The following is a 55550-nucleotide window of genomic DNA, read 5'->3' on the forward strand; positions in this document are numbered from 1 at the left end:
CGACTTAGCGGCCTGCCGCACTCCGCTCTCACCTCAACGGTATACCCGCATAAGACACAAGCGGCTTCAGCCGCGACGGGCTTCACTGATGGAGCCTGTCGCGGCTGAAGCCGCTCCTACGCAAGCGTGCGGTGCGCTTGCGGCAGCGCTGCAGCCATGCCACGCCCGTTGCGGGCGGGCGTTCGGAGTCGCCTCGCTCCCCGGCCATGCTCGGCAGGCCCTCGGCGGCCAGCCGGTTGGCCAGCCGGTTCAGCAACGCCTGCTCGCGCAGCCTTGAGCGAGCTTCCAGGCGTTTTCTCCTGGATGCCGAAAGGCGCCGTGAATCCTGTAGGAGCGGCTTCAGCCGCGACGGGCTTCACCGATGGAGCCTGTCGCGGCGGCTGAAGCCGCTCCTACACAAGTGTGCGGTGCGCTGCGGCTGCGCTGCAGCCATGCAACGCGCTTTGCGGGCGGGCGTCCGGTCGTTTCACTTCCCGGTCATGCTCGGCAGGCCTTCGGCGGCCAACCGGTCGATCAGCCGGTTCAGCAGCGCCTGCTCGTCGGCGCTGAACGGCGCCAGCAGGCGCCGCTCGCATTCGAGCACCATCGGCGCCACCACCTCGTAGACCTCCACCCCGGCCGCGGACAGGTGCAGCACCGAGCGGCGGCGGTCGTCGCCGTGGGTCTCGCGCTGGATGAAGCCGCGCTCGAGCAGGCGCGCCACCGCGCGGCTCACCGCCACCTTGTCCATCGCGGTGCGCTCGGACACCTCGCCGGCCGACAGGCCCGGATACAGCGCCAGCACCGCCATCACCCGCCATTCGGTCACCGCCATGCCGTAGCGCTCGCCGTAGACGCGGGCGATGTTGCTGCTGATCCGGTTGGACAGGACGCTGATGCGATAGGGGAGGAACTGTTCCAGGTCGAGCGTGGGCTGATCGGGGGCGGCGGGTTCGATGGGGGGCATGCTGCATTGCACCTTGCTGGTGGTTACATTTGTAACTATAAGGGAGGACACTTCACGTCCATTCTCGCGAGTCTGCCGTCCATCCGCATCCGAAATTTCGGGCGGCGCGGCCCGCGCTCCAGGAGACGATCATGAGCGCACAACCGCAGTATCCATCCCAGCCGACCAACCTGGGCATGCAGGTCACCACGTTCGAGAATCCGATGGGCATCGACGGCTTCGAGTTCGTCGAATTCGCCGCGCCGGCCGGACAGGGCGAGCAGCTGCACGCCTACTTCCGCAGCATGGGCTTCACCGCGGTGCTGCGCCATCGCGCGCGGCCGATCACCGTGTATCGCCAGGGCGGGGTGAACTTCCTGGTCAACGAGGATCCGGATTCGTTCGCCGCCGACTTCGCCGCCGCGCACGGTCCCTGCGCCTGCGGCTTCGCGATCCGTTTCCAGCAGCCGGCCGACACGGTGTTCGCCCGGGTGCTGGAGAACGGCGGCGAAGCGATCGCCGACAAGGCCGACACCCGCGCGGTGCCGGCGCCGGTGGTCAAGGGCATCGGCGACTGCATGCTGTACCTGGTCGACCGCTACGGCGACAAGGGCTCGGTGTACGCCGATTTCGAGCCGGTGCCCGGCGCCGAGCCGCATCCGGCCGGCTTCGGCCTGACCTTCATCGACCACCTGACCCACAACCTGTACTTCGGCAACATGCAGCGCTGGTCGGACTACTACGAGCGCCTGTTCAACTTCCGCGAGATCCGCTACTTCGACATCAAGGGCGCCAAGACCGGGCTCACCTCCAAGGCGATGACCGCGCCGGACGGCGTGGTGCGCATCCCGCTCAACGAGTCCTCCGACCCGAAGAGCCAGATCAACGAATACCTGGACGCCTACCACGGCGAAGGCATCCAGCACATCGCCTGCTTCACCGACGACATCTACGAGACGGTGGAGCGCATGCGCGCCGCCGGGGTCGAGTTCCTTGACACGCCGGACGCCTATTTCGAAGTGATCGACCAGCGCATCCCCGACCATGGCGAGGACGTGCCGCGGCTGGCCCGGAACAAGATCCTGATCGACGCCGACCCGGAGACCAAGCAGCGCAAGCTGCTGCAGATCTTCACCCAGAACTGCATCGGCCCGATCTTCTTCGAGATCATCCAGCGCAAGGGCAACGAGGGCTTCGGCGAAGGCAACTTCCAGGCGCTGTTCGAGAGCATCGAGCGCGACCAGATGAAGCGCGGCGTGCTCTGACGCCGCATCGCGGCATGCGCCGACGCATCAAAAGCCCCTCTCCCGACGGGAGAGGGGTTGGGGTGAGGGTACGGTGGCGTCATGACCGCAAAGCCGCCATTGCCTACAGCGACGCTCAGAAACGCCCGCAGGTTGCGCCAAGACATGACCGATGCGGAACGGAAGCTCTGGCAGTATCTGCGCGGCGGGCGTCTGCTCGGTCTTAAATTCCGCAGACAGCACCTGGTTCCACCTTACGTTGTCGATTTCTACTGCGAGGCATTAAAACTGGCCGTTGAGCTGGATGGTTCGCAACATTCGACAAAGGCCGATGCCGAACGGACTCGCTATCTGCAGGCGCAAGGAATGCACGTACTGCGCTTCTGGAACAACGATGTAATGCTGCAACCGGACGCGGTACTGGAGTCGATTCTGGGCTTTGCCAGCGTCCGCACCCTCACCCCAACCCCTCTCCCGGTGGGAGAGGGGCTTTCAGAGCTAGAGTCCATGCCATGAACATCCAGCATCACGGCTACCAATCCGGCTTCGGCAACGAATTCGCCACCGAGGCCGTGCCCGGTGCGCTGCCGCAGGGGCAGAACTCGCCGCAGCGCGTGGCCCATGGCCTGTACGCCGAGCAGCTATCCGGCACCGCGTTCACCGCGCCACGCGGCGTCAACCGGCGCAGCTGGCTGTACCGCATCCGCCCGGCGGCGGTGCACGGCACGTTCGCGCCGTATGCGCAGGCCAGCGCGTTCCACAACGACTTCGACGCCGGCCCGGTGTCCCCCGACCAGTTGCGCTGGAGCCCGTTGCCGCTGCCGCAGGCGCAGGCGTCGGTGGATTTCGTCGACGGGCTGTACACGATGGCCGGCAACGGCTCGGCCGCCGCACAGCACGGCGTGGCGGTGCACATGTACGCGGCGAACGTCTCGATGCACGGCCGCTTCTTCTACGATGCCGACGGCGAACTGCTGATCGTGCCGCAGCACGGCGCGCTTCGCCTGTGCACCGAGCTGGGCGTGCTCGAGGTGGCCCCGCAGGAGATCGCGGTGATCCCGCGCGGCGTGCGCTTCCGCGTCGAGCTGCCCGATGGCGCCGCGCGCGGCTACGTGTGCGAGAACTTCGGCGCGCTGCTGCGCCTGCCCGACCTGGGCCCGATCGGCGCCAACGGTCTGGCCAATCCGCGCGACTTCCTCACCCCGGTGGCCGCCTACGAGGAGGACGAAGGCGAGTTCGAGCTGATCGCCAAGTTCCAGGGCCACCTGTGGCGCGCGCCGATCGGCCATTCGCCGCTGGACGTGGTCGCCTGGCACGGCAACTACGCGCCGTACAAGTACGACCTGCGCCGCTTCAACGCGATCGGCTCGATCAGCTTCGACCATCCCGATCCGAGCATCTTCACCGTGCTCACCGCGCCCAGCGACACCCCGGGCACCGCCAACCTGGATTTCGCGATCTTTCCGCCGCGCTGGCTGGTGGCGCAGCACACCTTCCGCCCGCCGTGGTTCCACCGCAACGTGGCCAGCGAATTCATGGGCCTGGTGCACGGCGTGTACGACGCCAAGGCCGAAGGCTTCGCCCCGGGCGGCGCGTCGCTGCACAACTGCATGAGCGGCCACGGCCCGGACGCGGCGACCTTCGCCAAGGCCTCGCAGGCGGACCTGTCGCAGCCGGACGTCATCGCCGACACCATGGCCTTCATGTTCGAGACCCGCGCGGTGCTGCGCCCGAGCGCGCAGGCGCTGGACGCGGCGCACCGGCAGCGCGACTACCAGCAGTGCTGGGCGGGGCTGCGCAGGCATTTCGTCGCGCCGCCGCAGTAGCGGCGCAGGATGTGAACGGTGCACAGCCCGTTCACCCGCGCACGCGGTAGCCTGCGAACCTGATGCCGTGCGAGGAGTCGCGATGAAGCCGAAGCTGCCTGCCACCGCCATGCTCCTGCTCGCGCTGTGCGCCTGCGGCCGGCAGGAAACGCCGCCGCCCGCGCCCGCCTCCGGCGGCCAGGCCGACGCGTTGCCGCCGCCGCCGATCGACCAGCCCGACGGCGACGTGCCGCCGGCGCAGGCCCCGGCCGGCGCGATGCCGCCGGAGATGGCGCGGGCCGACCGCACCCTGGCGCAGTTCGACGGCTACGGCGACGTGCGTTTCGGCATGAGCGCCGAGCAGGCGCGCCGCGCCTGGGGCGGCGAGCTCGACGGCAAGCCCGGCGAAGCCGGCGGCTGCTACTACCTGACGCCGAAATGGGCGCAGGGCACCCAGGACTTCGGCTTCATGGTGGAAGGCGACAAGCTGGTGCGCTACGACGTCGGCCATCCGAAGGAGACCGCGCCGGGCGGCGGCAAGGTCGGCATGCGCGCCGAGGAACTGCGCCAGCGCTACGCCGGGCGCATCGAGGAGCAGCCGCACAAGTACGTCGAAGGCGCCAAGCTGCTGCGCATCCGCAGCGACGCCGGGCAGCCGGGGGTACTGGTGTTCGAGCTGGACGCCACCGGCACCGCCACCGCCTGGCGCGTGGGCGTGCCGCCGCAGGTGGACTACGTCGAGCGCTGTTCCTGACGCCACGCCAGGCGGTGCCGGCGCGTGGAGCATCTCCCGCCGCCGCCATGCACGCTATCGCCTCCTGGCGTTGTCGCCGACCCCGTACGCCGCGCTCGTCCAGAGCGCCGGGCGCGCACTTGGACTCGGCTTGATGACGGCCCGGTCCAGCAGATGCAGATACGCGATGTAGAAGAATCGGCGAGGCTCTTCCGCCTTCCGATCGGTCTTTGACGGGATTGATCGCAGCTTCGCGTAGCGCTGCAGCCGCTGCCAGCGCTGCGGCCGGAGCGCCTGGGTCCGCCCGCGCGGAAAGGGCGTGCGAATGCGCTGGACCCTCCGCATCGGCGTTGGCCAGGCGGCTGCGGCGACCGGGCAGCCCCCGCATTGCGCGCCAGCGCCAGCCGCCGCCGGCGCAAAAGACGCGGCGTGATCGGTCCAGCGCATAGAATCGCCGCATCGTCACGAGGGGAGGGCCGGGCCATGCTGAGCGCGATCGGAGTGTTGCTGTTGGGGCTGGTGTTGCTGGCGTTGGGCGGCGACTCGATCGTCAAGGCCGCCTCCGGGCTGGCGCAGCGCCTGGGCGCGTCGCCGTTCGTGGCCGGCCTGCTGCTGGTGGCGTTCGGCACCTCGCTGCCGGAACTGGCGGTCAATGCGCGCGCCTATGTGGTCGGCGCGCAGGAGCTGGCGCTGGGCAACGCGATCGGCAGCAACCTGGCCAACGTCGGCCTGACCCTGGCGCTGGCGGCGCTGGCGGCGCCGCTGCTGGTGCGCACGCGGCTGTTGTCGCCGCTGCTGGTGCTGCTCGCGCTGGCGACGCTGGCGTTGATCGCGTTCGGCCTGGACGGGGCGGTCTCGCGCATCGAAGGCGCGGCGCTGCTGCTGGTCTTCGTCGGCGCGGTCGCGTTCCTGCTGCGCCGTGCGCGCAGCGAGGACGCGGCGTTACAGCTGGGCCTGTCCGGCTACGCGGTGACCCGCACCGCGCTGGGCCTGAATCTGCTGCGGCTGCTGATCGCCGTGGCGCTGCTGTACTTCGGCGCCAAGCTGGTGGTGGACGCCGCGCCGCGGCTCGGCGCCGCCTGGGGCCTGTCGCCGCTGTTGGCCGGCCTGCTGCCGGTGGCGATCGGCACCGCGCTGCCGGAAGCCGCCGCGGCGATCGCCGCCGCGCGCCGCGGACAGGGCGACATGGTGGTCGGCCACGTGATCGGCTCGAGCCTGTTCAACCTGCTGGTGGTGGTCGGCGGCATGGCCGCGCTGCGGCCACTGCCGTTGCCGGCCTCGTTCGTGCGGCTGGAGCTGCCGGCGGCGATCGCCTTCATCGTGGTGCTGTACCCGATGCTGCGCGGCGACCTGCGCATCAGCCGCGGCGAAGGCGCGATCCTGCTGCTGGCGTTCATGGCCTGGGTGGGGCTGGAAGTGGCGCTGCTGGCCTGAGCCGGGACCGGGGACCGGGGACCCGGAAAGGCAGGCGGCACGTGATGCCACTGTAGGAGCGGCTTCAGCCGCGACCGGCGCACCTGTGAAGCCGGCCACGACTGGAGCCGCTTGCACACGCCAGCTGGCTGCAAATCGCCGTTGGCATGCGCTGGCGGTCATGAGCCGAAAAGACCTGGCTAATCAGCGCGACCGCCCGCGCTACGCCGGTCGGGGCAACATCAACGCGGATCTTCCTGCGCCGGCGGCGGCAGGCCTTCCTTCTCGGCGCTGTCGCTGCCGGGCACTTCCGGGCGGTCTTCCATCATCAGCGACAGCGCCGCCTTGGCCATCATGTGCGCGCTGATCGGCGCGGTGATGAACAGGAACGCGGTGATCAGCAGCTCGCGCGGCTGCGGGTCCTGGCCCAGGAACAGGTGGTAGCCCACCGAGGCCAGCAGCACGCAGCCCACGCCGAGCGTGCTGGCCTTGGTCGGCGCGTGCAGGCGCTTGAAGAAGTCCGACAGCTTCACCAGTCCCAGCGCGCCGACCAGGATGAAGAAGCAGCCGACGATCAGCAGCAGCGACAGCCCCACCTGCAGCGCCGCGATCATTCGACGATGTCCCGGCGCAGCACGTACTTGCTCAGCACCACGGTGCTGCCGAAGCCGAGCATCGCGATGATCAGCGCCGCTTCGAAATACACCGGCGAATCCAGGTACATGCCGAACAGCATCAGTTCGGCGATCGCGGTCACCGACAGCGTGTCCAGCGCCAGGATGCGGTCGGGCACGGTCGGCCCGCGCAGCAGGCGCCACAGCGCCAGCAGCATCGCCAGCCCGACCACGTGCATGCAGGTGGCGATGGTGGTTTCGATGAACATGTTGCCTGTCATGGGAAGATCTCCATCAGCGGCGCTTCGTAGCGCGTCTTGATCTGGCGGATCACCGCCTCGGCGTCGTCCAGGTGCAGCACGTGCACCAGCAGGTACTTGCGGTCGTCCGACAGCGCCGCCGACACCGTGCCCGGGGTCAGCGTGATCATGCTGGTCAGCGCGGCGATGCCATGGATGTTGGCGATGTCCAGCGGCACCCAGATGAAGCCGGGGCGGATCCTCGATTCGGGGCCGAGCACCTGCAGCGCCACGACCACGTTGGAACGCACGATGTCCCAGGCCACCACGCACAGCATCTTCGGCACCGCGCGCAGCGAGCCGATGCGCGCGAACTCGCGGTCCAGGCGCGCGGCGAACAGCGGGATCGCCACGCCGAGCAGCGCGCCGAGCAGCGCCTGGGCGAGGTTGAAGCTGTCGCTCATCAGCAGCCAGAACACGGCCACGGTGATGGTCAGCGGCCACGAGGGAAACAGGCGTCGCCACCAGGGTGCGGGCGTGGTCATGGCTCCCTCAGCGCCGGTACGGTGGCGCGCAGCTGGGTGGCGTAGTCGCCGGGCCGCAGCAGCTGCGCGGCGGCCGCTTCGGTATAGCGCAGCAGCGGCCCGGCGGCCAGGGTCATCGCGATGCCGTAGCCGAGCAGCAGCACCGTCGCCGCGGTCTCCAGCGGCCGCGCCGGCGCCTTGCGCGGCGGCGCCGCCGCAGGCGGGGCGTCCTCGTCGCCGGGCACGCGCCAGAACAGGCGCACCCCGGCGCGGGTCAGGCCCATGATCACCATCAGGCTGCTGGCCAGGATCGCGGTCCACACCGGCGCGCTGCTGGCTGCCGGCGTCGCGCCCAGGATCGCCACCTTGGCCAGGAACCCGGACAGCGGCGGCAGCCCGGCCACCGAGATCGCCGCGATCAGGAACAGCACGCCCGGCACGGTCTTGCCCGGCAGCGGCGCGATCACCTCCTTGCGGTCGCTGGCGCCGCCGCGGCGGCGCCGGATCAGGTCGGCGACCAGGAACAGCGCCGCGGCCACGAAGCTGCTGTGCGCCAGGTAGTACAGGCCGGCGCCGAGCGTGCCCGGCGCGTCCAGCGAGAAGGCGATGAACAGCGTCGCCGCCGACACGATCACCAGGTAGCCGATCAGCACCCGCAGCCGTGCCGCCGCCAGCACCCCGAGCGAGGCCAGCAGCAGCGTGCCGATGCCGGCCCACAGCAGCCAGTCGCGGCCATAGCCGGCCAGCGACTGCGCCTGGTCGCCGAGGATCAGCGTGCCGACCCGCAGCACCGCATACAGGCCCACCTTGGTCATCACCGCGAACAGCGCCGCCACCGCGGCCGGCGCGCGCGCATAGGTGTCCGGCAGCCACAGGTACAGCGGCAGCAGCGCGGCCTTGGCGCAGAACACCAGCAACAGCAGGCCCAGCGCCGCCTTGATCAGCGGCAGGTCGTGCACCGGCGCCTGCGCCACCCGCTGCGACAGCTCGGCCATGTTCAACGAACCGAGCAGCCCGTACAGCAGCCCCAGCGCGATCAGGAACAGCGTGGAGGAGGTGATGTTGAACACCACGTAGTGGAAGCCCACGCGCATGCGCAGCCCGCGCCCGCCGCTGAGCAGCAGCCCGTACGAGGCGATCAGCATCACCTCGAAGAACACGAACAGGTTGAACACGTCGCCGGTGAGGAACGCGCCGTTCAGGCCGACCAGCTGGAACTGGAACAGCGCATGGAAGTGCGGCGCGCGCCGGTCCCAGCCGGCGCAGGCGTGCAGCAGGCAGGCGCCGGCGAGCAGGGTGGTGGTCAGCAGCATCCACGCCGACAGCCGGTCGGCCATCAGCGCGATGCCCAGCCGCGAGGGCCAGTCGCCGAGCAGGTAGACCAGCACCTGGCCGTCGCCGGCGCGCGCGAACAGCGCGGCCGCCGCCGCCGCCAGCGCCGCCATCGACGCCCACGCCACCGCGCGCTGCGCCCTGCGGCCGAAGCGGCGGTGCTCGACGAACAGCGACAGCGCCGCGCCCAGCAGCGGGATCAGGATCGGCAGGATCACCAGATGGTTCATGCGCCCGTCCCCGCATCGCCGCCGCCGGGGGGCGCCGGCGCTGCCGGTTCCTCGTGCGCATCGACGTGGTCGCTGCGGTTGTCGGCGCGGCTGCGCATCGCCAGCACCAGGCTCACCGCGGTCATCGCGAAGGCGATCACGATCGCGGTCAGCACCAGCGCCTGCGGCAGCGGGTCGGTGTAGTGGCCCAGCCCGGCCGGCACGCCGTCGCGCAGCACCGGCGCCTTGCCCTGCACCAGCCGGCCGCCGGCGAAGATCAGCAGGTTGGTCGCGTAGGACAGCGCGGTCAGGCCGAGGATCACGTCGAAGCTGCGCGCGCGCAGCAGCAGGTAGACGCCGACCGCGGTCAGCACGCCGATGGCGCTCGCCAGGGCCAGTTCCATCAGCGCATCTCCCCGGTGCGTGGCGAACGCCGGCCGGGATCGATTTCGCCGCGCTGCGACTCGCGCGTGCGCGACGGCTTGATCGTGCCCATCATCGACAGGGTCAGCATCGCGCCGCCGAACACCACCAGGTACACGCCGATGTCGAAGCCCAGCGCGCTGGCCAGCGCGATCTGCCCGAGCAGCGGCAGTTGCAGGTCCAGATGTCCGCTGGTCAGGAACGGGGTGCCGAACAGCATCGAGGCCGCGCCGCTGGCGGTGGCGATCATCAGCCCGACGCCGATGCAGCGGATGTAGTCGAAGCCGAAGCGCGACTCCACCGACGCCGCACCCTGGATCACGTACTGGATCAGCAGCGGCACCGCCAGCAGCAGGCCGGCGATGAAGCCGCCGCCGGGCGCGTTGTGGCCGCGCAGGAACAGGAAGATCGACACGGTCAGGGTCAGCGGGAACATCAGCTGCGCCAGGTCGGCCGGCACCGGCAGCTTGATCGGCGGGCCCGGCATCACCTTTTCCGGCGCCATCCGCGCGCGCCGCAGCAGCGCGTGCACCACCAGCGCGGCGATGCCGAACACGGTGATCTCGCCGAAGGTGTCGAAGCCGCGGAAATCCACCAGGATCACATTGACCACGTTGCGCCCGTACGCCTCCGGCAGCGCGCGCTGCAGCAGCTCGCCGGCCATCGTCGAGGCCGGCCGGGTCATCACCGAATACGCCAGCAACGCCATGCCGGCGCCGGCGGCGGTCGCGATCGCGGCATCGACGCGCGTGCGCCAGCGCCGCCGCTCGACCGGCGAATCCTTCGGCAGGTAGTTCATCGCCAGCAGCATCAGCACCAGCGTCACCATCTCCACCAGCAACTGGGTCAGCGCCAGGTCCGGCGCCGACAGGAACACGAACACCAGGCTCACGCCCAGGCCGGTGCCGCCGATGATCAGCACCGCCAGCAGGCGCTGCCGGTACAGGAACAGCGTGGCCAGCGCGCAGCCGACGATCAGCAGCCACAGCGCCCAGCCCAGCAGCGGCATCGGCTGCGGCGCCGGCCAGTGCCGCCACATCGGCGCGGTGAACACGAACGGCGCGGCGGCCACCACGATCGCCGCCAGCACCAGCCAGCGCAGGCTGCGCTGCAGGCTGCCGTTGGCCAGCAGGCGGGTGAAGCGGCCGGCCACGCCAAACAGCGCCTCGACGTGCCAATGGAACACCTGCCGCCCGAACGAGCGCGACACCTCGGTGTACAGCGCGGTCAGGCGGCGCAGGCCGAAGTACAGCACGCCGCCGCCGGCCACGCCGGCCAGGCTCATCGCCAGCGGCGCGTTCCAGCCATGCCACACCGCCAGGCTGTAGTCGGGCATCGCCTGGCCCAGGATCGCGCCGGCGCCCGCGTGCAGCACCGGCGCCACGGTCAGCGCCGGCACCACGCCCACCGCCACGCACACCAGCACCAGGATCTCGACCGGGATCTTCATCCAGCGCGGCGGCTCGTGCGGCATCGCCTCCAGCGCGCGCGGGCCGCGGCCGAAGAAGGTCTCGTAGACGAAGCGCAGGCTGTAGGCCACAGCGAACACGCCGGCCAGCAGCGCCGCGGTGGCGGTGAACGCGCGCATCGCCCGCGGCCCGTTGGCGCCCAGCGCTTCGGCGAAGAACATCTCCTTGGACAGAAAACCGTTGAGCAGCGGGATGCCGGCCATCGCCAGCGAGGCGATGATCGCCAGCGCGCTGGTGAACGGCATCGCCCGGCGCAGGTTGCCGAGCCGGCGCATGTCGCGGGTGCCGGTCTCGTGGTCGATGATGCCGGCGGCCATGAACAGCGAAGCCTTGAACACCGCGTGGTTGAGGATGTGGAACACGCCGGCCACCACCGCCATCGGCGTGGACAGGCCGAACAGCATCGTGATCAGGCCCAGGTGCGAGATCGTCGAATACGCCAGCAGGCCCTTGAGGTCGTGCTGGAAGATCGCCAGCCACGCGCCGGTCAGCAGCGTCAGCGCGCCGATGCCGCTGACCGTGTAGAAGAACAGGTCGGTGCCGGCCAGCGCCGGATGCAGCCGCGCCAGCAGGAACACGCCGGCCTTGACCATCGTCGCCGAATGCAGATAGGCCGACACCGGCGTCGGCGCGGCCATCGCGTGCGGCAGCCAGAAGTGGAACGGGAACTGCGCGCTCTTGGTGAAGATGCCCGCCAGCACCAGCCCCAGCGCCCACGGATACAGCGCGCTGGCGCGGATCGCATCGCCGGCGGCCAGCACCGCATCGAGCTGGTAGCTGCCGGCGATGCGCCCGATCAGCAGCACCCCGCCGAGCAGCGCCAGGCCGCCGCCGCCGGTGATCACCAGCGCCATGCGCGCCCCGTCGCGCGCGTCCTTGCGGTGCGACCAGTAGCCGATCAGCAGGAACGAGCTGATGCTGGTCAGCTCCCAGAACACCATCAGCAGCAGCAGGTTGCCGGCGATCACCATGCCCAGCATCGCGCCCATGAAAAGCAGCAGGCAGCCGTAGAAGCGCGCGGCATCGTCGCGCGCGCCGAGGTAGTAGTGCGCGTACATCACCACCAGCGCGCCGATCGCCAGCACCAGCCCGGCGAACATCCACGCCAGCCCGTCCAGGCGCAGCGAGAACAGCAGCCCGATCTGCGGCAGCCAGGCGTGGTCGCCACGCACGACGTGCCCGGCCAGCACCGCCGGCGTCAGCCATGCCAGCACCGCCAGCCCCAGCAACGGCGCCGCCGCCGCGGTCCAGGCCAGGGTGGCGCGCGAACAGTGGCGCAGCGCCATCACGGCCGCCGCCATCAGGAACGGCAGGGCCAGCAGGATTTCCAGGAACGGGATCATGCAGGGAATGCGAGATTCGCGAGCAGGAACCCCGAGTGTAACAGGCGCACTTCCAGCGCTGGCCCGCGACGTGCGCTGCGTGTGCCGGCGCGCCAGCGGAGCACCAGCACCAGCAGCACCAGCAGCACCAGCAGCATCAGCAGCATCAGCAGCATCAGCAGGAGCAGCATCAGCAGGAGCAGCGGCGGCAGCATCAGCATCAGCGCCAGGACCCGCGCAAGCGCGCGCGCCGCTCGCTATGCTTGGGCGATGCCAGCCTCTTCCGCCACCACCACCGACATGCCTGCCACCGCTTCGGCCGCGCCGCGCGCGCTGGTCTTCGGCGGCAGCGGGCAGATCGGCGAGCGCGTGCTCGACGGCCTGCACGCGGCGGGCTGGCAGGTGCATGCGGTGTCGCGCCGCGCGCAGCCGCCGCGGCGCGGGGTGGTCTGGCTAGCCGGCGATCTGAACGCGGCCTCGCCGTTGCCGCTGCACGAGGTCGAGGCGGTGTTCAGCTGCGGCCCGCTCGACGGCTTCGCCGCCTGGTACCGCAGCGCGCCGCTGCGCGCGCCGCGGGTGGTCGCGTTCGGCTCGACCAGCCTGGAGGTCAAGCGCGATTCCGGCGACGCCGCCGAGCGCGACGTCGCCCGGCGCCTGCGCGAGGCCGAGGCGCTGCTGTTCGACGCCGCGGCCGCGCGCGGCGCCGCCGCCACGGTGCTGCGGCCGACCCTGGTCTACGGCGCCGGCCGCGACCGTACCTTGACCGAAATCGCCGCGCTGGCGCGGCGCAGCGGCTGGTTCGTGCTGCCGCGCGCCTGCGATGGCCTGCGCCAGCCGGTGCACGTGCAGGACCTGGCCGACGCCGCGCTGGCGGTGCTGGCGCAGCCGCTCACCCACGGGCGCAGCTATGCGCTGGGCGGCGGCGAGGTGCTGCGCTATCGCGACATGGTGCGGCGGGTGCTGGCGGCGCTGGACCCGCCGGCGCGGCTGCTGCAGCTGCCGACGCCGCTGTTCGCGCTGGCGCTGGCGGCCGCGCATGCCGGCGGCCGCCTGCGCGGCATGAACCGCGCCGCGCTACGGCGCATGCGCCAGGACCTGGTGTTCGACCTGGCGCCGGCGCGGCGCGATTTCGGCTACGCGCCGCGCGCGTTCGCGCCGGACGCGGCGATGCTGCAGCCGCCGCGTCAGTAGCGCCAGTCCATGCGCCGGTAGAACTTGGCCAGCACCCAGGCCGGCCCGATCAGCAGGTACACCAGGTCGGTGAGGAAGCTGGGCTTGTGCCCTTCCAGCTTGTGGCCGACGAACTGCGCGATCCACGCCACCACGAACACGCCCACCGCCAGCCACAACAGGCCCTGCGCGCCGAGCCGCGCCTCCAGCAGCCGGCACAGGCAGCCGCAGAAGAAGAACGCCGCCAGCATGCCGTAGCCCAGCGTGCGCGACAGCCGGTTGTAGAACATCCACGCGGCGAACATGCCCAGCGCCGCCCACAGCCCGCTCTGGAACCAGGTGCCGCCCACCGGGATGCTCCACAGCAGCGCCACCACCGACCACAGGATGGCCGGCACCGCGACGAGGTGGATGCGCTGATTGATCGCGTTGCGGTGGTCGTCCGAATAGCTGGCGAAGTAGCGGTCGACCGGGCGCGCGTAATCGGTGGTGTCCATGGTCCCTCCCAGCAGTGGCGCCAGCATAGCCGCATGCAGGCGGCGGCGCGGAGACATCTGCGGCGCGCGGGCGCGCCGCTTTTTCGCAGGCGGGCCGCGGCGATCGTGGCGGTGCTGCCGGCGGCGGCGCGCGCTGCAACCGCCGCTGCGCCTCAGTCGATCGAAATGCCCGCCAGCCGCTGCAGCGCTTCGGCGTACTTGGCGCGGGTCCGGTCGATCACGTCCTGCGGCAGGCGCGGGCCGGGCGCGGTCTTGCCCCAGTCCAGCGTCTCCAGGTAGTCGCGCACGAACTGCTTGTCGTAGCTCGGCGGGCTGGTGCCGAGCTGGTACTCGTCGGCCGGCCAGTAGCGCGAGGAATCGGGCGTGAGCATCTCGTCCATGATGTACAGGCGGCCGTCGGCGTCGGTGCCGAACTCGAACTTGGTGTCGGCCAGCAGGATGCCGCGCTCGGCGGCGAAGTCGGCGGCGAAGCGGTAGATGCGCAACGTCGCATCGCGCACGCGCTCGGCCAGTTCCGCGCCCACGCTCTTGACCATCGCGTCGAAGTCGATGTTCTCGTCGTGGTCGCCGACCGCGGCCTTGGTCGACGGGGTGAAGATCGGTTCGGCCAGTTTCTCCGCCTGGCGCAGGCCGTCGGGCAGCTCGATGCCGCTGACCTTGCCGGTGCGCTGGTAGTCCTTCCAGCCGCTGCCGATCAGGTAGCCGCGCGCGATCGCCTCCACCGGCACCGGCTTGAGCTTCTTGGTCACCACTGCGCGCCGGGCGTACAGCGCCGCGTCCACGCCGGCCGGCAGCACGCTGGCCACGTCGATCCCGGTCAGGTGGTTGGGCATCAGGTGCGCGGTCTTGGCGAACCAGAAGTTGGAGACCTGGCACAGCATCTCGCCCTTGCCCGGGATCGGGTCGGGCAGCACCACGTCGAACGCCGACAGGCGGTCGGTGGCGACCATCAGCAGGTAATCGCCGCTCGAAGCCGCGCCGGAAGCGGCGTCGGCAGGCAGGCGCTCGCGGGGGATATCGAATACGTCGCGGACCTTGCCACGGTGACGCAACGGCAGGCCGGGCAGATCGGATTGCAACAGCGTGGTGGGCACAGGCACTCCTACGGACTTCGCAATGGCGGCTGTCCCGGGACCCGGCGGGCCCGCGGTGCGACAGCGGGCCGCGTAGTGTACGGCCGGAAAGCCCCGCTGTGCCGTAAAATGCGAGGCCTCCTCGGCCGAGCCCGCGATCGCCCATGCACTGGTACGGAAAACTGCTCGGCGCGATCGCCGGGGCACTGCTGTTCCGGCCCAATCCGGTGATCGGCGCGGCGCTGGGACTGCTGGTCGGCCATGCCTTCGACGCCGGCTGGTTCAGTTTCCAGCGGCGCGAGGACCCCTACCGCGAGCTGGGCCTGACCCGCGACGCCACCGACGCCGAGGTCGAGCTGGCCTACCGCCGGCTGATCTCCCAGTACCACCCCGACAAGGTCGTCGGCGCGACGCCGGAGTTGCGCGCGCGCGCCGAGCAGAAGGCCAGTCGGCTCAACACCGCCTACGACCGTATCCGCACCCTGCGCAAGCGCTGAGACCTTCCCATGTCCGACTGCATCATCTCCCCGTCCATCCTCTCCGCCGACTTCGCCCGCCTCGGCGAGGAAGTGGACACCGTGCTGAAGGCCGGCGCCGACTGGATCCACTTCGACGTGATGGACAACCACTACGTGCCCAACCTGACCATCGGCCCGATGGTGTGCCAGGCGCTGCGCAAGCACGGGGTCACCGCGCCGATCGACGTGCACCTGATGGTCGAGCCGGTGGACCGGCTGGTGCCGGATTTCGCCGAGGCCGGCGCCAGCATCATCAGCTTCCATCCCGAGGCCAGCCGCCACGTGCACCGCACGATCCAGCTGATCAAGTCGCACGGCTGCAAGGCCGGCCTGGTGCTCAACCCGGCCACCCCGGTGGACATCCTCGACTGGGTGCTGGACGAACTGGACCTGGTGCTGGTGATGTCGGTGAACCCGGGCTTCGGCGGACAGGCGTTCATTCCCTCGGCGCTGGACAAGCTGCGCGCCATCCGCGCGAAAATCGACGCCAGCGGCAGGCCGGTCCGGCTGGAGATCGACGGCGGGGTCAAGCCGGACAATATCGCCGCGATCGCCGCCGCCGGCGCCGACACCTTCGTCGCCGGCTCGGCGATCTTCAACGCGCCGGACTATGCCGAGGTGATCGCGCGGATGCGCGCGGCGGTGGCGGCACGCTGAGATGGCCGCACTGCACATCCGCCCGGCCACCGCCGACGATGCCGGGCTGATCCTGCGCCTGATCCGCGACCTGGCGCGCTACGAGCGCGCCGAGGACGCCGTGCAGACCGACGAGGACGGCCTGCGCGCCAGCCTGTTCGGCCCCGGCGCCACCGCGCATGCGCTGATCTGCGAAGCCGGCGCGCAACCGATCGGCTACGCGGTGTACTTCTACAACTACTCGACCTGGCTGGGCCGCAACGGCCTGTACCTGGAGGACCTGTACGTGGCGCCGGAACACCGTGGCGCCGGCGCGGGCAAGGCGCTGCTGCGGCACCTGGCCAGGCAGGCGGTGGCCGAGGGCTGCGGCCGCTTCGAGTGGTCGGTGCTGGACTGGAACCGGCCGGCGATCGCGTTCTACGAATCCGTCGGCGCCCGCGCGCAGGACGAATGGACCGTGTACCGGCTGCAGGGCGAGGCGCTGGCGGCCTTCGCCGCCGGCTGAAACGCCCGCGGCGGGGACAAAAAAAGAACCGCACTGTCGCCAGTGCGGCCCCTGGGAGAAGTCGGAGGCTGATCCTGCCTCCATCCGTCGTCCTTGCTATGGCCTTCCATTCTCCGTACCGACGATGACCGGCCGGTGACAGCGGCCGGGGTTCCGCGCGCCGCCGGCGGGCGCGGATTCACGGCGCGCAACGCACCGATTGCTAGCCTGCGCGCTCCACCCTCGACCCGTGATGCACGTATGCCGCAGCCCCGATGGCGTCTGATCCTCAACGGCAAGTCGGCAGGCGACGACGCGTTGCGCGAGGCGGTCGTGGCGCTGCGCGAACGCGGCACCACCGTGGAGGTGCGGGTGACCTGGGAGGAGGGCGACGCCGAGCGCTACGTGACCGAAGCCCTGGACGACGGCGTGGACTGCATCGTCGCCGCCGGCGGCGACGGCACCTTGAGCGAAGTCGCCAGCGCGCTGGCGCACCGCGCCGAAGGCGCCGCCGGACTGCCCGCGCTGGGCCTGGTGCCGCTGGGCACGGCCAACGATTTCGCCAGCGCCGCCGGCATTCCCGACGAGCCGTTGCCGGCGCTGGAGCTGATCGCGCAGGCCCGCGCGTTCCCGATCGACCTGCTGCGCATCGAGGCCGAGCACGGCGCGCACTGGTGCGCGAACGTCGCCAGCGGCGGCTTCGGCACCCAGGTGACGGTGGAAACCGACGACGGGCTGAAGAAGATGCTCGGCGGGCTGGCCTACCTGATCACCGGCATGGCGCGGCTGGGACGGATCGACCCGATCCAGGCCCGCTTCGAAGGCCCGGACTTCGCCTGGCAAGGCGAGTTCATCGCGCTGGGCCTGGGCAACGGCCGCCAGGCCGGCGGCGGCCAGGCGCTGTGCCCGGACGCGGTGATCGACGACGGCCTGCTCGACCTGACCATCGTGCCCGAGCTGAGCGGCGAGGTGGCCGCCACGCTGGGCACGCTGGTGACCTCGGGCAAGCAGGCGGCGCTGGAGCGGGTGGCGATCCGCGCGCGCCTGCCGTGGCTGCGGATCCAGGCCGACGAGCCGCTGACCCTGAACCTGGACGGCGAGCCGGAAACCTCGCGCCACTTCCGCATCGACTGCGTGCCCGGGCGCCTGCGCATGCACCTGCCGGCCGATTCGGCGCTGCTGCGCGGCCAGACGCGGTAACCGCGGCGCATGCCGAAGCCGGTGCCGGGCGACCGAATTCTTCCGCACGCGTATTCGGCGATGCAACCGGCACTTTGTGGGAGGGACTTCAGTCCCGACTGCACCCGGTCGACGCAAGCCGCTGCTTCGCTTATTGCAATGAAAGACCCCAGCGCGGCGGCGTCGCTCCCACAGTCGCGTGCATCATCGCCCTCGCAGGAGGGTTCGACCCTCGGCGCCTTTCCCGGACCGCCATCCTGGCCGCGCATCGCCACGCGCCGCACGCCGATGGATGCCGGCTGCAACCGTTGCCAGCCTCGCCAGTTGCGGTAAAGTAGCCGCCGTGTCCCGCCCGACGACCCAGCGTTCTCTCCCTTCCGCTCGCCGCGCGTGGCGATGGTGGCCTGTAGCCGTCGTCCGTCCCGCCACCGCGTCCTGGAAGGAAAGTCGTCTTGATCACCCGCGAGCAGTTCCAGCGCTACGCCGCTGAAGGCCACACCCGCATCCCCGTCGTGCGCGAAGTGCTGTCCGACCTGGACACGCCGCTGTCGGTCTACCTGAAAGTCGCCGACGGCACGCACACCTACCTGTTCGAATCGGTGGAAGGCGGCGAGCGTTTCGGTCGCTATTCGATCATCGGCCTGCCGGTGCGGCGCGTGTACACGTTCCGCGGGCACACCCTCGAGACCCGCGACCACGGCACGCTGGTGGACACCCGCCATATCGCCGACCCGTTCGCCGAGGTGGAGGCGCTGCGCTCGGCGCATTCGGTGCCGCAGCTCGACGGCCTGCCCGGGTTCACCGGCGGCCTGGTCGGCTGGTTCGGCTTCGAATGCATCGGCTACATCGAACCGCGCCTGGCCGGCGGCGACAAGCGCGACGAACTCGACACGCCGGACATCCTGCTGATGCTGTCCGAAGAGCTGGCCGTGTTCGACAACCTCAAGGGCCGCCTGTACCTGATCGTGCATGCCGATCCGGGCGAGGACGATGCCTGGGAGGCGGCGCAGGCGCGGCTGGACGCGCTGACCGCCAAGCTGCGCCGGCCCGGCGCCGGCTATCCCGCGCCGCTGGCGCGCGACGTGCTCGACGAGAGCCATTTCGTTTCCGGCTTCACCCGCCAGGGCTTCATCGACGCGGTGGAGAAATCCAAGGAATACATCCGCGCCGGCGACATCTTCCAGGTGGTGCTGAGCCAGCGCCTGAGCGTGCCGTTCAGCGCGCGCCCGGTGGACGTGTACCGCGCGCTGCGCGCGCTGAATCCATCGCCGTACATGTATTTCCTCGACGTCGGCGACACCCAGGTGGTCGGTTCCTCGCCGGAGATCCTGGTGCGGCTGGAAGCGGGCCAGATCACCGTGCGCCCGATCGCCGGCACCCGCCCGCGCGGCAAGACCGTGGAAGAGGACCTGGCGCTGGAAGCGGAACTGCTGGCCGATCCGAAGGAGCGCGCCGAGCACCTGATGCTGATCGACCTGGGCCGCAACGACGCCGGCCGCGTGTCGCAGGCCGGCACCGTCGAGGTCGGCGAACGCTTCGTGATCGAGCGCTACAGCCACGTGATGCACATCGTCAGCGAGGTCACCGGCGCGCTGCTGCCGGGCCTGAGCTACGCGGACGTGCTGCGCGCCACGTTCCCGGCCGGCACCGTCAGCGGCGCGCCGAAGATCCGCGCGCTGGAAGTGATCCGCGAACTGGAGCCGATCAAGCGCAACGTCTACGCCGGCAGCATCGGCTACCTGGGCTGGCACGGCGACGCCGACACCGCGATCGCGATCCGCACCGCGGTGATCAAGGACGGCCGCCTGCACGTGCAGGCCGGCGCCGGCATCGTCTACGACTCCGATCCGCAGAAGGAATGGGACGAGACGATGAACAAGGGCCGCGCGCTGTTCCGCGCGGTGGCCGAAGCGGCCAAGGGCCTGTGATGGACGGCGCGGCCGCCGCCAGGAGCGGTTTCCGCAACGACTACAGCGAAGGCGCGCATCCGCGCGTGCTGCAGGCGCTGGCGCTGGCCAGCGCCGAGCAGAACGGCGGCTACGGGCTGGACCGGCACAGCGCGCGCGCGGCCGCGCTGATCCGCCAGGCGGCCGCCTGCGAGCGGGCCGACGTGCACCTGCTGGTCGGCGGCACCCAGCTCAACCTGACCGCGATCGGCGCGTTCCTGCGCCCGCACCAGGCGGTGATCGCCGCGGCCAGCGGGCACATCGCCACCCACGAGACCGGCGCGATCGAAGCCACCGGGCACAAGGTGCTGACCATCGCCAGCGCCGACGGCCGGCTGACCCCGGCGCAGCTGGCGCCGGTGCTGGCCGAGCACGGCAACGAGCACATGGTGCAGCCGAAGCTGGTGTACGTATCCAACCCCACCGAGCTGGGCACCCTCTACCGGAAACAGGAACTGCAGGCGCTGCGCGGGTTCTGCCGCGAGCACGGGCTGTGGCTGTTCCTCGACGGCGCGCGGCTGGGCAGCGCGCTGACCGCCGACGGCAACGACCTGAGCCTGGCCGACATCGCCGCGCTGACCGACGCCTTCTACATCGGCGGCACCAAGAACGGCGCCTTGCTCGGCGAGGCGCTGGTGGTGGTGGCCGATGCGCTGAAGCCGGACCTGCGCTACCTGATCAAGCAGCGCGGCGCGCTGCTGGCCAAGGGCATGGTGCTGGGCGCGCAGTTCGCCGCGCTGTTCGAGGACGGCCTGTTCTTCGAACTGGCCGCGCACGCCAATGCCATGGCCGCGCGCCTGCGCGCCGGGCTGGCCGCGGCCGGTGCGCGATTCGTCTCCGATTCGCCGACCAACCAGCTGTTCGTGGCGCTGCCGCCTGCCGCGGTGGACGCGCTGGCGCGGCGCTACGACTTCGAGCGCTGGCAGGTACTGGACGACGGTTGCGTCGTCATCCGCTTCGTGACTTCGTGGGCCACGCGCGCCGACGCGGTCGATGCGCTGTGCGCGGACTTCGCTGCAGTAAGCCGGCCGGCGACGGCGCATGGCACCGATTGACGACCAGGAGATGGCACGGATGAAGACGCTCGCAAGGTGGTGCATGGCGCTCGCGCTCGCCGCGCCCGTATCGGCGCTGGCCCAGGTCAACAGCCTGCCGTCGTCGCCGCATCTGCTGGTCAAGGGCCAGGCGCAGCGCGAGGTGCTACCGGATCGGTTCTTCCTGAGCATCAACCTGCGCGCGGTCGATCCGGAACCCGATCTGGCGCGCAAGCGCGTGCAGGTATCGGCGGCGCTGATCCTCGAGGCGCTGAAGAGGAATCGTGCGCTGCCGGACAGCGTCTCGGCGTCGTCGCTGCAGATTCAGCCTGCCTATCGCTACCTTCCGCAAGGCACGCAGGAGTTCGAGGGGACCGAGGTCAAGCGCGGCATCGGCGCGGCATTCCGCTCGCTCGAGGATGCGCGCCAGTTCCTGGCCGGGTTCAAGACCAGCCGCGAGGTCGAGCTGTCGGGCATCAGGACGTCCTACAGCAAGGAGGACGAAGTGCGCGCCCAACTCAAGCGCGAAGCGGCCGAACAGACCCGCGCTTCGGCAAGCGAACTGGCCAAGGCGTATGGCGTGCGCATCCAGGGGCTCTACACCATCTCCGACGTCGCGCCGAGCTTCTCCTACGGCACCCAGGCCGGCACCTGGCCTGGCGCGCAGAGGGTCGGGGCCGCAATGCCGGCGCCCCCGGCGCCGCCCGCACCGGCCGCCGATGCCGCCGCGATCGTCGAATCGCTGGAAGCCGGCAGCCTCACCCTTTCCGAAAACGTCTATGCGGTGTTCCTGATCGGGCAATGAGTCCTGCACTGCCGGCGTCAGGTGGAACGCTTGCCGATGGAAGCCGAAGCACAATCGCCGCATTCAAGATCGCGGCCGATCCCGGTCAGGCAGCCGCGTCCAGGAGCCGCGTCGCGCATTCCCGCCAGGGCGCCGGCACGAGGGCCGGCGCCCGGCGGTGGATCACTTGCCCCATTCGGGACCGCCGTCGGTGCAGGTCTGCCCGCCGTCGACCGGCAGCGCGATGCCGGTGATGTAGGCCGCTTCGTCGCTTGCCAGGAAGGCGATCGCCGCGGCCACTTCCTCCGGCGCCGCGGCGCGGCGCAGCGGGATCCGCTCCCACGCCTTCTGCAGCAGTGCTGCGTCGTCCATGATGCCGTCCACCATCGCGGTGACCGTCAGTCCCGGGCACACGGTGTTGGCGCGCACGCCGTGGCGGCCGTTGTCGCAGGCGATGGCGCGGGTCAGGTTGGCCACGGCCGCCTTGGCGGCGCAGTACGCGGCATGGCTCCAGCCGCCGCCAAGCGAGGACACCGAGCCGACGTTGACGATCGAGCCGCGGCTGGCGCGCAGGTGCGGCAGCGCGGCGCGCGCGATGTAGAAGATGCTGTCCAGGTCGGCGCCCATGCACTGCCGCCAGTCGTCGTCGCTGGTGTCGCTGAGCGCGCCGACCAGGTTCATGCCGGCCGCGTTGACCACGGTATCCAGGCGCCCGAAGCGCTGCGTTGTGGCGGCGACCAGCGCGTCGCACTCCGCGCGCACGGCCACGTCCGCCGCCACGAGGAGCACGCGATCGGCCGGCAATGCGGCCGCGGCGGCCTCCAGGCGCTGGCGGTTGCGGCCGGCGATCGCCACGCGGGCGCCTTCGTCCAGGAAGCGCCGCGCGCTGGCCAGGCCGATCCCGGAGCCGCCGCCGGTGACGAGCACGACTTTGTCGTTGAAACGATTCATGTGGATGTCTCCAGGGAAGGTCAGGGTTGCGGGAAGTCGGCACCGATCGCGGCATCGCGCCAGCGCATGAATTCCTCGCGCATTCGCTCGATCTTGCGCAGCGCGTCTTCGTGGGCGCGCCGGCCGAGCAGCAGCCGCTCGGGCGGTCGCTGCGCATCGATCGCCTGCACGATGGCGGCGGCGGCGCGTGCCGGATCGCCCGGCTGCCGGCCGACCGACTGGTGGTAGGCGCGCCGCGCCTGCTCGGCGCTGGCGTCGTAGTCGGCGATCGCGTCGGCGGCCTCGTCGGCCGAGCCCGCCCATTCGGTGCGGAACGCGCTGGGCTCGATCGTCAGCACATGGATGCCCAGCGGCGCGACTTCGTGGCGCAACGCGTCCGACAGGCCCTCGACGGCGAACTTGCTGGCGCAGTAGTGGCCCACCGCCGGGTATCCGCACAGGCCGCCGATGGAGGTGAGGTTGGCCAGCGTGCCGCGGCGCTGCGCGCGCATCACCGGCAGCGCGGCCTGAATCATGTTGGCGGTGCCGCGGTAGTTCACCGCGAACAGCCGGTCGATCGCGCTCGGCGGCGTTTCCTCCACCGCGGCGAAGTAGCCGATGCCGGCATTGTTGACGACCACGTCGAGCCGGCCCAGCCGCCGCTGCACCTCGGCGACGACGCCGGCGCACTGGCCGGCGTCGGTCACGTCGAGCGCGAGCAACGTGGCGTTGGCGTACGCGCCGAGGTCTTCGATGCTGTCCAGGCGCCGCGCCGTCGCCACGACCTGGCGTCCTTGCCGCAGCAGGTGCAGGGCCAGTTGGCGTCCGAATCCGCTCGAGCAGCCGGTGATCAACCATGTGGTGTTTTCAGTGCGCATGTTCGTCTCCAGGAAACGGGCGGCGGTCGCTGCTCGAGCGCTTGTGGTAGGTGCGGATATCCGGCTGGCCGTCGCACAGCGACGGCACCTGCCGCATGAATGCCTGCACGTACTCCGTCGCCATGTGCAAGTCGAAATCGGCCTCGCTACGCCAGTCCTCCAGTACGGTCCACAGTCCGTCGTCGTGGCCGTCCTGCAGGATTTCGTAGCGCAGGCTTCCGGGTTCGGCCCGGCTGGGGCCGACGAGGGCCAGCAGCTGCTGGCCGAGCTTGGCCTCCTCGCCGCGCCTGGCGGCGAAGAAGGCGATCTTGCTGATCGCGGTCATCGGAAAAACTCCTCGCAGCGCCGGCAGGCGCAGGCCCGCCCCCATCGGGCGGGACTGCCGCCGGCAGGGGATCACCAGGGCTGGTCGGTGGGCAGCACGAACAGTTCGGCGACGTTGACGTAGTCCGGCGCCTGCAGCGCGAACAGCACCGTATCGGCGATATCGGACGCCTTCAGAAACGCCATCTGCTCGCGCAGGCCTTCCATCTGTTCGCGGTAGCCCTGGTCGCTGACGTGCTCGAACAGCTCGGTGTCCACCGCGCCGGGCTGGATGCAGGTCACGCGGATGTTGTACTTCTTCGCCACTTCCAGGCGCAGCCCTTCGGAGAACGCGGTGACCGCGTGCTTGGTGGCGCAGTACACCGACAGGCCCGGAAACACCTTGCGGCCGGCGATGGAGGAGGTATTGACGATGTGGCCGTGGCGCTGCTGCTGCATGTACGGCAGGACCGCCGCGGTGCTGTTCAGCAGGCCCTTGATGTTGACGTCGACCATGCAGTGCCACTCGTCGGTCTTGAGCGACTCGATGTCGGAGATGGGCATCAGTCCGGCGTTGTTGAACAGGATGTCGATGCCACCGTAGGCGTCGGCCAGCTGCCTGGCGCCGGCCTGGACCGACGCGGCGTCGACCACGTCCATCTCGATGGCCAGGGCCTGGCCGCCGGCAGACCTGATCCGGTCGGCCAACGCGTGCAGGCGATCGACGCGGCGCGCGGCCAGGCCCACCTTGGCGCCGTTGGCGGCCAGTTGCAGCGCGGTGGCGGCGCCGATGCCGCTGGAGGCGCCGGTGACGAGAGCGATTTTGTCCTTGAGGTTCATGAGATTCACCTTTCAGTCGGGGGAAGCGCCGCCGATGCACAACGCATCGGTGCGGCACGGGGCGTAGGTTGCGCCCGCCCGGAAAGTGCTTCTCTCGTCCTCTTGCCCAGCCTGTCGGGATCTTGCGCTCAGGCCTTGCCGCGGTACTCGCTGGGGGTGACGCCGGTCTCGCGCCGGAACACCTGGGAGAAATGGCTGGCGCTGGAATAGCCCACTTCCAGGCCGATCTCGATGATCGAGCGGGAGGTTTCGCGCAGCAGCCGGCGTGCGCGCTCCATCCGCATGCGGATGAAGTAGCGCGAGGGCGCGTAGCCGGTGTTCTGCTTGAACGCCCTGCAGAAGTGGAACTCGCTCAGGCCGGCGGCGCGGGCCAGACGGCCGAGTTGGAACTCCTGTGCCAGGTGCTGTTCCATCAGCGCCATCGTGCCGCGCAGCTTGAACGCAGGCAGGCCGCCGCGCGGCCGTCGCCGGGCGTGGGCGACGCCGCCGTAGCGCCGGACCAGATGGACCGCCAGGCTCTGCGCGAGGCCCTGCACGAACAGGGCGCTGGGCTCGTGGGCCGATACCAACTCGGCACGCAACGGTTCCAGCAAGGCGCACAGGACGGCGTCGCGCGCGCCGGAGACATCGCGCAACTCCAGTTCGCTCGCATCGGGGAACACGTCCTGGAAAGCGCGCTGCAGCAGCGGCAATCCCAGATACAGATGCATGACGGCGAACGGCCCCTGGCCGTCGGCGGTCCAGCGCAACTCGTAGGGTTCGGTCGCATGGGTGAGGAAGAAATCGCCGACCGACACCCGGTTGGCATGCCAGGCGCCGTCCAGTTCGCGTTCCTCCACCGTCGCCGCACCGGCCAGTACCCACACCACCAGGGGCTCGGGAACCGCGGGGACGAGCAAGCTCTCCTGGCTCGGTTCGCGCTCGAAGATCTGCACCAGCAGGTCTTCCCAGGCTCGCCCGCCGCTGCTGGCCATGCATCTGCCGGGGATGCGTACGTCGAGCGCCTGGGCGGAACTGCGCGGGGAGTCGGCCATCGACGGTCCTTCCCTAGGAGGACAGGGTTCGTGCGTGCACGGCGCCCGACCGCGCGGGGGAGGACAGGTTCAGCACGTCCTTCAGGTGCCGCGCTTCCTCCAGCGGGCTGCGCCCGAACATGCGCTTGAACTCGCGGCTGAACTGGGAGGCGCTCTCGTAGCCGACGCGCTCGGAGGCGGTGAGCGCGGTGAGCCCGCTACGTATCATCAACAGCCTCGCCTGGTGCAGGCGCATCGCCTTGATGTACTGGATCGGCGAGGTGGCGGTGACCGCCTTGAAGTGCGCGTGGAACGCCGGGACGCTCATGCTGGCCTCGTTGGCCAGCGTCGCCACGTCCAGGTCGCGGTCGTACTGGCTGTGGATGCGGCGCAAGGCCTTTGCGATGCGGCCGAAATGGCCGCCGTGGGTCAGCGCCGCGCGCAGGCCGCCGCCTTGCTCGCCCGCGAGCACGCGGAAGGTCAGTTCGCGCACCACGCCCGGTCCCAGCAGTCTGGCTTCGGTCGGGTCCGACAGGGCCTCCAGCAGCCGCACCGTCGCATCGGCGATGCGCTCGTCGATGGGCGTGGCATACAGGGTGTGGGGCGCGGTGACGCTGTGCGGCCGGCCTTCGTCCACGGCCAGCGCCAGCTCGGCGGTCATGGCCGGATCGATGCGCAGCGCGATGCCGAGCATCGGCTCCTGCGGGCTGGCCTCGGTCTCGATCTCGAACGGCAGCGGCACGGCGAGCACCAGGTAGTGCTGTGCGTCGTACACGTAGGTCTGGCCGCCGTGGAAGCCGCGCTTGCGGCCCTGCGCGACGATCACGATGCTCGGCTCGTACAGCGCGGCGGTGCGCTCCAGCGGCCGGTTGGAGCGCATCAGGGTGACGCCATCGAGGTGCGATTGGGTGTAGCCCTCGGCCGGGGCGAGCCGGTCGATCAGGTCGACCATGCGCGCTTGGCGGTCGAGCGCGGCCGAGGGAGCGTGGGGGCGGGCCATGCGGCGGCTCCAGGAGAGGAACAGGCTATATCTCACCACAGGCCGGGCGCCGGCGGGTGGGTACGGAGAGGATTGGGCAATGTCCGCAGACGATCCGGCCTTAGCGCCGGGCGCGGCGCTTCCTAGCATGGCCACACCTGGAGCGGTCCACCGCGACCGCGGCAGGTCCCACCCTCCGAGGCCGCCATGCCTTGTCGTTTCCCTGGCCATGGCGGCTCCCTTCCTGTTGCAGCGCCGTGCCGGGCGCTGCATGAAATCTGGAGTCTGCCCATGAACACCGCCCTCTCGTCCAAGGTCGTCCTGGTCACCGGTGCCAGCAGCGGCATCGGCGAAGCGACCGCCCGTTGCCTGGCCCGGCAGGGCCATCGCGTGGTGCTCGGCGCGCGCCGCACCGACCGGCTCGAAGCGCTCGCCGCGCAACTGCGCGACGACGGCGCGCAGGTCGCCTTCCGCGCGCTGGACGTGACCGACATGCAGGACATGAGCGCGTTCGTCGCGTTCGCCGAGGCCACCTTCGGCCCGGTCGACGTCATCGTCAACAACGCCGGCGTCATGCCGCTGTCGCCGTTGAACGCGCTCAAGGTCGAAGAATGGAACCGCATGATCGACGTGAACGTGCGCGGCGTCCTGCACGGGATCGCCGCCGTGCTGCCGGGCATGGAGGCGCGCGGCCGCGGCCATGTGGTCAACGTGTCCTCGATCGGCGGCCACGCGGTGTCGCCGACCGCGGCGGTGTACTGCGCAACCAAGTACGCCGTGCGCGCCATCTCCGATGGCCTGCGCCAGGAGACCGACAAGATCCGGGTCACGGTGGTGTCGCCGGGCGTGGTCGAGTCGGAACTGGCCGACACGATCTCCGATGCCAGCGCCCGCGATGCGATGAAGGCGTTCCGGCGGATCGCGCTGCAGCCGGAGGCCATCGCCGCCGCGATCGCCTACACGATCGGCCAGCCCGACGAGGTCGACGTGAGCGAACTGATCGTGCGCCCGACCGCCAGTCCCTACTGAGGCAGCGGTACGCACGCGCCGCAGCAGCGATTGCGGCGCACGTGCCGCTTTCGTCCTGCGTCTGCGACGCAGCGACCCCACCATCATCGAGAGGCCCTCCATGAATGCACCGTCCCATGTCGGCATGTGGGTGACCGCCGACGGCCATATCCGCCACGAACTGCTGCCCGACGGGCGCTACGACGAAGCGCGCGGCACGCGCCGCAGCGCCTACCAGGGCCGCTACACGCTCTGCGGCGACCACATCGAGTACGTGGACGACACCGGCTTCAGCGCCGATGGCGACTTCGTCGACGGCGTGCTGCATCACGCCGGCATGGTGCTGTACCGCGAGCGCTAGCGCATCCGCGTTTTCCCTTTCTCTTTCCTCGCTGGAGACGAAAAAATGCCTGCTTACCTGATCGGAAACGTCGAGATCCACGACGAGCACGCCATCGCCGAGTACCGCCGCATGGCGCTGCCGCTGGTCGAGAAGTTTGGCGGCAAGGCGATCGCCATCGATGCCACGCCGGTGTTCTTCGAAGGGAACTGGGTTCCGCGCAACATGATCCTGCTCGAGTTCCCCGACGTGGCGGCGGTCCACAACCTGCTGTCTTCGCCCGAGTACGCGCCGCTTGCGGCCTTGCGCCAGGCGAGCGCGCACACCGACCTGGTCGCCTTCGGCACCGACTGACCGCTGGAGTGACGACATGTCCGATGTCCCGGATCGCCACGCCATCGGCCTGGCGCGCTGAACGCCATCACCGGCAGCAGCGGCCAGGCTGTGGTCGAAAGCCTGAGGGACATCGCGCCGGGCTCCGCCGACTGGATCGTCGCGTTCGCCTAGGGCCAGGCGACGGCCCGGGCGAGCCTGGACAAGCGGACCCGGCAGATCGCCGTGCCCCGCCGGCATCGGCCGACGAGATCGTGCGCGCGGGGGTGACCGCGCAACGCGCGGCGCTGCGGCGCTTGCTGTGCGACGACCGGCTGCCGCAGGACGCGTTCCGGATCCTGCAGGAGGAGCTGGACTGGCGCGAGTTGAGCCTGACCCCGCACGCGCAGCGGGAAATAGCGAAGCCTAGGCGTCTCATGCCGCACAGCCCTTCAGGATGGATGCCACGTCGCAGATTGGTCGGCGTCGGGTTTGTGGTGCTGTGCAAGTCGCTCGCGTCGGCTAGGCGATTACCAGGGACCTTGATAAGATTTTTTGAAGGGACGGCTGCAACGGAATGCATGCGCGAAGCGTCGCGCCGGCCCGGATGCACGCCTTCATCGTGGCGTACCCCCGTCGCTTTTGCGCTGCCGGTCGCAGGGTACGCAGTGCTGCAACCGGCGGCGTCCACTCCGGCAGCCTGGATCGGCGACTGAGCACTCCGCTGGACGCGGGGCCGCTCGCGCACGCATGGAAGCAGGGCACGCGTCTGTGCGCCAAGGGGAGGGCGCCTGGAGCCGGTCGCCCGAGGCGGGCATCGCGATGGGCACCGGTGTCGAAACAACATGTGAGCCAACGTTTGGGGTAGGTGCCGATGAGGGTGGTGTCGTGGAACGGGATGCCCTTGGGCTTCCGGTTCGGTGTGGCCTTGCTGTTGCTTGGGCTGGCGCTTTGCGCGCCCGCACGCGTCGCCGCGCAGCAGGCGTCGTTCGTCGTGGACCGCTACCGGGTGGACACGTGGAGGTCGCAGGGCGAGATCAAGCTGGCGTTTACCTCCAACCTGGTCCAGACCCGCGACGGCTATCTCTGGCTTTCGTCGCAGTCCGGCCTGCTGCGCTTCGACGGATACCGTTTCAAGGCGTTCACTGCCGACAACTCGCCGGCGTTGCGCGGGCGCATCCGGCTCATCACCATTCCGCTGGCCGAGGATCGCGACGGCGGGCTGTGGATCGGCAGCGGCAGCGGCGTGTTCAGGCTGGCGGGCGGGACGATTCGCGCAGTGGCGAGCAACGAGACCTTCAAGCCGGACATCGTCAATGTGGCGGCGGTGGACCGCCACGACCGCCTCTGGGCGGTGACCCGAAGCGGCCGCATTTTCGCCATCGATCGCGACGGGCGCCAGCAGGAGATCGACGATACGGTCGTCAGCTACGCCGGCAGCAGCATGTCGGTCGACAATGCGGGGGACATCTGGATCGCCGCAGGGGAAGGCGCCGTCTATCGGGTCCATGCAGGGGCGTTGAGCAAGGTCGCCTTTCCCGATGGCGCCAGGCCAGGCAATACCAACCGGGTGTACGCGGCGCGCGACGGGTCGGTCTGGTTCGGCACCGATACGGCGGTGTTCCGCCTGAGCCAGGGCCGGCTTCGCCGTTTCGCCCTGCCCGCTACCCAGGGCAGGGGTTCGGTTTCGGTGATCACCGAAGCGGCGGACGGGACGCTGTGGATAGGCACCCACGGGGCCGGCCTGCACTGGTTCGACGGCGAGCGATTCCGCTCGTTCTCGCGCAAGGACGGGCTGTCGGACGACCGCGTCATCGACATTCTGCCCGACCGGCAAGGCAACGTCTGGGTCGCCACGCGCGACGGATTGAACCGGTTCCAGCCGCTGCCCTTCGCCTCCTACACCGCGTACTCCGGGCTGCCGGTCGAGATGCCGGGCGGCATGGTCCGCGACGCCGCCGGCGGCGTCTGGCTCGCCCCGCCCACTGGCGGGGTGTTCTTCGGGAAGCTCGATGCGCAAGGCGCGCGGTTCGCCCGGGTCGACCGGATCGGCGGGGATTTCGTCACCGCGCTCGCGCCCGCGCGGCGCGGCGGCATCTGGGTGGGCCAACCCGATGGCACCGTCATGCGCCTGGCCGAAGGGAAAAGGACGGTCGATCCCGCGTTCACGGGCCTGCCGCCGGTGACCGACATCGTGGAGGACGCCGACGGCCGTGTGTGGATCGCCACCTGGCGGGGTCTGTACCGGGCCATCGACGGCCGGCTGAGCCGCGTGCGACCGCATGGGAGCGGGCGCGACGACTACCTGCTGCGGTTGTTTCAGGACACGCGCGGCGCGATCTGGAGTGCGGGCCTGGCCGGGATGAGCCGCATCGACAAGGCGGACAACGCCAGCTTCGTGCGCTGGCCGGAGCAGGTGGCGGTGCGTGCGAACGTGGTCTTCGAAGTGCCCGGCGGGTCGATCTGGGCCGGTTCCGAAGAGGGCCTGGTGCGCGTGGCCGGCGGCCGCCTGGCGGTGGTGGCCGCCCGGCAAGGGCTGCCCGCCAGCTGGGTCGGAGCGGTGGAATCCGACGCGTCGGGCCACCTGTGGCTCGGCCAGCTGGGCGGGATCACCCGCATCGACGCCAGCGAGCTGGAGGCGGTGGCGGACGGGCGGCTGGCCGAGCTCACCGACGTGGTCAGCTACAAGGCGCTGGACGGCCTGCCGGGGGGCGATCCGGCCGCCTGGCCGCATCCCTGGTCGCACGACGATGGCAGCGGGAAGCTCTGGTTCGCCATGGGGCACGGCATCGTCGCGATCGATCCGGCGGACGCGAACGCGCCGGGATTCGCGCCGAAGGTGCTGATCGACGAGGCGGCGGTCGATGGCGTGCCGCAGCCAGACCCGCGACGGGTGACCCTGGACGCGGGAGCGCGACGGGTCGAGCTGAGCTACACCGGCGTGGACCTATCGCATGGTCCCGATGCCCGGTTCCGCTACCGGCTGGAAGGATTCGATCCGGACTGGGTCGATGCGGGGACGCAGCGGCTGGCGGCCTACACGCGACTGGCGCCCGGATCGTACCGGTTCCGGGTCTCGGCGCGCGACGTGCAAGGCAGGTGGACGCCCGCCGAAGCGGCGATCGACGTGGTGGTGCTGGCGCCGTTCTATCTGCAGGCCTGGTTCCTGTCGGCATTGGCGCTTACCGTCGTCTCGGTCCTGTGGCTCTACCATCGGGCCATCCTGCGCACACGCAGTGTCGCCATCCACGACGAACGGACCCGGCTCGCGAGGGACATCCACGATTCGCTGCTGCAGGGGTTCGGCGGCATCGCGCTGCAGCTGCATGCCGTTGCCCAGGGCGTCGGATCGCACACGGCGGAGCGGCCGCGCCTGGACCGGATCCTGGCGCTCATCGATCGCACCCTGACCCGCGCGCGGAAGGTGGTGTGGGACATCCGGCAGCCCCACGAGCTGGGCGACCTCGCCGCGGCCCTCCATACGTCCGCCCACCAGATCTTCGCCGAGACCGATACCACCGTGGCGCTGCAGGTCGACGGGCGCATCCGCCACTTGCCCCAGGATGCGGCGAGCGAATGCGTGCGCATCGTCGAGGAAGCGCTCACCAACGTGCGCAAGCATGCAGGCGCAACGCAGGTCGGCATCACGCTGGCCTACACCTGGAGCAGCCTGCTGATCTCCATCCGCGACGATGGTTGCGGCTTCGACGCCGACAGCGTCGCCACCCGGCGCGGCCACTGGGGGCTGCAGGGCATCCAGGAACGTGCGCGGCGACTGAGGGCGCGGCTGGCGATAGCCGCACGACCGGGCGCCGGCACGCGCATCGCGCTCACGGTGCCGCTGCGACGCTGGCTGGTCTTGCCGTTGCGCGGGCCAAGCCCCGGCACGCGGCCGGCACCGCGATAATCGTGGTCTTCCGTCGCCGGCCCGGTGCAAGCGCTTCCAGCCAATACTAGCCAATCGGTGAATTGCCCGCCCCCACCCACCAGGCCACCCTGTGCCAATGTCCGTCGGCAACAACCATCGCGAGCCAGTCCCTGCAGCGGGTCGACGGATTCGGGTCATGGCCGTGGACGATCATCCGATCTACCGCGACGGACTGGCCGCGGTCCTGTCGCTGCACGAGGATCTGCAACTGGTGGCCGAGGCCGCGGACGGCGCCGAAGCGATCCGCCAGTTCCGCGAGCACCAGCCCGACGTCACGCTGATGGATCTGAGCATGCCGGTCATGGGCGGCGTGGATGCCATTTCCGGCATCGTGGCCGAGTTCCCCGCGGCGCGGGTCATCGCCTTGACCACCTACCAGGGGGACACGGATATCCATCGCGCGCTGGAGGCGGGCGCGCGCGGCTATCTGCTGAAGGACGTGCTTCGCAACGAGGTCGCCGACGCGGTGCGGGCCGTATGGCGGCAGGGATGGATCCTGCCCGACGCCATCGCGCGCCGCCTGGCGCAATACGTGCCGCGGGTCGAGCTGACCAGCCGCGAACTGGAGGTGCTGAAGCTCATCGCCAAGGGACTGCGCAACAAGGAGATCGCCGAGCGCATCTGCAGGACCGAGGCCACGGTGAAGGTCCACGTGCTGCATATCCTGAGCAAGCTGCGGGCGCAGGACCGGACCGAAGCGGTCGTCATCGCGCTCAACCGGGGCATCATCCACCTGCCTTGAGCGTCGCCGCGCGCTCCGCGCCGGCCGGGGACGATCGGGCCGCCGCATCGCCGCGCCGGGCTTCATGCGCGCGTGGCACGCGTACGCTACGCGATGCGTCCGGCGCCGGACATCCACCAAAAGGCGTAGATAAATTCTGCGCCGATGGCGGATTTCCGCCTTCCGCGCTTGGCCGTAACGTGATCCCACTTTCGAGGAGAACGTCATGGCAAGCGAAGTGCGCAACAACAAGGTCGGGCTGGATGCCTTGCTCACTCCCGACAACTGCGTCCTGGTGCTGATCGATCATCAGCCGTTCCAGGTAAGCGGGGTCAAGAACATCGACGGCGCCTTGCTCATCAACAACGTGGTGGCGCTCGCCAAGTCGGCGAAGGTGTTCGGCGTGCCCACGCTGCTGACCAGCGTGGTGCAGGACCGCGGCGGCTACATCGTCAAGCCGCTGCTGGACGTGTTTCCCGAGCAGACGCCCATCGACCGGACCACGGTCAACACCTGGGAAGACCCGGCGTGCGTCGAGTGGATCAGGAAGACCGGACGCAAGAAGCTGGTCATCGCCGCGTTGTGGACCGAGATCTGCCTGGCGTTCCCGGTGATCCACGCGCTGGGCGAGGGCTACGAGGTCTACTTCGTCACCGACGCCTCCGGCGGCACCAGCGTCGAGGCCCATGAGATGGGCATCGCCAGGATGATCCAGGCCGGAGCGGTTCCGCTGACCTGGAACGTGTTCGCATCCGAGTTGCAGCGCGACTGGGCGCGCGAGGACTCGGCCAAGAAGCTGGTCGAGGTGCTGCTCGAGCACGGCGGCGCGACCGCCACCAACCTGGCCTGGGAGTTCCAGCTCCTGGCCGGCAAGCCTGGCCAGGGCGTCTGAGCGGCCGCGCACGCGCGCGTGGAACCGAAACCCTTCAAGCAACGATCTGGAGCAAATCCATGGCCAAGGTATTGGTGCTGTATTACTCGTCGTACGGCCACATCGAAACGCTGGCCGAGGCGATAGCGCAAGGCGCGCGCAGCGCCGGCGCAACCGTCGACATCCGGCGGGTTCCGGAGACGGTGCCCGAAGCGCTGGCGGCAAAGAGCGGCTTCAAGCTGGACCAGCGCGCGCCCGTCGCCAAGGTCGAGGAGCTCGAGCACTACGACGCCATCGTGGTCGGCACCGGTACCCGCTATGGCCGCATGTCCTCGCAGATGGCGGCCTTCCTGGACCAGACCGGCGGCCTGTGGATGCGCGGAGCGCTGAACGGGAAGGTCGGCGCGGCGTTCGCCAGTTCGGCGACGCAGCACGGCGGACAGGAAGCGACGCTGTTCTCGATCATCACCAACCTGCTGCATTACGGGATGACGATCGTCGGCCTTCCCTACAGCCACCAGGGCCAGATGAGCGTGGAGGAGATCGTCGGCGGCGCGCCGTACGGCGCCACCACCGTGGCCGGCGGCGACGGTTCGCGCCAGCCGACGGAGATCGACCTGGCCGGCGCCCGGCACCAGGGCGAACTCGTCGCCAGGACCGCGGCCAGGCTGTTCGACTGACCGCAGCCGGCGCGAGCGGATTCCGCCAGCTTGCGTTGCAGGCCGCCAGCGCCGTCGTTCCCCACTACCGGAGATTTGCAGTGACCCAGGCATCCGAGGCGGCCAAGGCCATCGTGCGCAGGAACACCGAGCAGGTGCAAGGGCAGGGCGATTTCGCGCTGTTCGAGCAACTGTTCGCCGACGATTTCGTCGACCACACGCCGCAGCCGGGCACCACCGCCGACAAGGACGGCGTGCGCGTGCTCTACCGCCGCCTGCGCGAGGCCTTCCCCGATTTCCATCCGGTCATCCACTGGCAGACCGTCCAGGACGATGTGGTGACCACGTTCAAGACCTATCACGGCACCCATCGCGGGCCGCTGTTCGGCATCGCCCCGACGGGACGCAAGGTCCAGTTCGAGACCGTCGATGCGATGCGCGTGCGCGACGGGAAGATCGCCGAGCACTGGGGCGTGGCCAACCTGTTCTCGCTGATGCAGCAACTCGGCGCGCTGCCGTCCTGATGCGGCGGGCGCCGATACGTCCATCCACCCACCTGGTTCCTGCGATCGCAGGCCTGGAGCATGACCATGAACCACCGTTCTTCTCCTGCGAAGCGCGCTGCCGCTTCCCGTCTTGCCGGGCACGGGCGCGCCACTCGCGGCGGGGATGTCTGACATGGCCGACCTCCATGCGAACAAGGCGGTCGTGCTGCGCTATTTCGACGCCTTCAACCAGGGCGATCTGGCCCATCTCGGCGACATCGTGACCGAGGACTACGGCGACCGCCTGGAAGGGCAGACGGCCGGGATCGGCGTCGTCCGCAGCTACCTGCAAGGGTTGAAGGCCAGCTTCCCCGACTTCACCTGGACCATCGAGCAGATCGTCGCCGAAGGCGATCGCGTGGCGGTGATGAACCGCGTCTCCGGGACCCATCTCGGCGATTTCGGCGGACTCGCCGCCACCGGCAACCGGGTGGACTTCCGCGCCTTCCAGATCTACCGGATCCAGGACGGCAAGCTGGCCGAGCACTGGGAGGTCGCCGATTTCGCTGCCTTCCAGGCGCAGCTCGGCGTGGCGTCCGAAGCCTCGGCGTTCCGCAACTTCCAGAAGACGCTCGAGCGCGCGCCGGAACACCAGGAGCCCACGCCATGACCGAGCTTCTGGCCGGCAAGGTGGTGGTGGTCACGGGGGCGGCGAGCGGGATCGGCCGGGCCATCGCGATCGCCACCGCCCGGCACGGCGCCAAGGCCGTGGTCGTGTCCGATGTCACCGAGGCGCCTCGCGAAGGCGGCGAGTCGACGACCCGCGAACTCATGGCGCTGGGCGTGCCGACGCGTTTCGTCCGTGCGGACGTGAGCAGGCGCGAGGAGGTCGAGCGCCTGGTCGAGGCGGCCGGCGAGTTCGGCGGCGTCGATGTCATGGTGTGCAACGCGGGCATCACCCTGCGCTCGGACGGCGTCGATGTCGCAGAAGACGACTACCGCCGCCTGATGTCGGTGAACCTGGACGGCGTGCTGTTCTGTGCGCAGGCGGCGGCCAGGCAGATGCAGGCGCATTCCAGGCCGGGCAGCATCGTGATGATGGCCAGCATGGGCGGGATCAAGGGCGCCGGCATGACCGTCGCCTATTCCACCAGCAAGGGCGGCGTCGTGCTGATGGCCAAGGCGATGGCCGATGCGCTCGGCCCGGCGGGCATCAGGGTGAACGCGGTCTGCCCCGGCACCATCGACACCGCGTTGCTGCGGAACACGCCCGGCGTGGCCGAGGCCTCCGAGGGCTTTCGCCGGCGCACTCCGCTGCGCCGCCTCGGCAAGCCGTCGGAGATCGGCGATGCCGTGGTCTGGCTGGGATCGGACATGTCCAGCTATGTCACCGGCATCGCCTTGTACGTCGATGGCGGATTGCTGTCGGTGCTCTGACCGCCCGGATCGCCACCGCCTGCATGCATCGTCATCCATCTGCGCCACGCACCGGGAGTATCGCTATGCCCGTTTCAACCGTACGCGACGCCGCCGGCGGCGCGCGCCTGGCGTCGGCGCTGGCGCTGGCGCTGGCCGGCAGGCTCGCGATGGCCGCGATCTTCCTGATCTCGGGCGTCGGAAAGTTGGCCGCGCCGGCGGCCACCATCGGCTACATCGCCTCCGCCGGCCTGCCAGCGCCACAGGCGGCCTTCGGCATCGCGGTGCTCGTCGAGATCGGTGGCGGCGTCGCCTTGGTGCTCGGCTACCGCAGCCGATGGGTGGCGGCGGCGCTGGCGCTGTTCTGCGTGGCCACCGCATGCGGCTTCCATGCCCGGTTCTCGGACCAGAACCAGTTCATCCATTTCTTCAAGAACCTGGCCATGGCGGGCGGCTTCCTGCAGATCGCAGCCTTCGGCGCCGGCCGCTACAGCCTGGATGCACGGGCTGCGCAGCGTCGCCGCGTGCCGACGGTCGGCGGGTGAGGCAGAAAGACCGGCGCCCTGACGCATCCATCGGACAGGCGGCTGGTTCGCCGCCGCCGACGGTGGATTCCAACCACTATCGCTCCCAACCACGCGTGCCCTTATGACGACAACGATTCGCTTCCATCGCTACGGCGGTCCCGAGGTTCTGCTGCCGGAGGACGAGCAGGTCGGCGCGCCGGGACCCGGACAGGTCCGGCTGCGCCAGGAGGCGATCGGCGTCAACTTCATCGACACCGCCTTTCGCCAGGGCATCTTTCCCATGCCCTTGCCCGGGGTCACCGGTGTCGAAGGCGCCGGCGTGGTCGAGGCGGTCGGGCCCGATGTCGCGGACATCGCCGTCGGCGACCGGATGGCGTACTTCCTCGCCCCGGGAAGCTATGCCGAACAGCGCCTGGTGAACGCGTCCGACCTGATCCCCACGCCGCACGACCTGTCGTCGGCGCAGGTGGCCACGGTGCTGACCAAGGGCCTGACCGCGTGGGCCGCAATGAACGGCTTCCATCGGCTCCAGGCCGGCGACACCGTGCTGGTGCAGGGCGCCTCCAGCAACGTCGGGACGCTGCTTTCGCGCTGGGCCAAGGCCCGTGGCGCGGCGGTCATCGGCACCGCGAGTTCGCAAGCCAAACGGGCGGCGCTTGGCGAGGCGGTCGACTGCGCATTGCTGTCGGGCAGCGACGATCTGGCGGCGCAGGTCCGCGCCTTCGCGCCCAATGGCGTGGATGTCGTGTACGAATTCGTCGGCAACGCCACCTTTGCCGCATCGGTGGCCGCGGTGCGCGATGGCGGCACGATCGTCGCCCTCGGCGCCGCATCCGGGGCGCCGGTGGTGGACCAGGCAGGATTGGCGTCGCGCGGCGTGCACATGGTCGGCGGCCCCATGGCGCAGCATCTCCAGGGCAGGGCGGTGCAAGCCGCCAGCGAGGTGTTCGATGCGTACCGAAAGGGCGTCTTCGGCAAGCTCGAAGCCGCCCGCTATCCGCTCGCCAGCGCGGCGCTCGCCCATGCGGACATCGCGGCGCGGCGCACCTCGGGGCCGATGCTGTTGATTCCCTGAGTGCACCTGGCCGGGAGCGCGAGGCGTCCCATGCCGCCGACATCGCTTTTTCGTTCGCGCCAGCCGGCCGCTGCGCGCGCTCGCGGCGCGACACCCGCCTGGTGGTGCCTTCGCGGCGGCGGGAGGCGGGCTGCATCGGCTTCGAACTCCATCGTTCGGTGCATGACGGCCAACGGTGCTGCTCGTGCGAACGCTGACGGCTGGTGCAGGACCTGGACCGCTGGCGTCCAGTTCCAGCGGCCGTACATGCAGGCGTTCACCGCTGAGGCGGCCGCACCAAATCGCAGGCGAGACGGACCTGCGCAGCTTCGCCATTTCCCACGCCGCAGCCTGTCGAGCTTGAGTGCAGCGGCCGGCGATGAGCATGCATGCGCGGTCCGCATGTCCAAGAGGAATCGGCAATGCCGGGACACGAACCGGCATTAGCGCGGCCAGCACCCGCGCCTAGGATTCCACCACGGCCTCGCACCCGGTCCGGTTGCCGGGCCGCCGACAACAACCACCCTCGACCCAGGAGCATGCAGATGATCAACCAAGCGAACGAAAAGCTGATCCGCGGCCTGTACGACGCCGTCAACAGCAAGGACCTGAAGACGATCGCGGACTTCGGTGCGCCCGAGAGCGAATGGCTGGACGTGCCGTTCGACTTCACCACCTATGGGGTCAACGCCATCGTCGACCCGTGGAAAAGCTGGTTCGGCATCTTCCCGGATGCGAGCTGCGAAGTGCGCAGCATCGTGGCGATAGACGACTACGTGGTCGCGCAGGGCATTGGCCGCGGCACCCACCTGGGCGTGTTCAACTCGCCGGCGGGCGAACTGCAGCCCACCGGCCGGACGATGCAGGTCAATTTCTGCGACGTCTACCGGCTCAAGGACGGCAAGATCGTACGTGCCGATTCCTACTTCGATTTCTACGGCCTGTTCAAGCAGCTTTCGCCGGCCCCGTCCGCCTGAGTGATTGGGCCGGCATGCGCAGGCGTCCTGCCGCGCTGGGTCGCCCGGGACATCACGCTGGACGGCAATACGTTCCGCCACAGCCATGGCGGCGCCAAGCGGCCATGGATCGGGACGATGACGTATGGTTTGGTGGTGCCGAAAGGGCCATGGCGGGTCGCCCTTTCGCGGACGCACGGCACGCGCGAGTTCGATGGCCAAGATGATGCGCCGGTCTACGGGAGCGCAATGGTCAGCTATGCGCCATGAGCGGACGTCGCTGGCGAAGCGCGTGCCGCGCGGCAGACGGTGGCCGGTGCGAGGCTGCGTTGCCCGATGCCGGGGTGCCGCCTAAGTGCGAGTGGGCCGAGCGGCACGTCGTGCCGCCACCGCGGCGAGAGAGTGGCGGATCGGCAGCTAGCCGGGACGCGGCAGTCTCACCCGCGCGCACAGCCCGCCGCCGGTGCGGTTGGCGAATTCCAGCGTGCCGCCGTGGGCTTGGCAGATCGCCGCGGCGATGGACAGGCCCAGCCCGCTGCCGCCCCAGTGCCGCGCACGCGAATCCTCGGCCCGCCAGAACCGGTCGACCATTCGCGGCAACAGTTCGGGAGCCACGCCGGGGCCGCGATCGCAGACGCAGACCAGCAGGTGGCCGGGTTCGGCGCTGGCTTCGATCAGCAGGCTCTTGCCGGCAGCGGCATAGCGCAGCGCATTCTCGATCAACACCGACAGCACCTGGCCGATGCGGTCGCGGTCGGCAGCGACTTCCAGCTCGCCCGCTGTGCGCACCTGCACATCCATCTCGGCCGCCTGCAGCGCCTGCGCCACCCAGGCCAGGCGCTCGCCGATCAGTGTGTCGATCGGAAAGGTATGCGGCTCCAGCATCAGCTGGTTGGCGCGGGCCATCGACAGCAGGTGCAGATCGCCGACCAGGCGATTGATCTGCTCCAACTGGCGATGCACCATCTGCAACTGCTCGTCGTTGCAGGGGAACACCTGGTCCAGCATGCCCTGCACCCGGCCCATCGCCGCGTTCAGCGGGGTACGCAGTTCGTGCGCCAGCATCGCGCTTGAATCGCGCACCTCGCGCTCGTATTGCTGCAATTGCGCGGTCATGCCGTTGAAGTCCGTCGCGAAGCTGGCCAGTTCGTCCGGCGCGCCGGGGATCACGTTCGCGCGCGCGGCGAAATCGCCATCGCTGATCCGGCGCGCGGCTTCGGCGACATCGGAGAACTGTCGCGACAACGGCCGCGATGCCAGCAGCCCGCAGACTACGATGACCGGGATCGAGGCGATCACCGCGGCCGCCAGCAGCAGCCAGTCGCGGCTGGCCAATCCGGGCAGGAAGTCGGCTACGTCGTAGTAGCGCTCGAACAGTTGCCATAGGCGCTGTTCGTTGCTGTGCGGATCGTCGCGCAGTTGCATCATTTCCTGCCGCGCCGCCGGCGGCAGCTGCCGCAGTGTCAGGAGATCCCAGATCGAGAAGCGCAGCACCATGACGAACACGATGGCCAGCACCGCGAGCACCGCCAGCGCGCTCATGCGCAGGCCGACCCACTGCCATAGCGGCGCATGCGCATTGCGGCGGGCGAACGGCCATTTCATCGGAAGCGATAGCCGATCGCGCGCACCGTCACCAGCACGCCGCTGATGCGCTCGCTTTCCAGCTTCCTGCGCAGGTTGTGCACGTGCGCATCCACCACCCGTTCCAGCGCGTCGCTGTCCGGCAGGCAGATCTCCAGCAGTTCGCTGCGCGTATAGGCCTTGAACGGCGTTTTCAGCAAGGTGGCCAGGATATTGAATTCGGTCGGGGTCAGGTCGAGCGGAACCTCGTTGTCGTCCGCATCGCGCACCGTGGCCAGGACCGCGGCCGTGTCGACCGTGAGCCGGTCGTATCTCAGTGCTTCCTCGGCCGCCCTCGCCGGCCCGGCGCGACGCAGCACCGCGTACACGCGCGCGACCACTTCCTTGGGACTGTAGGGCTTGACCACGTAGTCGTCGGCGCCGTAGCGCAGCGCGCCGAGCTTCTCCGGCTCGTCGCCCATCGCGGTCACCATGATCACCGGCGTGTCGCTGCTGCGGCGGATCGTCGACAGCACTTCGGTGCCGCTGCGCTTGGGCAGCATCACGTCCAGCAGCACCAGATCCGGCTTCCACTGCGCATGCAGCTGGATCGCCCGCTCGCCGTCGCCGGCGACCGCAACGTCGAAACCGTCCCGGCGCAGGTAGGCCTCGAGGATGCTGGCGCTGTCTGCATCGTCTTCGACGACGAGAACCTTCTTGGAACCCATGGCGTGCAGCCCTTGTCGCGCGTCTTGATGAAATCTTGAAGATTCCTAGAAGCCAGCTTGAACTTGCGGCCCGATTCTATCCGTCGAGATTTGGCCACCCGACCGATACCCATGATTCTAACGCCTGCAGACGGCGCGTCGCGCCGCCTGTTCCCCGCCCTGTTGGTCGCACTGCTCGGCGGCTGTTCGTTGGCCCCGGTCTACGAGCAGCCGCGGGCCACGGTGCCGCATACCTTCGGCGGATCTTCCGCAACACCCGCAACCCGGCCGGCCAGCGCGGCGGTGGCGCTGTCGGATGCGGAGCTGCAGTTCCTGCGCCAGTTCTCGCCGGACCACGACCTGGCGCCGCTGCTGGTCCAGGCGCTGGCGCACAATCCGGATTTCCGCAACACCGTCGCGCAGGTGCAGCAGGCGCGCGCGCAGTACCGGATCGAGCGATCGCCGCAGCTGCCGCAGGTCGGGATCAGCGCGCAGAGCGCCCGGCAGAGCTACGGCGACCCCGCCAATCGGGAGCGCTACGGGCAGAAGCTGATCACTGCGGCGGTGGGCATCGACGCGTTCGAGCTGGACCTGTTCGGCAGGCTGGCCTCGCTGTCGGCGGCCGCGCAGCAGCGCTACCTGGCGTCGGCCTTCGGCCAGCAGGCGGCGCGCGGTGCATTGATCGCCGAAGTGCTGCGCGCCTATACCGTGGAACGCGCAGCGGCGCAGGCGCAGGCCCATTGCCGCACCATGGCCGAGGACAGCGCGGCGTTGCTGGCGTTCGCCAGCGGCCAGCGCGACGTAGGGCTGATCTCCGACGACGAATACAGCCGGCAGCGCCGGCAGGCCGACCAGGCGCAGGTACGCGCGCTGCAGGCCGCAAGCGACCATGCCGCCGCGTTGCGCGCATTGCAGCTGCTTGCCGGCTTCGACGCGCCGGCCGCAACCGCCGGGCTGCAGGACCTGCTGCCGGCCGATGCCACCGGCCTGGCGCTGCGCGACCTGAATTCGGCGCTGTTGCTGCAGCGCCCCGACATCCAGCAAGTCGAGGCCGAACTGCGCGCGCGCAACGCCGATATCGGGGCCGCACGCGCCGCCTTCTTCCCCTCGTTGCGTTTGAGCACGTCGTTGGGCACCGCCAGCGCCGACCTCGGTGGCCTGTTCGCCTCCGGCAGCCGCGCCTGGAGCTTCGTGCCGCAGCTGGCGATGCCGATCTTCGACTTCGGGCGCAACCGCGCCAACCTGGACCTGGCGCAGTTGCGCGAGCAGGCCGGGGTGGCCGACTACGAAAAGGCGATCGAGTCCGCTTTCCGCGAAGTCGCCGACGCGCTCGATGCCGGTCCCGGCCTGCGGCAAGGCGAACAGCGCGCGCGGGAACACGCCGAGCGCGAACGGCAGCGCGTCGCGCGCATGGCCAGGCGCGTGGCGGACGGACTGCAGGACCGGCCCGCGCTGCTCGGCGAGCGCATCGAAGCCGAGCAGGAGGAGCTGGACCACCTGCAGGCGCGCCAGGACCTGATCCTCAATCGCATCGCGCTGTTCCGCGCGTTCTATGGCGTGCGCTTGCCGCACGCACCTTGAATCATCCCACTCCGATAGGTTCTCACATGAAGACACTCGCGTTTCTCTCGACCCTGGCCTGCGCCCTGGCGCCACTGGCGGCCAACGCCGCCGATGCGGACGCCTCCGGGTTCCGGTTGTTTGGCCGGCAGACCGACCTGAGCGTCGGCGTCGGCACGGTGGTGGCGCCGCGCTACTTCGGCTCCAAGGACGATCGCGCGCAGCCCGTCCCCGTACTCGCGGCGCGAAGCGGCGTCGTGTTCTTTGACACCGTACGTGGCCTGGGCGTGCAGATACAGACCGACGGCGGCTTCTACGCCAGCCAGTCCTTCGGCTACGACTTGGGGCGGCTGGACCGCAACAGCAGCTGGCGTCCCGGCTCAAATACCCTGGCTGGAATGGGCGACGTGCCCGGCTCGGTGACCAGCCGCACGATGATCGCGCAGCAATTCAATCAGTACCTGATGCTGAACGCCGAAGCCGAAGTCACACTGAAGGATGGCGCGCGCCGCAACAACTACCGCGCCGGCGCCAAGCTGACCCTGCTGCAGAACGACAGGGATACGGTGACCATGGATCTGGATGCCCACGGGGGCGACCACCGCTACAACCAGGCCTACTTCGGCGTGACCCAGGCGCAGAGCGCGCGCAGCAGATTCGCGACGTACAGCGCCGGCTCCGGGTTCTATGCCTACTCGGTCGGTGCCAACTGGGATCACGCGCTCTCCAAGCACTGGAGCAGTTCGCTAACGGTTGTGGGTACGCGCTATATCGACAACGCCGATGGCAGCCCGATTGTGCAACGCCGCGCCTTCGCCAGCGGCGTCGCCGCCGTCACCTACACGTTCTGACGGCAACATAGAGCAGCCGCCATGAAAGCCAGTTTTGCGATCCTCTTCTCCGTCTGCATGCCCTTGGCTGCAATCTCGCTGTCGGCTTGTAGCCGCGAAGCGGCGCCTCCGGCGGAGGCGCCGCGCGCGGTGAAGCTCGAAACCGTCGGTGCCGACGCCGGCGCCGACACCAACCGCTTCGTGGCCCAGGTCCGCCAGGCGCAGCGGGCCGAACTCGGCTTCGAGGGCGGCGGCCGCATCGCTTCCATCGAGGTGGACGCCGGCGACCGCGTGCGCCAGGGCCAGATCCTGGCGCGCCTGGACCCGGAGCCGAGCCGCCTGCGCGTGGAGCAGGCCGAAGCCAGCGCCAGGATCGCCGCCGCCGACCTGGAGCAGCAGCGGACCCAGCTTGCGCAGCAGCAGGCCATGTTCGAGGACGGCGCCGCGTCGGCGACGACCCTGACCGGCGCCAAGACCGCGTTCGCCAGCGCAAAGGCGCGGTTGCGCAGCGCGCAGGCGGATCTTTCGCTGGCGCGGCGCGGCCTGCGCCAGGCCGACATCCGTGCACCGTTCGACGGCAGCGTGGTCGCGCGGCTGCAGCAACCCGATGGCAATGTCGCGGCAGGGCAGCCGGTGCTGCAGGTCGAGGGCCAAGGCCGCCTCCAGCTGACGGTGGCGCTGCCGGCGGCACGGGCAGCGTCGCTGCGCCCCGGGCAACCGGCGACGGCATATCGCGCCAATGCGCCCGAGCAAGCGCTGCCGGTGCAACTGCGCAGCGTTTCCGATCGCCTCGACGGCGGCGCCACCGCGCAGGCGCTGTTCGAAAGCGCGGCGGGCGATGCCAGCTTGCGCAGCGGCGAGAGCGTGCTGCTTGCGCTGCCGTCCGACGCGACGCGACCGTTGAGCGTGCCGCTCAGCGCGCTGGTACCGAGCAAGGGCGACGGCAAGATGATGGTGTTCGTCTACCAGGGCGGGAACGCCACCGTGCGCCGGCGCCGGATCGTGACCGGCGACGCCGGCGGCGATCGCGTGCAGGTGCGCCAAGGGCTGGACCCGGGCGAACGGATCGTGGCGGCCGGGGCGGCATTTCTCACCGACGGGCAGCCCGTCGTTCCCTTCCTTCCCGATTCGGGCCTGACCGGCAACGCCTCGCCATGAACCTGACCCGTGCCACCCTCAATTCGAGCCGCTTGGCGCTGTTCACCGCAGCGCTCCTCCTGGTCGGCGGCATCGCCACGTTTCTCGGCTTTCCTTCGCAGGAGGAGCCCAGCGTCACCGTGCGCGAGGCCGTGGTGCAGGCCGCGTTCCCAGGCATGCCCAGCGAACGCGTCGAGCGCATGCTCGCCCGTCCGCTGGAAGAGCGCCTGCGCGAAATCACCGGCATCAAGAAGATCGCCACCACCGTCCGCCCGGGCAGCGTGATCGTGCAGTTGACCGCCAACGACAATGTCAAGGATCTGCCCGCGCTGTGGCAGCGGGTCCGCAACAAGGCGGCCGAGGCCGGAGCCGAGCTGCCGCCCGGAACACAGGGGCCGTTCGTCGACGACGACTTCGGCCGCGTCGCGATCGCCTCGATCGCGGTGACTGCGCCGGGCTTTGGCACCAGCCAGATGCGCGGGCCGTTGCGGCAGATGCGCGCGCAGCTTTACACCGTGCCCGGCGTGGAGCGGGTCACCTTCCACGGATTGCAGGACGAGCGCATCTACGTCGCCTTCGATCGTACACGGCTCGGCGAGGCCGGGCTGACGCCAGCCGCGGTGGCGCAGCAGCTGCGCGCGCAGAACGTGGTGTCGGCCGGCGGCCAGATCGCCGCGTCCGGCCTGGCGATGACCGTCACCACCTCGGGCGAAGTGCGCACGCTGGACGAGCTGCGCGACACCCTGGTGTCCGTTCCGGCTGCCGATGGTGCGCGCCAGGTCCCGCTGTCGCAGCTGGCGCGCATCGAACTGATGCCGGCCGACCCACCGCAGGCCGCGGCCATCTATCAGGGCCAGCCGGCCGTGGTGGTCGCGGTGTCGATGGCGCCCGGCTACAGCATCGGGCAAGTCGGCAAGGCGCTACGACGCAAGCTCGACGAAACCGCGCGGATGCTGCCGGTGGGATTCTCCCAGCACGTGGTCACCTTCCAGGCCGATGTGGTTGAACGCGAGATGGGCAAGATGCACCACGTCATGGGCGAGACCGTGGTCATCGTGATGGCGGTGGTGATGCTGTTCCTGGGCTGGCGCACCGGCCTGATCGTCGGCGCGATCGTGCCCCTGACCATCCTCGGCACGCTGATAGCGATGCGCGCGCTGGACGTAGAGCTGCAGACGGTGTCCATCGCCGCGATCATCCTGGCGCTCGGGTTGCTGGTGGACAACGGCATCGTCATCGCCGAGGACATCGAGCGCCGCCTGGCTGCGGGCGAAGAGCGCCGCCAGGCCTGCGAGGCCGCCGGCCGCACGCTGGCGATCCCGTTGCTTACGTCTTCGCTGGTCATCGTGCTGGCGTTCTCGCCGTTCTTCTTCGGCCAGACCAGCACCAACGAATACATGCGCTCGCTAGCGATCGTGCTGGCGGTGACCCTGCTCGGTTCGTGGCTGCTCAGCGTCACCGTCACTCCGCTGTTGTGCATGCGCTTCGCGCGCGCCCATGGCCACGCGCATGCCGGCGGCGGCGCCGGCCACTACGATTCCCGGCTGTACCGCGGCTACCGGCGCATCATCGAGCAACTGCTGAGGCACAAGGCGGTGTTCCTGGGCAGCATGCTGTTGTTGCTGGCGGTGGCGGTCGCCATCCTCGGCGCCATTCCCTACAGCTTCCTGCCCAAGTCCGACCGCCTTCAGTTCCAGATGCCCGTGACCCTGCAGCCGGGCAGCGACTCGCGCCAGACCCTGCGCACCGTGCAATCGATCAGCCGCTGGCTGGCCGAACGCAAACATACCGCGATCGTCGACAGCATCGGCTACGTCGCCGACGGCGGGCCACGGATCGTGCTGGGCCTGAATCCGCCGCAAGCCGCGGCCAATACCGCCTACTTCACCGTCAGCGTCCGTCCCGGCACCGATATCGACGCGGTGATCGCAGACGTTCGCCGGCACATCCGCGAGAACTATCCGGCGGTGCGCGCCGAGCCGAAGCGCTTCTCGCTGGGCTCCACCGAGTCGGGCGTGGCGATCTACCGCGTCGTCGGGCCGGACGAGGCGCAGTTGCGCCGCATTGCCGCCGGCATCGCCGAGGCGTTGCGGCAGCTGCCGGGCACCGTCGATGTCAGCGACGATTGGGAGATCCGCATTCCCCGCTACGAGGTCAGGGTCGACCAGGCCAAGGCGCGCCGGACCGGGGTGAGCAGCGAGGACATCGCCCAGGCGCTGCAATTGCGCTACAGCGGCATCGACGCATCGGTGGTGCGCGACGATGGCGTCGACGTGCCCATCGTGCTGCGCGGCGGCGCCGAAGAGCGCAACACCGCGCGCGACCCGGGTACCACGCTGATCTATCCGCAGGCCGGTGGCGCGCCCGTGCCGCTGTCGGCGATCGCCGCTGTCGCACTGTCCTCCGAGCCGTCGGCGATCCAGCGCCGCAACCTGAGCCGCGCCATCACCGTCACCGGCCACAACCCTGGCATGACCACCGACGAGGTCGTGGCCGCGCTGGCCGACAAGATCGCGGCCCTGCGCCTGCCGCCAGGCTACCGCATCGAAATGGGCGGCGAACTGGAGGATTCGGCCGAAGCCAACCAGGCGCTGATGCAGTACATGCCCCATGCGCTGGGCGCGATCCTGCTGCTGTTCATCTGGCAATTCAATTCGTTCCGCAAGCTGTTCATCGTCGTCGCCAGCATCCCGTTCGTGCTGATCGGCGCGGCGCTGGCGCTGCTGCTCACCGGCTATCCGTTCGGCTTCATGGCCACCTTCGGACTGCTCGCGTTGGCCGGCATCATCGTCAACAACGCGGTATTGCTGCTGGAGCGGATCGACGCCGAACTGGCCGACGGCCTGGGCCGGCACGACGCCGTGATCGCGGCGGCGATCAAGCGCTTGCGACCGATCGTGATGACCAAACTGACCTGCATCGTCGGCCTGGTGCCGCTGATGCTGTTCGCCGGGCCGCTGTGGACCGGCATGGCGATCACCATGATCGGCGGCCTAGCGCTGGGCACGCTGGTCACGCTCGGCGTGATCCCGGTGCTGTACGACCTGCTGTTCTCGCTGCGCAGCGGCCGCGGCGCGACACAGGCGGCCGCGCCGTGACCATCCGATGCGGATACGGCCTGGCCTGGCGCATGCTTGCCGTGCTGTGTCTGGCGCTGGGCGCCAGCGGCTGCGCCATGGTCAAGCTGAAATCCGTGAGCGCGGCGGAGTACATCCAAGCCAAGCGCGGCGACCCGCTCAGCACCGGCCATCTCGGCACCCAGGCGACCGAGACGCTCGCGGTGCTCGGCCTGAGCGAAAGCGCCTGCAGCACCCAGACCCGGCATTGCGCCGAGCAGTTGCTCGACAGCGACGGCCTGGCGCAGGAGCGCAAGCTGGCGGCCATCGCCGAACTGTGGCTGCAGGCATCGCTGCGCACGTCAAGGAGCCAGCCGAGCAGCGACATGGAACTGACCGCGTGGCTGGAGACCGCGCGCTACGCCTATGCCTACCTGTTCTTCAGCGATCGCGCGCCGGACGAACGCGCCTTCGAGGACCGTCAGACCCAGGTTCGCGACTATTACAACTTCGCGGTACAACAGGCGGTGTCGTTGCTGTTCGTGCGCTTCCAGCGGCAGGGCCAGCAGGCCGACAGCGCGGCGGAACTGTCGGCGCTGCCTGGCTGGAGGATCGTACTGGACGTGAGCCAGTTGGGCGCACTGCAGGAGATGCCGATGCCGGGCGCGATGCTGCCGGCTGGCGGCATGCGCTTCACCGGGCTGCGCGGCCTCCACCGGCGCGACGGGTTCGGTTCGGAGATGGTGGCGCTGCTACCCAATGCGATGTCGCTGCGGGACGAGGCAAGCGAGCCGGACGAGGCGAGTGCGGCCTACAGCGCAATGCCGACGCCGAACCTGACCGTGCTGCTCCGCTTCGATGGCGGCACCCTGGCCAAGGTACTCGCCAGCCGTGCGGTACGGGTGGAAGCCTACGATCCGTACCTGAGCGCCCGCACCACGCTGGGCGGCCGCACAGTGCCCTTGGCCGGCAACTTCAGCGCTGGCTACGGGGTCTGGATGGCACGCTCCGGCTTCGCCAAGCAGTCGTTGCGTACGTTGTTCGGCATGGCCCATGGCATCGACCGGCCGCATATCTTCCTGACCCAGCCCTACGATCCCAACCGCCGGGTGCTGGTGCTGCTGCACGGCCTGGCCAGCAGTCCCGAGGCATGGGTGAACCTGGCCAACGAACTGCTGGGCGACGAACAGGTGCGCGCCCGCTACCAGATCTGGCTGGTCTATTACCCGACCAATCTGCCGATTGCCTACAACCACATGGAGATCCGCAACGGCCTGGAACAGGCGCTGGATCATTTCGATCCGCAACGGCGCAGCGCCTCGGCGCACGGCATGGTACTGGTCGGGCACAGCATGGGGGGCGTGCTGGCGCGGTTGATGGTGTCCTCCAGCGAGGGCGACCGACTCTGGCAGCGCCTGTTCGGCAACAGCACCCTGTCCGCGCAGGCGATGCAGGCAGTGCAATGCAAGTTGTCGCCGATGATGCATTTCGAGCCGATGCCTGAAGTCTCCGAGGCGATCTTTCTGGCCTCGCCGCATCGTGGAACCCCGCATGCGACGGGCACGCTCGGCACCCTGGTGGGACGCCTGATCGGCATACAAGCGCGCATTGTCAACCAGTTCCAGGACATCGCCCGCACCGGCGCGGTCGGCAAGCTGCCGACCAGCATGGACAACCTGAGCGATCGCGACGACTTCGTCCGCGCCGCCGCGGAGCTGAAGATCTCGCCGCACGTCGCCTATCACTCGATCATCGCCCGTCGCGACGCCCAGGTGCCGCCGCCGCAATCCGACGACGGGTTCGTGCCGTACTGGAGCGCGCACCTGGACGGCGCGGCGTCGGAGACGGTCATCGCGTCCGGGCACAGCGTGCAGGAAACGCCGCAGGCGATCCTCGAGATCCGCCGGCTGCTGCGAGCGGCGCCGTAAGCCGCGTCACTTGCGCCGACTGGCGGGGAGTACCAGTGGAGTGTCTGCAGGTCGCGTTCCGGTCAGGCGAAGCCGGTGGAACCGGCGCTATCGGGTCGAGCGCGAATCGCCATTGCCGCAAGCCTTGGCGTTCGGCGCCTTGCGTTCTCGCGATGGCCGGGCGCGCGCCGGCCTCAGGTTCCGCGGGCGCCACGGCGGCGACGCTACACTCGCTCGGTGACGGTTGAGTCATTCTGCGCAGATGGCGGCCCGCCACGGCTGCTCGGGCTGCCTGCCGGTCGGCGTTCGCCTCACCGCTCAAGGTGAGGCCGCATCAAGGCTTCGAACCATTCGATGAACGCGATGAGGCGATGCGAGCGCTGCCGCCGATTCGGGTAGATGAGCGACACCGGCATGGGCGCGGCGCGGAAGTCAGGCATGACCTCCACCAACTCGCCCCGGTCGAGCAGGTGCTGCACGTCGAAGCGCGGAATCTGGATCAATCCCATCCCGGATACGCAGCAGGCGATATAGTTCTCGGCGTTGTTGACGATCACCCGGCTGGGTACGGGCACACGCTGTTCGGCGCCCGAAACGCGGTACTCCCAGGGCAGTTCCCGTCCTGTGGAGGCGGAGGCATATCCCACAGACCAGTGGCTCCTGGCCAGTTCATCGGGATCGCCGGGCATCCCGTGCTCATGCAGATAGCCCGGACTGGCGCAGTTGATCAGCGCGATATGGCCGATGGAGCGCGCGACCAGGCTGCTGTCGTGCAGTGTGCCGATCCGCACGGCGCAATCCACGCCTTCGTGCACCAAGTCGATCACGCGGTCAGTGGCGCCCAGGGCCAATTGAAGACGGGGATAGCGACGCAGAAATCCTGGCAGGGCAGGGGCTATGAGCCGGCGGGCGATGCGGCTGGGCACGTCCACGTTGAGCCGCCCTGAGATCTTGCGTTGGCCGGCCTGGAACAGCTGGCCGATGTCTTCGGCTTCGGCGAGGAACAGACGGACGCGCTCGAGCAACTGGACGCCATCGGCCGTCAATCGCACCTGCCGTGTCGTCCGATGCAGCAAGCGCGTGCCCATCGCCGATTCGAGGTGCTGGATGGCCGCCGACACCGATGCGCGCGGCAGGTCCAGTGCGTGGGCGGCCTTGATGAAACTGCCCATCTCGGCCACTTGAACGAAGACGCGATACTGGTCGAGTTTGTCCATTCGGCCTTTTTACATGACCTCGCAGGTGCCGGCAGCCGGATCCCGCATGGCAGGTTTCATCCGCCGAAGCCGCCCCAGGTCGAGGAATGCCCGCTCCTGGGAGCGCGGTCTCCCGCCCCACGAGCCCATTGCAGTGCAGGACGCGGTCGAAATCGGCGACTCATGTCCAGATAGCCGCTACTTGGTCGTGTAGCCGCCATTGATGAGAATGGTCTGGCCGGTGATCCACCAGCCGTCGCTGACCAGATGGCGAATGAAGGGCACCACGTCCTCGATGTCGGTCAGGCCGGTCTTGCTGAAGCCCGAGAGCGCCGCGGCTGTCTTGTGATAGGCCACTGCATCGGCGCCTTCGGCCGGGTAGAAGAACGGCGTGTCCATCGGACCTGGACCCACGGCCGTCACCGAGATGCCGCGCGCGCCGAATTCCTTGGACGCTGCCCGGGTGTAGTGCTCCACTGGCGCTTTGGTGCCGGCATAGGCGGCGTAGAACGGGGTGAACGCGCCAAGCAGGGACGTGACTACGGTGCAGATCTTGCCGTTGTCGTTGAGGTTCTTGCCAGCTTCCTTGAGGAAGAAGAACGCCGTCTTGGAGTTGACGGCCGTCATCTCGTCGTACTCGGCTTCGCTGATCTCGGCCATCGGCTTCTTGAGCACCTTGCCCACGGTGTTGATGGCGATGTCTGGCTTGCCCGCAGCGGCGATAGCGTCGGCGAACAGCTTCTCGACCGCGCCGGCCGTCGTCAGGTCCGCCTGGATCGCCGCGGCCTGCGCCCCTGCCGCCTTCACCGCGGCGACCGTCGCGTCGGCGTCGGCCTTGCTGCCCTCGCTGTTGTAGTGGACAACGACGGCCTTGGCGCCCTGCTGCGCGAGATCGCGGGCGATGAGTCCGCCGAGGTTCTTGGCCCCGCCGGCGATGAGCACGGTCTTGCCCTTGATGGAATGGTCTGCCATGGCGGCCTCCTCTGAAGGCGTGTTGGGAGATCTGAGTCTAGAAGGCAGAAAGAGATAGATAAGCCATGTATGGCTGGATGGATTGTCCAGCAAAACGATCCAATCAAGGCTTGGAGAAAGTCGTGCCCGGTCTTCCGCCTCCACGGGCAAGGCACGCACTCGCACTGCGCGCGGGCCAAGCGCTGATACACGTGGCTCAACGGCCGGAAGATGGCATCGGGAAAATCGATGCGTCCGAACCGACACCGTCTCCGCTGATCCGCCAGGCTTCATTGACCCCATCCCCGTATGTGCGTTTTCCTGGGTGCCTGTCGATACTCTTCAAGTCCTGTTTCCATGGCAGGACGAATCGATCGGGCGTTTCCATCCGGAGCCGCCTTCGGATGGAGACCCGTATTACGTACGTGTGCGCATGACCGGGAGGCATGCGGTGCGCGATGCGGGAGACAAGCGGCTCGCGACGAGAGTGATGCTGCTGAGATCGGCGCGGGAGGGGCGGCCCTGTCCCCGCCATCCAGTTCGTCGGATAATGGCGCTCCAAGGCTGCTTGGCGGCTGCCGATGAGTGCAATGGAGCGTGTATCAAAGCCGTCGAAATCCCGAATATCCTTCAAAATCAATTGGATGATGCAGACGTGCTGCTGATGCTCGACAACTACGACAGCTTCACCTACAACCTCGTGCAGTACCTGCAGGCGCTCGGCGCGGAGGTCAAGGTGGTGCGCAACGATGCGCTGAGCGTGGACGAGATCGAGCAGCTGGCGCCGGAACGCATCGTGATCTCGCCCGGCCCGTGCACCCCGGACCAGGCCGGGGTTTCGCTGCAACTGATCGAGCGGCTCGGCCAGCGCACGCCGATCCTCGGCGTGTGCCTGGGCCACCAGAGCATCGGCCAGGCCTACGGCGGCGACGTGGTCCGCGCCGGCACCATCATGCACGGCAAGACCTCGCGCATCCGCCACGAAGGCCGCGGCGTGTTCGCCGGCCTGCCGGACCGCTACGAGGCCACCCGCTACCATTCGCTGGTGGTCGAGAAGACCACGCTGCCGGCGTGCCTGGAAGTCACCGCCTGGACCGAGAACGAGGACGGCTCGATCGAGGAGATCATGGGCCTGCGCCATCGCCAGTTCCCGGTCGAGGGCGTGCAGTTCCACCCCGAGTCGATCCTCACCGAGCATGGCCACGCGTTGCTGAAGAACTTCCTGGAGCGCTGATTCCGGCGTTCAGCCGGCGGCCGCCACCGGTTCGCCGAGGTTGAGCATCAGCCGGTTGGCCCAGGCGAAGATCGCGATGCCGTGGATCAGGTCTAGGATCTCAAGATCGTCCAGGCCGGCCTCGCGCAGCGGGCGCAACTGTTCGGCGCCGATGGCGCTGGGCGCCAGGGTCAGTTCGACCGCGAAGTGCACGATGGCGCGTTCGCGCGGCGTGGTACCGGCGCTATGCGGGTCCTCGAAGACCTGGATGATCGCGTCCTCGCGCCGTGACAGTTGCTCGAAGCGACGCGCGTGCACCGAGCCGCAATAGACGCAGCCGTTGACGCGTGAGACCGCGGTGGCGGCCAGTTCGCGCTCGGCGCGCGGCAGCCCGCCGGGGGCGTACATGATCGCGTTGTAGGTGCGCGAGCGTTGGCGCAGCACGTCCGGCTGGTGCGCCAGGGTCAGGTAGTACGGCGACTGGCGGGCGTTGGCGCCGCTTTCGTCCAGCACTTCGAGTTGGGCCGGGCTGGCCCGCTGCGGATCGACCGTTTCCAGCCATGGCGACCAGGCCAGTGGCGCGTCGGTGAAGCCGTGGATCTCGATCATGCCGCCGCCTCCAGTGCGGCAAGCGCGCGTAGCCCGGCGGCGAGCCGGACCTGGTAGGACAGGAAGGCGATCAGTTGCGACAGTGCGACGATCTGTGCGGTGTCCAGCCCGGCCACGGCGAGCACTTGCAGCGCCGCGCGGTCGCCGTCCAGCGGGCGCAGCAGCAGGGTGCGTGCGTAGCGGAGCATCGCCTGCAGCCGGGTGTCGGCGATGGCGTCTTCCCGGCCGCGCTCGGCCGCCTCCAGCAGCGCCGCGTCGGCCGGCAATTCCAGCAGGCGCCGGCGGTAGTGCGACGCCAGTTCCGTCGCGTCGGACAGGCGCGCGGCGTGCAGCGCGACCAGCAGCCGGTCGCGCAGCTCGGGCGGGGGAAGAGCGGAATCGAACAACGCTTCGTAGCTGCCCTGGGTGCCGTCGCGGACCTTGTCGCGGCGCCGGCGCAGCGCGTCCAGCGGCGAGTCGGCGGCGATGCCGAGGGCAGCGTCGATACAGTCGGGCGTCGAAGGGGTCATGGAGTGTCCGTCGAAGGGAGGGAGGGGCTCAGCGCGGTGCCGGCGCGATGTCGTAGGCGCGGATCCAGTCGTCGCCGCGCGGCTGCCAGTGGATCCGCGGCGAGGCGGCCCAGGTTGCCGGCTGGGCGTAGAGGAAGATCACCGGCGCCTGTTCGCACAGGTGCGCCTCGGCGCGGTGGTAGATGCGCTCGCGCGCGACCGCGTCCAGCGTGCCGCGGCCCTCGGCCAGCAGGCGGTCCAGTTCCGGATCGCGGTAATAGGCGTAGGGGCTGTCGCTGTGCAGCAGCGACAACAGGCCGTCGGCGTCGATGGTCGGCCAGGCGTGGGTCAGCAGCGACAGCGCGCCGAGCTTGCGCGCCTTGATGTACTTGTCCATGTAGTAGGCCGAGTCCAGCTGGGTCAGGCGCACGTCCAGGCCGACGGCCTGCAACTGCGCGGCGACCACCTGCGCGACCTCCTCGCCCTGTGGGGTGTAGTTGACCGGCACTTCCAGTTCCAGCCGCGTGCCGGCGGCTATCCCGGCCTCGCGCAGCAGCGCGCGGGCGCGCGCCGGGTCGTAGGGATAGGGCTTCAGCACCGGGTCGAAGCCGAGGTACTCGGGGGTTAGCAACTGGCACTGCAACACCGGCGCCTGACCGTCGAACAGCGCTTGGGAGATCGCCTGCTTGTCGATCGCGTAGTTGAGCGCCCGGCGCACGCGGACATCGTCCAGCGGCGGTGCCAGCGTGTTGAGCTTGACGAACACCGAGCGGATCGACGGCACGCTGCCGGCCTGCGCGCGGCCGCTGGCGCGGATGCGCGCGACCTCGGCCAGCGGCAGCCCGGTGATCAGATCGACCTCGCCGGCCAGCAGCGCGGCCACGCGCGCGGTGGCCGCGGGGATGATGCGGAACTCGACCTCGGCGAAGGCCGGCTTGCGTCCCCAGTAGCCGGGATTGCGGCGCAGTCGCAGATGGTCGCCGGGGACGTTCTCGACCAGTTCGTAGGGGCCGCCCGAGCTGACCTCGGTGGCGGGGTCGTGGCGGGCGGCCCAGCGCGGCGGCAGCAGCAACAGCATAGACAGCTGCGCCGGCAGTGCCGGGAACGCAGTGCGGGTGTGGATGTCGAGCGTGCGCGCATCCGGCGCCTCGACCCGTACGATCGGCTCGAACCAGAACCGGATGCGGGCGTGGATGGCCGGGTCGAGCACGCGCTCCAGGTTCCACTTGACGGCGGCCGCGTCCAGCGGCTCGCCGTCGGCGAAGCGCGCGCCGGGCGCGAGGCGGAAACGCCAGTGCGTCGGCGAGAGCGCCTGCCACGACTCGGCCAGCGCCGGGCCCAACTTCAGGTCCGGGCCGCGCTCGACCAACGCCGGATACAGGTGGCCGAGCACGCTGAGGTTGCCGCCCACCGCAGCGGTCATGTGCGGGTCCAGCGTGGCGAGGTCGGCCGGCAGCGCGATCACCAGCGCTCGCGCGGCGGACTCGGGTGCGGTGCGGGGGGCGCAGGCGGCCAGCGCCAGCGCGAACAACATCGACAG

Annotated in this window: 54 protein-coding genes and 2 pseudogenes (1 of these 56 running past the window's edge); 33 read left to right on the forward strand and 23 right to left on the reverse strand. The window is 69.6% G+C overall.

All coding sequences use genetic code 11. The annotated features are described in order from the left end of the window. Positions 1–466: 466 nt before the first annotated feature. Positions 467–946 (reverse strand): MarR family winged helix-turn-helix transcriptional regulator, encoded by a 480-nt coding sequence (locus tag JR065_RS15815; protein ID WP_206235267.1) that lies wholly within the window; start codon positions 944–946, stop codon positions 467–469. Between the two features lie 131 nt (positions 947–1077). Between JR065_RS15815 and hppD the strand changes: the two genes are divergently transcribed. From hppD to JR065_RS15840, 5 genes are all read left to right on the forward strand, one after another. Beyond that, complete coding sequence (hppD, locus tag JR065_RS15820) at positions 1078–2190, forward strand: 4-hydroxyphenylpyruvate dioxygenase (protein ID WP_429001877.1); 1113 nt, start codon at positions 1078–1080, stop codon at positions 2188–2190. 81 nt (positions 2191–2271) lie between these two features. Next, positions 2272–2685, forward strand: a complete 414-nt coding sequence (locus JR065_RS15825; protein WP_206235268.1) for an endonuclease domain-containing protein — start codon at positions 2272–2274, stop codon at positions 2683–2685. Continuing rightward, positions 2682–3995, forward strand: coding sequence for a homogentisate 1,2-dioxygenase (gene hmgA / locus JR065_RS15830; protein WP_206235269.1), 1314 nt, complete (start codon positions 2682–2684; stop codon positions 3993–3995). The genes JR065_RS15825 and hmgA overlap by 4 nt, the downstream gene beginning before the upstream one ends. A gap of 82 nt (positions 3996–4077) precedes the next feature. Further along, positions 4078–4728: a lectin gene (locus JR065_RS15835; protein WP_206235270.1), complete on the forward strand. Its 651-nt coding sequence runs from the start codon at positions 4078–4080 to the stop codon at positions 4726–4728. A gap of 462 nt (positions 4729–5190) precedes the next feature. Then, complete coding sequence (locus tag JR065_RS15840) at positions 5191–6141, forward strand: calcium/sodium antiporter (protein WP_206235271.1); 951 nt, start codon at positions 5191–5193, stop codon at positions 6139–6141. A gap of 221 nt (positions 6142–6362) precedes the next feature. Here the strand turns inward: JR065_RS15840 and JR065_RS15845 are convergent, their stop codons facing one another. From JR065_RS15845 to JR065_RS15875, 7 genes are read right to left on the reverse strand one after another with little or no spacing between them, the layout of a single operon-like run. Next, positions 6363–6734 (reverse strand): Na+/H+ antiporter subunit G, encoded by a 372-nt coding sequence (locus JR065_RS15845; RefSeq protein WP_206235272.1) that lies wholly within the window; start codon positions 6732–6734, stop codon positions 6363–6365. Then, positions 6731–7015, reverse strand: coding sequence for a K+/H+ antiporter subunit F (locus JR065_RS15850; protein WP_206235273.1), 285 nt, complete (start codon positions 7013–7015; stop codon positions 6731–6733). Before JR065_RS15850 ends, JR065_RS15845 begins: the two co-directional genes overlap by 4 nt. Beyond that, complete coding sequence (locus tag JR065_RS15855; protein ID WP_206235274.1) at positions 7012–7518, reverse strand: Na+/H+ antiporter subunit E; 507 nt, start codon at positions 7516–7518, stop codon at positions 7012–7014. Before JR065_RS15855 ends, JR065_RS15850 begins: the two co-directional genes overlap by 4 nt. Next, entirely contained in the window at positions 7515–9059 is a 1545-nt protein-coding gene (locus JR065_RS15860) for a monovalent cation/H+ antiporter subunit D (RefSeq protein ID WP_206235275.1), read from the reverse strand. Before JR065_RS15860 ends, JR065_RS15855 begins: the two co-directional genes overlap by 4 nt. Next, positions 9056–9442, reverse strand: coding sequence for a Na+/H+ antiporter subunit C (locus JR065_RS15865; RefSeq protein WP_206235276.1), 387 nt, complete (start codon positions 9440–9442; stop codon positions 9056–9058). Before JR065_RS15865 ends, JR065_RS15860 begins: the two co-directional genes overlap by 4 nt. Beyond that, the gene (locus JR065_RS15870) at positions 9442–12273 is read right to left on the reverse strand and encodes a monovalent cation/H+ antiporter subunit A (protein ID WP_206235277.1); all 2832 of its coding nucleotides are present in this window, start codon (positions 12271–12273) and stop codon (positions 9442–9444) included. The genes JR065_RS15865 and JR065_RS15870 overlap by 1 nt, the downstream gene beginning before the upstream one ends. Then, the gene (locus JR065_RS15875) at positions 12270–12473 is read right to left on the reverse strand and encodes a hypothetical protein (protein WP_206235278.1); all 204 of its coding nucleotides are present in this window, start codon (positions 12471–12473) and stop codon (positions 12270–12272) included. Before JR065_RS15875 ends, JR065_RS15870 begins: the two co-directional genes overlap by 4 nt. Positions 12474–12522: 49 nt before the next feature. Here JR065_RS15875 and JR065_RS15880 point away from each other — a divergent pair, with 49 nt between their 5' ends. Next, entirely contained in the window at positions 12523–13443 is a 921-nt protein-coding gene (locus JR065_RS15880; RefSeq protein ID WP_241093672.1) for an SDR family oxidoreductase, read from the forward strand. Here the strand turns inward: JR065_RS15880 and JR065_RS15885 are convergent. Both JR065_RS15885 and JR065_RS15890 read right to left on the reverse strand, forming a co-directional pair. Continuing rightward, positions 13437–13919, reverse strand: coding sequence for a DUF962 domain-containing protein (locus tag JR065_RS15885; protein ID WP_206235279.1), 483 nt, complete (start codon positions 13917–13919; stop codon positions 13437–13439). The genes JR065_RS15880 and JR065_RS15885 overlap by 7 nt on opposite strands. A gap of 152 nt (positions 13920–14071) precedes the next feature. Further along, positions 14072–15013: a phosphoribosylaminoimidazolesuccinocarboxamide synthase gene (locus JR065_RS15890; RefSeq protein ID WP_206235280.1), complete on the reverse strand. Its 942-nt coding sequence runs from the start codon at positions 15011–15013 to the stop codon at positions 14072–14074. 143 nt (positions 15014–15156) lie between these two features. Between JR065_RS15890 and JR065_RS15895 the strand changes: the two genes are divergently transcribed. The 7 genes from JR065_RS15895 (at position 15157) to JR065_RS15925 (ending at position 21594) form a co-directional block, all read left to right on the forward strand. Next, positions 15157–15489: a J domain-containing protein gene (locus JR065_RS15895; RefSeq protein ID WP_206235281.1), complete on the forward strand. Its 333-nt coding sequence runs from the start codon at positions 15157–15159 to the stop codon at positions 15487–15489. Positions 15490–15498: 9 nt separating this feature from the next. Further along, complete coding sequence (gene rpe, locus JR065_RS15900; protein WP_206235282.1) at positions 15499–16167, forward strand: ribulose-phosphate 3-epimerase; 669 nt, start codon at positions 15499–15501, stop codon at positions 16165–16167. 1 nt (position 16168) lies between these two features. Beyond that, positions 16169–16651 carry a GNAT family N-acetyltransferase gene (locus JR065_RS15905; protein ID WP_206235283.1) on the forward strand — a complete coding sequence of 161 codons (483 nt, stop codon included), beginning with the start codon at positions 16169–16171 and terminating at the stop codon, positions 16649–16651. Between the two features lie 240 nt (positions 16652–16891). Continuing rightward, on the forward strand, positions 16892–17830 hold the full coding sequence (gene yegS / locus JR065_RS15910) for a lipid kinase YegS (RefSeq protein WP_206235284.1): 939 nt from the start codon (positions 16892–16894) through the stop codon (positions 17828–17830). Between the two features lie 431 nt (positions 17831–18261). After that, positions 18262–19737, forward strand: coding sequence for an anthranilate synthase component I (gene trpE, locus JR065_RS15915; RefSeq protein WP_206235285.1), 1476 nt, complete (start codon positions 18262–18264; stop codon positions 19735–19737). Then, on the forward strand, positions 19737–20810 hold the full coding sequence (locus tag JR065_RS15920) for a threonine aldolase family protein (RefSeq protein ID WP_206235286.1): 1074 nt from the start codon (positions 19737–19739) through the stop codon (positions 20808–20810). Before trpE ends, JR065_RS15920 begins: the two co-directional genes overlap by 1 nt. A gap of 19 nt (positions 20811–20829) precedes the next feature. After that, positions 20830–21594, forward strand: a complete 765-nt coding sequence (locus tag JR065_RS15925; protein WP_206235287.1) for an SIMPL domain-containing protein — start codon at positions 20830–20832, stop codon at positions 21592–21594. Positions 21595–21756: 162 nt separating this feature from the next. On the opposite strand, the gene JR065_RS15930 is transcribed toward JR065_RS15925, so the two are convergent. The 6 genes from JR065_RS15930 to JR065_RS15955 all read right to left on the reverse strand — a co-directional run bounded on the left by JR065_RS15930 (position 21757) and on the right by JR065_RS15955 (position 26537). Beyond that, positions 21757–22524, reverse strand: coding sequence for an SDR family NAD(P)-dependent oxidoreductase (locus JR065_RS15930; protein WP_206235288.1), 768 nt, complete (start codon positions 22522–22524; stop codon positions 21757–21759). Positions 22525–22544: 20 nt separating this feature from the next. Beyond that, positions 22545–23381 carry an oxidoreductase gene (locus JR065_RS15935; RefSeq protein ID WP_206235289.1) on the reverse strand — a complete coding sequence of 279 codons (837 nt, stop codon included), beginning with the start codon at positions 23379–23381 and terminating at the stop codon, positions 22545–22547. Further along, a complete protein-coding gene (locus JR065_RS15940; RefSeq protein ID WP_206235290.1) occupies positions 23371–23706 on the reverse strand; it encodes a putative quinol monooxygenase in 336 nt (111 codons plus the stop codon). Before JR065_RS15940 ends, JR065_RS15935 begins: the two co-directional genes overlap by 11 nt. A 71-nt stretch (positions 23707–23777) precedes the next feature. Further along, positions 23778–24524 (reverse strand): SDR family oxidoreductase, encoded by a 747-nt coding sequence (locus JR065_RS15945; protein ID WP_206235291.1) that lies wholly within the window; start codon positions 24522–24524, stop codon positions 23778–23780. A gap of 128 nt (positions 24525–24652) precedes the next feature. Next, a complete protein-coding gene (locus JR065_RS15950; protein WP_206235292.1) occupies positions 24653–25558 on the reverse strand; it encodes a helix-turn-helix domain-containing protein in 906 nt (301 codons plus the stop codon). Positions 25559–25571: 13 nt separating this feature from the next. Next, positions 25572–26537: an AraC family transcriptional regulator gene (locus JR065_RS15955; RefSeq protein ID WP_206235293.1), complete on the reverse strand. Its 966-nt coding sequence runs from the start codon at positions 26535–26537 to the stop codon at positions 25572–25574. 270 nt (positions 26538–26807) lie between these two features. On the opposite strand from JR065_RS15955, the gene JR065_RS15960 reads away from it, so the two are divergent. From JR065_RS15960 to JR065_RS16025, 14 genes and pseudogenes are all read left to right on the forward strand, one after another. After that, complete coding sequence (locus tag JR065_RS15960; protein ID WP_206235294.1) at positions 26808–27545, forward strand: SDR family oxidoreductase; 738 nt, start codon at positions 26808–26810, stop codon at positions 27543–27545. A 115-nt stretch (positions 27546–27660) separates the two neighbouring features. After that, positions 27661–27885 (forward strand): annotated as a pseudogene (locus tag JR065_RS15965) (Atu4866 domain-containing protein); the annotation flags it as partial. A gap of 45 nt (positions 27886–27930) precedes the next feature. Further along, a complete protein-coding gene (locus tag JR065_RS15970) occupies positions 27931–28218 on the forward strand; it encodes a DUF1330 domain-containing protein (RefSeq protein WP_206235295.1) in 288 nt (95 codons plus the stop codon). An 832-nt stretch (positions 28219–29050) separates the two neighbouring features. Next, a complete protein-coding gene (locus JR065_RS15975) occupies positions 29051–32083 on the forward strand; it encodes a sensor histidine kinase (protein WP_206235296.1) in 3033 nt (1010 codons plus the stop codon). Positions 32084–32180: 97 nt separating this feature from the next. After that, positions 32181–32846, forward strand: a complete 666-nt coding sequence (locus tag JR065_RS15980; RefSeq protein WP_241093673.1) for a response regulator — start codon at positions 32181–32183, stop codon at positions 32844–32846. 205 nt (positions 32847–33051) lie between these two features. Continuing rightward, complete coding sequence (locus JR065_RS15985) at positions 33052–33717, forward strand: hydrolase (RefSeq protein ID WP_206235297.1); 666 nt, start codon at positions 33052–33054, stop codon at positions 33715–33717. 59 nt (positions 33718–33776) lie between these two features. Then, entirely contained in the window at positions 33777–34376 is a 600-nt protein-coding gene (wrbA, locus tag JR065_RS15990; RefSeq protein ID WP_206235298.1) for an NAD(P)H:quinone oxidoreductase, read from the forward strand. 80 nt (positions 34377–34456) lie between these two features. Continuing rightward, positions 34457–34879 carry an ester cyclase gene (locus JR065_RS15995; RefSeq protein ID WP_206235299.1) on the forward strand — a complete coding sequence of 141 codons (423 nt, stop codon included), beginning with the start codon at positions 34457–34459 and terminating at the stop codon, positions 34877–34879. Between the two features lie 154 nt (positions 34880–35033). Beyond that, complete coding sequence (locus JR065_RS16000; protein WP_206235300.1) at positions 35034–35510, forward strand: ester cyclase; 477 nt, start codon at positions 35034–35036, stop codon at positions 35508–35510. Beyond that, positions 35507–36277 (forward strand): SDR family NAD(P)-dependent oxidoreductase, encoded by a 771-nt coding sequence (locus JR065_RS16005; protein ID WP_206235301.1) that lies wholly within the window; start codon positions 35507–35509, stop codon positions 36275–36277. Before JR065_RS16000 ends, JR065_RS16005 begins: the two co-directional genes overlap by 4 nt. A 65-nt stretch (positions 36278–36342) precedes the next feature. Continuing rightward, positions 36343–36801: a DoxX family membrane protein gene (locus JR065_RS16010; protein ID WP_206235302.1), complete on the forward strand. Its 459-nt coding sequence runs from the start codon at positions 36343–36345 to the stop codon at positions 36799–36801. 103 nt (positions 36802–36904) lie between these two features. Further along, positions 36905–37858 (forward strand): zinc-binding dehydrogenase, encoded by a 954-nt coding sequence (locus JR065_RS21755; RefSeq protein WP_206235303.1) that lies wholly within the window; start codon positions 36905–36907, stop codon positions 37856–37858. 524 nt (positions 37859–38382) lie between these two features. After that, entirely contained in the window at positions 38383–38814 is a 432-nt protein-coding gene (locus tag JR065_RS16020) for an ester cyclase (RefSeq protein ID WP_206235304.1), read from the forward strand. 33 nt (positions 38815–38847) lie between these two features. Beyond that, positions 38848–39063, forward strand: a pseudogene (locus tag JR065_RS16025) (lipid A-modifier LpxR family protein); the annotation flags it as partial. Positions 39064–39210: 147 nt separating this feature from the next. Here JR065_RS16025 and JR065_RS16030 read toward each other — a convergent pair. Together JR065_RS16030 and JR065_RS16035 are read right to left on the reverse strand one after the other, a co-directional pair. Then, positions 39211–40398, reverse strand: coding sequence for a sensor histidine kinase (locus JR065_RS16030; protein ID WP_206235306.1), 1188 nt, complete (start codon positions 40396–40398; stop codon positions 39211–39213). After that, positions 40395–41084, reverse strand: coding sequence for a response regulator (locus tag JR065_RS16035; protein ID WP_206235307.1), 690 nt, complete (start codon positions 41082–41084; stop codon positions 40395–40397). The genes JR065_RS16030 and JR065_RS16035 overlap by 4 nt, the downstream gene beginning before the upstream one ends. 111 nt (positions 41085–41195) lie before the next feature. Between JR065_RS16035 and JR065_RS16040 the strand changes: the two genes are divergently transcribed. The 5 genes from JR065_RS16040 to JR065_RS16060 are packed head-to-tail and all read left to right on the forward strand — an operon-like array spanning position 41196 to position 49574. Continuing rightward, positions 41196–42644, forward strand: coding sequence for an efflux transporter outer membrane subunit (locus JR065_RS16040; RefSeq protein ID WP_206235308.1), 1449 nt, complete (start codon positions 41196–41198; stop codon positions 42642–42644). A 26-nt stretch (positions 42645–42670) separates the two neighbouring features. Then, the gene (locus tag JR065_RS16045) at positions 42671–43474 is read left to right on the forward strand and encodes a MipA/OmpV family protein (protein ID WP_206235309.1); all 804 of its coding nucleotides are present in this window, start codon (positions 42671–42673) and stop codon (positions 43472–43474) included. Between the two features lie 57 nt (positions 43475–43531). Beyond that, entirely contained in the window at positions 43532–44611 is a 1080-nt protein-coding gene (locus tag JR065_RS16050) for an efflux RND transporter periplasmic adaptor subunit (RefSeq protein ID WP_206235352.1), read from the forward strand. Continuing rightward, complete coding sequence (locus JR065_RS16055; protein WP_206235310.1) at positions 44608–47688, forward strand: efflux RND transporter permease subunit; 3081 nt, start codon at positions 44608–44610, stop codon at positions 47686–47688. The genes JR065_RS16050 and JR065_RS16055 overlap by 4 nt, the downstream gene beginning before the upstream one ends. Before the next feature lie 32 nt (positions 47689–47720). Then, positions 47721–49574 carry an esterase/lipase family protein gene (locus tag JR065_RS16060; protein WP_206235353.1) on the forward strand — a complete coding sequence of 618 codons (1854 nt, stop codon included), beginning with the start codon at positions 47721–47723 and terminating at the stop codon, positions 49572–49574. Positions 49575–49864: 290 nt separating this feature from the next. On the opposite strand, the gene JR065_RS16065 is transcribed toward JR065_RS16060, so the two are convergent. Continuing rightward, a complete protein-coding gene (locus JR065_RS16065) occupies positions 49865–50770 on the reverse strand; it encodes a LysR family transcriptional regulator (protein ID WP_206235311.1) in 906 nt (301 codons plus the stop codon). 177 nt (positions 50771–50947) lie between these two features. Continuing rightward, positions 50948–51721: an SDR family oxidoreductase gene (locus tag JR065_RS16070; protein WP_206235312.1), complete on the reverse strand. Its 774-nt coding sequence runs from the start codon at positions 51719–51721 to the stop codon at positions 50948–50950. Between the two features lie 634 nt (positions 51722–52355). On the opposite strand from JR065_RS16070, the gene JR065_RS16075 reads away from it, so the two are divergent. After that, positions 52356–52934, forward strand: a complete 579-nt coding sequence (locus tag JR065_RS16075) for a glutamine amidotransferase-related protein (RefSeq protein ID WP_206235354.1) — start codon at positions 52356–52358, stop codon at positions 52932–52934. Between the two features lie 9 nt (positions 52935–52943). On the opposite strand, the gene JR065_RS16080 is transcribed toward JR065_RS16075, so the two are convergent. The 3 genes in view from JR065_RS16080 to JR065_RS16090 are tightly spaced (at most 28 nt apart) and all read right to left on the reverse strand, a layout consistent with a single transcriptional unit that may run on beyond the window. Next, the gene (locus JR065_RS16080; protein ID WP_206235313.1) at positions 52944–53522 is read right to left on the reverse strand and encodes a peroxidase-related enzyme; all 579 of its coding nucleotides are present in this window, start codon (positions 53520–53522) and stop codon (positions 52944–52946) included. Then, positions 53519–54031 carry a CMD domain-containing protein gene (locus JR065_RS16085; protein ID WP_206235314.1) on the reverse strand — a complete coding sequence of 171 codons (513 nt, stop codon included), beginning with the start codon at positions 54029–54031 and terminating at the stop codon, positions 53519–53521. Before JR065_RS16085 ends, JR065_RS16080 begins: the two co-directional genes overlap by 4 nt. A 28-nt stretch (positions 54032–54059) precedes the next feature. Next, positions 54060–55550, reverse strand: the 3' portion of a protein-coding gene (locus JR065_RS16090; RefSeq protein ID WP_206235315.1) for an ABC transporter substrate-binding protein. Its footprint extends 18 nt past the window's final position; 1491 of the gene's 1509 nt are visible here — the last part of the coding sequence; its start codon lies beyond the right edge, outside the window; its stop codon occupies positions 54060–54062.

Source organism: Xanthomonas sp., assembly GCF_017163755.1.
Lineage (GTDB): Bacteria > Pseudomonadota > Gammaproteobacteria > Xanthomonadales > Xanthomonadaceae > Xanthomonas_A.

Bases quoted from the DNA above. Each gene is read 5' to 3' on its own strand.
- JR065_RS15865 (WP_206235276.1), bottom strand. From the start codon at position 9,442: ATGGAACTGGCCCTGGCGAGCGCCATCGGCGTGCTGACCGCGGTCGGC.
- JR065_RS16005 (WP_206235301.1), top strand. From the start codon at position 35,507: ATGACCGAGCTTCTGGCCGGCAAGGTGGTGGTGGTCACGGGGGCGGCG.
- JR065_RS15930 (WP_206235288.1), bottom strand. From the start codon at position 22,524: ATGAATCGTTTCAACGACAAAGTCGTGCTCGTCACCGGCGGCGGCTCC.
- JR065_RS15945 (WP_206235291.1), bottom strand. From the start codon at position 24,524: ATGAACCTCAAGGACAAAATCGCTCTCGTCACCGGCGCCTCCAGCGGC.
- JR065_RS15880 (WP_241093672.1), top strand. From the start codon at position 12,523: ATGCCAGCCTCTTCCGCCACCACCACCGACATGCCTGCCACCGCTTCG.
- JR065_RS15975 (WP_206235296.1), top strand. From the start codon at position 29,051: ATGAGGGTGGTGTCGTGGAACGGGATGCCCTTGGGCTTCCGGTTCGGT.
- wrbA (WP_206235298.1), top strand. From the start codon at position 33,777: ATGGCCAAGGTATTGGTGCTGTATTACTCGTCGTACGGCCACATCGAA.
- hmgA (WP_206235269.1), top strand. From the start codon at position 2,682: ATGAACATCCAGCATCACGGCTACCAATCCGGCTTCGGCAACGAATTC.
- JR065_RS16065 (WP_206235311.1), bottom strand. From the start codon at position 50,770: ATGGACAAACTCGACCAGTATCGCGTCTTCGTTCAAGTGGCCGAGATG.
- JR065_RS16070 (WP_206235312.1), bottom strand. From the start codon at position 51,721: ATGGCAGACCATTCCATCAAGGGCAAGACCGTGCTCATCGCCGGCGGG.
- JR065_RS15895 (WP_206235281.1), top strand. From the start codon at position 15,157: ATGCACTGGTACGGAAAACTGCTCGGCGCGATCGCCGGGGCACTGCTG.
- JR065_RS16030 (WP_206235306.1), bottom strand. From the start codon at position 40,398: ATGAAATGGCCGTTCGCCCGCCGCAATGCGCATGCGCCGCTATGGCAG.
- JR065_RS15835 (WP_206235270.1), top strand. From the start codon at position 4,078: ATGAAGCCGAAGCTGCCTGCCACCGCCATGCTCCTGCTCGCGCTGTGC.
- JR065_RS16050 (WP_206235352.1), top strand. From the start codon at position 43,532: ATGCCCTTGGCTGCAATCTCGCTGTCGGCTTGTAGCCGCGAAGCGGCG.
- JR065_RS15920 (WP_206235286.1), top strand. From the start codon at position 19,737: ATGGACGGCGCGGCCGCCGCCAGGAGCGGTTTCCGCAACGACTACAGC.
- JR065_RS15935 (WP_206235289.1), bottom strand. From the start codon at position 23,381: ATGCGCACTGAAAACACCACATGGTTGATCACCGGCTGCTCGAGCGGA.
- JR065_RS21755 (WP_206235303.1), top strand. From the start codon at position 36,905: ATGACGACAACGATTCGCTTCCATCGCTACGGCGGTCCCGAGGTTCTG.
- JR065_RS16080 (WP_206235313.1), bottom strand. From the start codon at position 53,522: ATGATCGAGATCCACGGCTTCACCGACGCGCCACTGGCCTGGTCGCCA.
- JR065_RS15870 (WP_206235277.1), bottom strand. From the start codon at position 12,273: ATGATCCCGTTCCTGGAAATCCTGCTGGCCCTGCCGTTCCTGATGGCG.
- JR065_RS15875 (WP_206235278.1), bottom strand. From the start codon at position 12,473: ATGCTGATGCTGCCGCCGCTGCTCCTGCTGATGCTGCTCCTGCTGATG.
- JR065_RS15985 (WP_206235297.1), top strand. From the start codon at position 33,052: ATGGCAAGCGAAGTGCGCAACAACAAGGTCGGGCTGGATGCCTTGCTC.
- JR065_RS15855 (WP_206235274.1), bottom strand. From the start codon at position 7,518: ATGACCACGCCCGCACCCTGGTGGCGACGCCTGTTTCCCTCGTGGCCG.
- JR065_RS15970 (WP_206235295.1), top strand. From the start codon at position 27,931: ATGCCTGCTTACCTGATCGGAAACGTCGAGATCCACGACGAGCACGCC.
- JR065_RS15960 (WP_206235294.1), top strand. From the start codon at position 26,808: ATGAACACCGCCCTCTCGTCCAAGGTCGTCCTGGTCACCGGTGCCAGC.
- JR065_RS15925 (WP_206235287.1), top strand. From the start codon at position 20,830: ATGAAGACGCTCGCAAGGTGGTGCATGGCGCTCGCGCTCGCCGCGCCC.
- rpe (WP_206235282.1), top strand. From the start codon at position 15,499: ATGTCCGACTGCATCATCTCCCCGTCCATCCTCTCCGCCGACTTCGCC.
- JR065_RS16010 (WP_206235302.1), top strand. From the start codon at position 36,343: ATGCCCGTTTCAACCGTACGCGACGCCGCCGGCGGCGCGCGCCTGGCG.
- JR065_RS15845 (WP_206235272.1), bottom strand. From the start codon at position 6,734: ATGATCGCGGCGCTGCAGGTGGGGCTGTCGCTGCTGCTGATCGTCGGC.
- JR065_RS16045 (WP_206235309.1), top strand. From the start codon at position 42,671: ATGAAGACACTCGCGTTTCTCTCGACCCTGGCCTGCGCCCTGGCGCCA.
- JR065_RS16020 (WP_206235304.1), top strand. From the start codon at position 38,383: ATGATCAACCAAGCGAACGAAAAGCTGATCCGCGGCCTGTACGACGCC.
- JR065_RS15885 (WP_206235279.1), bottom strand. From the start codon at position 13,919: ATGGACACCACCGATTACGCGCGCCCGGTCGACCGCTACTTCGCCAGC.
- JR065_RS15940 (WP_206235290.1), bottom strand. From the start codon at position 23,706: ATGACCGCGATCAGCAAGATCGCCTTCTTCGCCGCCAGGCGCGGCGAG.
- JR065_RS15860 (WP_206235275.1), bottom strand. From the start codon at position 9,059: ATGAACCATCTGGTGATCCTGCCGATCCTGATCCCGCTGCTGGGCGCG.
- JR065_RS15815 (WP_206235267.1), bottom strand. From the start codon at position 946: ATGCCCCCCATCGAACCCGCCGCCCCCGATCAGCCCACGCTCGACCTG.
- JR065_RS16000 (WP_206235300.1), top strand. From the start codon at position 35,034: ATGGCCGACCTCCATGCGAACAAGGCGGTCGTGCTGCGCTATTTCGAC.
- JR065_RS15840 (WP_206235271.1), top strand. From the start codon at position 5,191: ATGCTGAGCGCGATCGGAGTGTTGCTGTTGGGGCTGGTGTTGCTGGCG.
- JR065_RS15955 (WP_206235293.1), bottom strand. From the start codon at position 26,537: ATGGCCCGCCCCCACGCTCCCTCGGCCGCGCTCGACCGCCAAGCGCGC.
- JR065_RS15825 (WP_206235268.1), top strand. From the start codon at position 2,272: ATGACCGCAAAGCCGCCATTGCCTACAGCGACGCTCAGAAACGCCCGC.
- JR065_RS15905 (WP_206235283.1), top strand. From the start codon at position 16,169: ATGGCCGCACTGCACATCCGCCCGGCCACCGCCGACGATGCCGGGCTG.
- JR065_RS15950 (WP_206235292.1), bottom strand. From the start codon at position 25,558: ATGGCCGACTCCCCGCGCAGTTCCGCCCAGGCGCTCGACGTACGCATC.
- JR065_RS16055 (WP_206235310.1), top strand. From the start codon at position 44,608: ATGAACCTGACCCGTGCCACCCTCAATTCGAGCCGCTTGGCGCTGTTC.
- JR065_RS16085 (WP_206235314.1), bottom strand. From the start codon at position 54,031: ATGACCCCTTCGACGCCCGACTGTATCGACGCTGCCCTCGGCATCGCC.
- yegS (WP_206235284.1), top strand. From the start codon at position 16,892: ATGCCGCAGCCCCGATGGCGTCTGATCCTCAACGGCAAGTCGGCAGGC.
- JR065_RS16040 (WP_206235308.1), top strand. From the start codon at position 41,196: ATGATTCTAACGCCTGCAGACGGCGCGTCGCGCCGCCTGTTCCCCGCC.
- hppD (WP_429001877.1), top strand. From the start codon at position 1,078: ATGAGCGCACAACCGCAGTATCCATCCCAGCCGACCAACCTGGGCATG.
- JR065_RS15850 (WP_206235273.1), bottom strand. From the start codon at position 7,015: ATGACAGGCAACATGTTCATCGAAACCACCATCGCCACCTGCATGCAC.
- JR065_RS16035 (WP_206235307.1), bottom strand. From the start codon at position 41,084: ATGGGTTCCAAGAAGGTTCTCGTCGTCGAAGACGATGCAGACAGCGCC.
- JR065_RS15980 (WP_241093673.1), top strand. From the start codon at position 32,181: ATGTCCGTCGGCAACAACCATCGCGAGCCAGTCCCTGCAGCGGGTCGA.
- JR065_RS16060 (WP_206235353.1), top strand. From the start codon at position 47,721: ATGCTTGCCGTGCTGTGTCTGGCGCTGGGCGCCAGCGGCTGCGCCATG.